Origin of the sequence: Beduini sp., from assembly GCF_047239305.1 — a bacterium.
Taxonomy (GTDB): Bacteria; Bacillota_I; Bacilli_A; order Erysipelotrichales; family Coprobacillaceae; genus Beduini.
The window spans coordinates 1-45,735 of record NZ_JBKTEM010000015.1 but is presented as its reverse complement, the minus strand read 5'-3'; the positions used below and the strand labels follow the sequence as shown (position 1 = coordinate 45,735).

34 protein-coding genes and 1 pseudogene are annotated in these 45,735 nt (G+C 36.0%); 28 read left to right on the top strand and 7 right to left on the bottom strand.

What is annotated here, in order from left to right:
• Positions 1-375: 375 nt before the first annotated feature.
• The 4 genes from ACLRVU_RS13960 to ACLRVU_RS13945 form a co-directional block, all read right to left on the bottom strand.
• Positions 376-4,611, bottom strand: coding sequence for a SpaA isopeptide-forming pilin-related protein (locus tag ACLRVU_RS13960; protein WP_161129042.1), 4,236 nt, complete (start codon positions 4,609-4,611; stop codon positions 376-378).
• Between the two features lie 367 nt (positions 4,612-4,978).
• The gene (locus tag ACLRVU_RS13955) at positions 4,979-5,812 is read right to left on the bottom strand and encodes a class C sortase (RefSeq protein ID WP_009269687.1); all 834 of its coding nucleotides are present in this window, start codon (positions 5,810-5,812) and stop codon (positions 4,979-4,981) included.
• Positions 5,809-6,633, bottom strand: a complete 825-nt coding sequence (locus tag ACLRVU_RS13950) for a class C sortase (RefSeq protein WP_009269686.1) — start codon at positions 6,631-6,633, stop codon at positions 5,809-5,811. Before ACLRVU_RS13950 ends, ACLRVU_RS13955 begins: the two co-directional genes overlap by 4 nt.
• A 7-nt stretch (positions 6,634-6,640) precedes the next feature.
• Complete coding sequence (locus tag ACLRVU_RS13945) at positions 6,641-8,269, bottom strand: isopeptide-forming domain-containing fimbrial protein (protein ID WP_161129043.1); 1,629 nt, start codon at positions 8,267-8,269, stop codon at positions 6,641-6,643.
• A 2,519-nt stretch (positions 8,270-10,788) separates the two neighbouring features.
• On the opposite strand from ACLRVU_RS13945, the gene ACLRVU_RS13940 reads away from it, so the two are divergent.
• The 10 genes and pseudogenes from ACLRVU_RS13940 (at position 10,789) to ACLRVU_RS13895 (ending at position 26,435) form a co-directional block, all read left to right on the top strand.
• The gene (locus ACLRVU_RS13940; protein ID WP_216881443.1) at positions 10,789-11,610 is read left to right on the top strand and encodes a ParA family protein; all 822 of its coding nucleotides are present in this window, start codon (positions 10,789-10,791) and stop codon (positions 11,608-11,610) included.
• On the top strand, positions 11,567-12,517 hold the full coding sequence (locus tag ACLRVU_RS13935) for a ParB/RepB/Spo0J family partition protein (protein ID WP_216881446.1): 951 nt from the start codon (positions 11,567-11,569) through the stop codon (positions 12,515-12,517). Before ACLRVU_RS13940 ends, ACLRVU_RS13935 begins: the two co-directional genes overlap by 44 nt.
• A 9-nt stretch (positions 12,518-12,526) precedes the next feature.
• Complete coding sequence (locus ACLRVU_RS13930; protein WP_008816972.1) at positions 12,527-13,306, top strand: hypothetical protein; 780 nt, start codon at positions 12,527-12,529, stop codon at positions 13,304-13,306.
• Positions 13,293-13,904: a hypothetical protein gene (locus ACLRVU_RS13925; protein WP_008816971.1), complete on the top strand. Its 612-nt coding sequence runs from the start codon at positions 13,293-13,295 to the stop codon at positions 13,902-13,904. Before ACLRVU_RS13930 ends, ACLRVU_RS13925 begins: the two co-directional genes overlap by 14 nt.
• Complete coding sequence (locus ACLRVU_RS13920; protein ID WP_008816970.1) at positions 13,904-14,617, top strand: LPD28 domain-containing protein; 714 nt, start codon at positions 13,904-13,906, stop codon at positions 14,615-14,617. Before ACLRVU_RS13925 ends, ACLRVU_RS13920 begins: the two co-directional genes overlap by 1 nt.
• An 810-nt stretch (positions 14,618-15,427) precedes the next feature.
• Positions 15,428-15,769 carry a TnpV protein gene (locus ACLRVU_RS13915; RefSeq protein WP_084801257.1) on the top strand — a complete coding sequence of 114 codons (342 nt, stop codon included), beginning with the start codon at positions 15,428-15,430 and terminating at the stop codon, positions 15,767-15,769.
• Positions 15,697-21,165, top strand: a complete 5,469-nt coding sequence (locus ACLRVU_RS13910; RefSeq protein WP_217781039.1) for a DEAD/DEAH box helicase family protein — start codon at positions 15,697-15,699, stop codon at positions 21,163-21,165. Before ACLRVU_RS13915 ends, ACLRVU_RS13910 begins: the two co-directional genes overlap by 73 nt.
• Before the next feature lie 577 nt (positions 21,166-21,742).
• Complete coding sequence (locus ACLRVU_RS13905; protein ID WP_008817044.1) at positions 21,743-23,557, top strand: reverse transcriptase domain-containing protein; 1,815 nt, start codon at positions 21,743-21,745, stop codon at positions 23,555-23,557.
• 104 nt (positions 23,558-23,661) lie between these two features.
• A pseudogene (locus ACLRVU_RS13900) lies at positions 23,662-25,416 on the top strand (helicase-related protein); the annotation flags it as partial.
• A gap of 65 nt (positions 25,417-25,481) precedes the next feature.
• On the top strand, positions 25,482-26,435 hold the full coding sequence (locus tag ACLRVU_RS13895; protein ID WP_008816968.1) for a DUF3991 domain-containing protein: 954 nt from the start codon (positions 25,482-25,484) through the stop codon (positions 26,433-26,435).
• A gap of 86 nt (positions 26,436-26,521) precedes the next feature.
• Here the strand turns inward: ACLRVU_RS13895 and ACLRVU_RS13890 are convergent, their stop codons facing one another.
• On the bottom strand, positions 26,522-26,734 hold the full coding sequence (locus ACLRVU_RS13890; protein ID WP_008816967.1) for a helix-turn-helix domain-containing protein: 213 nt from the start codon (positions 26,732-26,734) through the stop codon (positions 26,522-26,524).
• Between the two features lie 600 nt (positions 26,735-27,334).
• Between ACLRVU_RS13890 and ACLRVU_RS13885 the strand changes: the two genes are divergently transcribed.
• The 16 genes from ACLRVU_RS13885 to ACLRVU_RS13810 all read left to right on the top strand — a co-directional run bounded on the left by ACLRVU_RS13885 (position 27,335) and on the right by ACLRVU_RS13810 (position 41,950).
• On the top strand, positions 27,335-27,535 hold the full coding sequence (locus ACLRVU_RS13885) for a hypothetical protein (RefSeq protein ID WP_008816963.1): 201 nt from the start codon (positions 27,335-27,337) through the stop codon (positions 27,533-27,535).
• Complete coding sequence (locus ACLRVU_RS13880; RefSeq protein WP_008816962.1) at positions 27,532-28,173, top strand: hypothetical protein; 642 nt, start codon at positions 27,532-27,534, stop codon at positions 28,171-28,173. Before ACLRVU_RS13885 ends, ACLRVU_RS13880 begins: the two co-directional genes overlap by 4 nt.
• 227 nt (positions 28,174-28,400) lie before the next feature.
• Positions 28,401-29,168 carry a DUF6602 domain-containing protein gene (locus ACLRVU_RS13875; RefSeq protein ID WP_008816961.1) on the top strand — a complete coding sequence of 256 codons (768 nt, stop codon included), beginning with the start codon at positions 28,401-28,403 and terminating at the stop codon, positions 29,166-29,168.
• Positions 29,169-29,351: 183 nt separating this feature from the next.
• Positions 29,352-29,813 carry an IS200/IS605 family transposase gene (gene tnpA / locus ACLRVU_RS13870; RefSeq protein WP_008816099.1) on the top strand — a complete coding sequence of 154 codons (462 nt, stop codon included), beginning with the start codon at positions 29,352-29,354 and terminating at the stop codon, positions 29,811-29,813.
• Positions 29,814-29,961: 148 nt separating this feature from the next.
• Positions 29,962-30,303, top strand: coding sequence for a plasmid mobilization protein (locus ACLRVU_RS13865; RefSeq protein WP_008816960.1), 342 nt, complete (start codon positions 29,962-29,964; stop codon positions 30,301-30,303).
• Complete coding sequence (locus ACLRVU_RS13860) at positions 30,290-31,678, top strand: relaxase/mobilization nuclease domain-containing protein (protein WP_008816959.1); 1,389 nt, start codon at positions 30,290-30,292, stop codon at positions 31,676-31,678. The genes ACLRVU_RS13865 and ACLRVU_RS13860 overlap by 14 nt, the downstream gene beginning before the upstream one ends.
• The gene (locus tag ACLRVU_RS13855; RefSeq protein ID WP_008816958.1) at positions 31,620-32,402 is read left to right on the top strand and encodes a PcfB family protein; all 783 of its coding nucleotides are present in this window, start codon (positions 31,620-31,622) and stop codon (positions 32,400-32,402) included. The genes ACLRVU_RS13860 and ACLRVU_RS13855 overlap by 59 nt, the downstream gene beginning before the upstream one ends.
• Positions 32,399-33,322: a hypothetical protein gene (locus ACLRVU_RS13850; protein ID WP_008816957.1), complete on the top strand. Its 924-nt coding sequence runs from the start codon at positions 32,399-32,401 to the stop codon at positions 33,320-33,322. Before ACLRVU_RS13855 ends, ACLRVU_RS13850 begins: the two co-directional genes overlap by 4 nt.
• A 184-nt stretch (positions 33,323-33,506) precedes the next feature.
• On the top strand, positions 33,507-35,291 hold the full coding sequence (locus ACLRVU_RS13845; RefSeq protein WP_008816956.1) for a VirD4-like conjugal transfer protein, CD1115 family: 1,785 nt from the start codon (positions 33,507-33,509) through the stop codon (positions 35,289-35,291).
• A 90-nt stretch (positions 35,292-35,381) separates the two neighbouring features.
• Entirely contained in the window at positions 35,382-35,696 is a 315-nt protein-coding gene (locus ACLRVU_RS13840) for a TrbC/VirB2 family protein (RefSeq protein WP_008816955.1), read from the top strand.
• Between the two features lie 38 nt (positions 35,697-35,734).
• Entirely contained in the window at positions 35,735-36,565 is an 831-nt protein-coding gene (locus tag ACLRVU_RS13835) for a hypothetical protein (protein WP_257321173.1), read from the top strand.
• Between the two features lie 14 nt (positions 36,566-36,579).
• Positions 36,580-37,530, top strand: coding sequence for a hypothetical protein (locus ACLRVU_RS13830; RefSeq protein ID WP_008816953.1), 951 nt, complete (start codon positions 36,580-36,582; stop codon positions 37,528-37,530).
• Between the two features lie 18 nt (positions 37,531-37,548).
• Positions 37,549-38,487 carry a hypothetical protein gene (locus tag ACLRVU_RS13825; RefSeq protein WP_008816952.1) on the top strand — a complete coding sequence of 313 codons (939 nt, stop codon included), beginning with the start codon at positions 37,549-37,551 and terminating at the stop codon, positions 38,485-38,487.
• A gap of 6 nt (positions 38,488-38,493) precedes the next feature.
• Complete coding sequence (locus ACLRVU_RS13820) at positions 38,494-38,889, top strand: PrgI family protein (protein ID WP_008816951.1); 396 nt, start codon at positions 38,494-38,496, stop codon at positions 38,887-38,889.
• Complete coding sequence (locus tag ACLRVU_RS13815; protein ID WP_008816950.1) at positions 38,852-41,182, top strand: VirB4-like conjugal transfer ATPase, CD1110 family; 2,331 nt, start codon at positions 38,852-38,854, stop codon at positions 41,180-41,182. The genes ACLRVU_RS13820 and ACLRVU_RS13815 overlap by 38 nt, the downstream gene beginning before the upstream one ends.
• Positions 41,183-41,188: 6 nt before the next feature.
• A complete protein-coding gene (locus ACLRVU_RS13810; RefSeq protein WP_008816949.1) occupies positions 41,189-41,950 on the top strand; it encodes a DUF6674 family protein in 762 nt (253 codons plus the stop codon).
• Positions 41,951-41,974: 24 nt separating this feature from the next.
• Here ACLRVU_RS13810 and ACLRVU_RS13805 read toward each other — a convergent pair whose 3' ends face one another.
• Positions 41,975-42,328: a hypothetical protein gene (locus tag ACLRVU_RS13805; RefSeq protein WP_008816948.1), complete on the bottom strand. Its 354-nt coding sequence runs from the start codon at positions 42,326-42,328 to the stop codon at positions 41,975-41,977.
• A 105-nt stretch (positions 42,329-42,433) separates the two neighbouring features.
• Here ACLRVU_RS13805 and ACLRVU_RS13800 point away from each other — a divergent pair, with 105 nt between their 5' ends.
• Entirely contained in the window at positions 42,434-42,826 is a 393-nt protein-coding gene (locus ACLRVU_RS13800) for a DUF6075 family protein (protein ID WP_008816947.1), read from the top strand.
• A gap of 3 nt (positions 42,827-42,829) precedes the next feature.
• On the top strand, positions 42,830-44,512 hold the full coding sequence (locus tag ACLRVU_RS13795) for a lysozyme family protein (RefSeq protein WP_008816946.1): 1,683 nt from the start codon (positions 42,830-42,832) through the stop codon (positions 44,510-44,512).
• 15 nt (positions 44,513-44,527) lie between these two features.
• On the opposite strand, the gene ACLRVU_RS13790 is transcribed toward ACLRVU_RS13795, so the two are convergent.
• Complete coding sequence (locus tag ACLRVU_RS13790; protein WP_008816945.1) at positions 44,528-44,842, bottom strand: hypothetical protein; 315 nt, start codon at positions 44,840-44,842, stop codon at positions 44,528-44,530.
• Positions 44,843-45,735 lie beyond the last annotated feature (893 nt).

Below are 45,735 nucleotides of genomic sequence, written 5' to 3'. Positions count from 1 at the left end.
TCCAAAAAAAATACAAAAAACACTATTCCAAAGATAAAAACGTATACATTGCTTTTTAATCAGCAGCATATACGTTTTTTTATTCTGCTCCCTTATGAAAGTGCTTTTTTCTAAATGGCAGAACGCTTTTCTAACACCCAATAACGATAATGAGGACTTCCGCAATAAGGACATTTTAAAAGGAAAAAAGCAGAACGATATAGGTATCACGTTTTCTATCTGTTTCCAAGTGTGTATTATTTTTCATGCCGCAGAATCATAATCAATAAATTACCTCATCCAGAGCAAAGAGAATAGGATGGTGATGTATACTTATCCTGTGCTTTTGCACTTCGTCGGCGATTGCTGTTTACTAATATATATCTTTGACGTATTTTATATTTTTTCCTTCCTTGTTTTCTTTTTATATATTATCCAGATTCCGGCGATCAACATGAAAGCCGCACCAGTAAACAGCATACTCTGTGTACCTGAATTTCCGGTAATCGGTATTTCACCAAGTCTGTAATTAACCAAAATCAATACACCGTTATGAATTTCAAAAGCTGGTGGTCTATGTATACTGTTTATTTCAAATGCATCTTTTACATAATCAAAATGTAAAATCCACTGTCCGTTCGGTAAAACATAGTCCTCAGGAGCACGATATTCAATCAAACGATATTCCAAACTCTTTTTTAAGTTTTGAAAACTCACATTTCCATGCTCATCCGAGACTTGTTTCTCAACTTGTTTCCAGCAATTCGTTTGTATCTGCCCGCTTAGTTCTCCATCATCGTTTACCTTTAATAATTCATCTGCATGATTGTGAGTTGCATCACTACACGTTAACTGATAGAGAACAAAACCGGCATTTGCTAATACAGTTTTGTCTTTATCCGTTTTCATAAAGGCAAAATCCACCAATTCTGATTTCTTTTCGTGATACGTAATCTCACTTTCTTTTTCATATGCAGCGCCGTTTATATTCGTTATTTTCGCTTGATTTATGAAAACCACTGCATCCTCTGACTCATCAACAGTCGTTGGGATTACAAAATGGACAACATCACCGGCTAATAACGCAAGAATTTTAAATCTTAATGTTTGCTTATCTCTTGTAACACTTACTTCATCTGATTCAGATACCAGCTTCATTTGTGATACGTCATTTCCTGGATACCATTTTATATTTTCAAAATCAATCGTTAAACCTTGTGGTATGGGATCTTCTATACAAACATCCTTCAAAGGTATAGCATTTTCCTTATTTTCGACGCTTACATCATACGTCAATATATCATTATTTTTCACTTGTGTTGGAGCATCAAGCGTTCCTGTTTCTGGATCGCTTTTTTTATGAATTTCTATATCCGGATTCCGTAAGGATACTACAGTTTCTAATGTTTGCAGGGTTTCGCTTTTCTCTACTCCACCGCTGGCTAACAACGTTTGATTACGAACCCATGCAGTATTATAGGCCTTCGCATCTTTCTCTATGTATTCCTTTACATGTTGTGTTGGTGCTTTCATCAATATTTTTATCAATACAGTTTGCTCGCTGTCTAAAATATATTCGTTTCCGCTAGTATCTTTACTCAAATCAACAGCAATTGCCGTTACATCCGCCATATCATTTGGCGGTGTTGTGCTCCAAATGGTGGGATCGTTAATATTGGCGTCATCGATCATCTCGCCATTCATGCTTGACGACAATTTCATGTTATCTTTTGTTGAATAATATACAACAGGTGAAATTCCCTTTAGCTGCGCTTGACTGGTATCCACTCCTACCAGCGTTCCTTGCCAATATTCACGATCTTTAAAATCTGACTCCAAGATATCATAGAATATAAGACCCTTCGTTTTGATATTTTTTTCATTACCTATTCTCAGCTGATAAGAATAGGCTCCTCCACCTATTGTTGAACTGGTTTTTGAATAAGCGATATCCCCATCGGACTTTACTCGTTTACTGAAAGAAAGCTCTGAATTTACAACGCCGCTTATTTGTACCCGCGCTTCTGCATATAATGTATCCTTAACGAGATCACCGCCAAATTTTCCATCCTCATCAACATCTTTAAGTATATCTTTGTCAGTTATTTTGTCACCGCCATCATCTGCAAAACCTTTAAATATTTCTCCCGCACCTGATTTATATGCTACGCTATTCAATGGTATATTCCCAAAGTCAAGAAGGGATTCCCAAGGATAATATGCGTCATAAGTTATATAAAATCCTGTGCCAAACTTGCCATAAGTTGCCTCGTAGAATAGGTTTTCTATAGTTTCAGGCACTGTGATATGAAGAATCAGCATGGTTCTCCCTGTGCCCTTATAATTATCAATAGTTTCTACTGTATGCTCAAATTGTTCTCCTTTCAGAGTACGACCATAGCTTCCTAATTCTAATGCATAGCTTTTTATACTAGAATAATCAGCATACATACCTAGTGGCAACAAATCATAAAATATCGCACTTCTTTGCTCCTTTACCATATTTGTATTTTTCAGTTCCTCTTTTGTAGCATAAAAAGGATCATCACCAAATTCACGGTCTAAGTACTCGCCGCCGGTTATTGTGTAGTTTATTTTGAATCGAGAATTGGACGGTTCATTAATTACCTTAGAAGCTTCTTTAGTTATATTGTTTTTCAAGATGGGATTTTTTAATGTAACAGCGGCTCTATCATGTTGTCCGTATTGATCGTTATTACCAAAAACTAATTTATCACGCTTCATTACTTCATCTTTTAATGTCCCTCCTATAGACATCTCTGCATAAGGATTTACCCAACTCTGATTGCTGTCTTTAACAACATATGTGCTGATATTCGTTAACGTTAAAGATGTTTTATTTAGTGCAGTTTGTTTGATTTTATCTGTAGCATATAAGCCGATTGTTACATTGAGATCAAGATCACTTTTATGATATTTTGTTTCTCTTTTAGCTCGCACTCCTGTCGTACCTTCTGGTAATTCTTTTACAGATATAGCTCCGTAATCTTTTGTTGTTCCATCCGGGAAACTAAGGTGATATGATTTTCTGCTAATTCGATCAGTAAACGGCTTTCCCGTTACTAATTCCTTCCATTCACCATGAATTCCTTGCTGATATTCTATGGTAATCGGTGTCCATTCATCATAGTTCTTATCTTCCTCTACACCACCACTTCCGTCTTCTTCGTTCATCTTGTAATTATATTGCTCATCAGTTACCTTAATCGATGAAATATAATATTCTCCATCAGTTAATCGCTCATTTTCTAATGCTACAAAATCATCAGTCACCTCTACAGAATATGATTTTTTACCATAATTCTCGATATTATTTCCATCTCCGTCTAATGTTAAAATACCGCCTGTAGCAGTAGAAGTATTTCTAAAATCATTAGTAGCAGGTAATTTTGCATTAACAGCAGCTTGTTCTATGGCGTATAAGTATCCAAGCAATTGACTGCTTGTACCGCCTGAATACCTCTTTTCCAAACCATAGTTGCCTGGGGGATAGCGAAAGTTTATATCCACATAGGTATACATTGCATCATCTTTTACTTCCTTGGAATAGCTGCCATCTTCTGGATACAAATTCTCTAACCGTACCGTGATTTCATTTTTGATTTCTTTCGTGTTTTCTAATTCTGATCTTGGATACTTTATAAGTACATAACCGATATGAAAATCATAGGAGTCAGAATTCTTAATTTTACTAGGTTTAGTTACATCAATTTGAAAGACCGGATGATCACTTTGGTAATATTTAGAATTCATTATCATATCCATTCCCCAACGATAATCTGTCCATCCTACTACCTCTCCTTGATTGCTTAAGGTATCTGTAAAAATCAATTTAAAAGGCATTGTAAATGATGTAGAACGTACGGTTGTGTCTATTTTCCATTCAACGAAAAAATAGTCCTTTGCATCATCGGGTTCTTCTCCCCATTTTTTATTCCATGTTTCATATTTTTTAGATTTAGTTAATTCAACACGATGAATATTTGACTCCGTTTGATATGTTAACGTTAATCGATTTGTTATTTGTTCATAATCAATAGAACTGTCATCATTGAAAATCTTTATATTTGCACTTAACTCTTTCTCATATCCTCTAACTATCTCACTTGGAAGTCCGCTTTTATATAAAATATCAAATTTTACAACCATTGCATCATTGATAACAGATGTATTATAAACGACAAGCTCGCCTGTTTCTTCATCAACACGATAAGCAAAACTTCCATCAGACGCCCCCGAACCAAAACCTATTTCATATTCGCCGCATGCTGCTTGGCTTCTGTTATAAAAAATAGTACTTGGCAATCGTATCTCTAATTGGTTTTCTGAAATATTTGCCGCTTCACTCAAGGACAAATGCACTTCTGCTTGTATTGAGGTTCCTGCAGCATCCCTATCATTAAACTCCGGTTTCAATGTGACAACCGTCCCGGTTTCATCGTAAATAATATTTTTACCATTAGCCTGTGTTTTCCATTCAATCGAAAAGTTTTCAATAGGAGAAGCATTATTGATGCTTGCAACAATTTGAAAAATTCCAAAACCTGTTGATGTAAAGAACATTGCACTTACAACAATACATACTAAAATTCTTTTCCAAAAATCCTTCATTCCTTTACCTCCTATCCTTTATTTATAGCGTCAAACAAACAGGATAAATTGTTCATTATTACTTTTCTATAAGCGAACCCTCTCTTTGATATAGCCTATTCAATGTATAATAAACAGGCAATATTGTAAATCATTATTGAATTATCTTACATCATCGGATGTTTTTGTTGATAATTTGATAATAGCAGCAACACTTAAGGCAAGGCAATATTTGAATCGTGTCTTTTTAAGTGTTTTATATTCAAGATATTTTCTAGGTTACTTACGATATTTCTATCTCTTGTGGACAAAACTATGCTAATAAAACATTGTTGTTTTCCTTGATTCTTTTCTCCCATACGCAATACTAAAATGAAGACAGTACGATTCACATTTTATTCATCCGAATGCTTTCGATTATCAGAATCACGGCAAGCAAGCCGGAAGCAAACAATAGACAATTGTTTAACGTTTTTTCTATCGCAATCTCTTTTCTAGACGATGTATACGTAACCCCTTTTGGTAATTCAATATCGTTGTAAATGCTTTTTCTGCTCGCATAAACAACATAGCGTTGTGTTTCCATCCCATATGGATGACAGGTAAATAAAGTGATCATATCCTGATTGGGTAATATTTTTACTGCTTCAATCTCATTTGGTTCTATTACGATTTTTTTTATTACAAAATATGTCAATGTTTCCCAAGGATTTGTTATCCTTATTTCATCACCAATAGCAAGATTCTCAATATTCTTAAACAATTGCTCGCCATGATAACCACCACGATGACCTGCAATGACGCAATTCGTATTCTCTCCACCAATAGGCATACTTGTTTGCGACATTATGGCTACACCTTTGTTCAAATTATTGTAGTTTGCTCCTATAAATAAGGGGATTTGCACATCCAGCTTTGGTATCTCTATATAACCGATGATATTCATATCCAGATTCAATATACCCAAATCAAATGTGTTTTGCGAATAACTCCATGCGTCTTTCAAATCTTTCTGGTGCTCTTTATATATTTTCTCATTATATTGCTTCATTTGTTGATACAATGCATCCTTATCTGATTGATTTGCAATCGTTTCTTTGAATGACTGTATCTTTTGTTTTTGCTCAATGGTTGTGAAAAAACTATGTATTTTTGGAAATGATAAAATACCTAAACCGAGCAAAAGCAGTAAAACTATGAAACGAAACTCCCACTTTTTCATAAATTCCTCCTCAAATGGGAACGAATGAAAATACTGATTCCTAGGAATATTATAGTTCCAAATAAGAAATATATTTTCATAGAGCTTTTTTTCTCTTGTACGATTTCCTTTCCTTCAGGTATATAATCGTATCTTTCACCGCGTACAAGTAAACGATGTGTATTTACTCCATAAGGAGTACATGTCATCAATGTTACCAAATCTTTATCCTTTTCTAACATCATATAGATGTTAATATGATCGGGAAGAACAGTTTCTACTTGGTCAATCTTATATGCCAGCGTTCGATCCAATACATGAATAAGAAACAGATCGTTTTTTTTCAGTTCATTTAATTTGGAAAATAATTCTGCGCTTGGTAATCCTCTGTGGGCACAAACGATAGAATGACGATTTTTTCCGCCAATCGGTAAAGATGTTCCTTCAATGTGACCTGCGCCTTTCGCTAAGACATCTTCACTCACTCCATGATAGATTGGTAAATTAACATGTATTTTAGGTATTTCTATATACGCCATTACACCATCTTCTAAAATATTTAATGTATGCAAATAATTTTCCGGCAACACATACCCACTATTTAAAACAAATGGATCATGTACAGGATCTCCGGCCAGATTGTCATTATATTCAACTGCTTGCTTCCATATTTGTTTGATTTCTTCCTTTGATTTCTCATTCATTGTTGCCGTGTATGTATGGATAACCTTTGACTGAACATGTAAAGCATATTTATTTGCAATCGATGGATATAGGAAGATGCTTGCACCTATTAAGAAAATCAAAATAGGTGCGTAAGATTTTATTTTTTGTATAAACATTCATGTATTACTTTGCGTTGCTTCTGCATTTCCTATTTCTTGCGTAGAGCAGAACTGCTCCCCCCATTACAACGATACCTCCAAGCGTAAACATCAAAGTTCCTGTCCCTCCGGTAACCGGAAGATTAAAATCCTCAGGTGTTCTGTTCTTAACTATAAATGAAAAATTTCCGGATCCTGTCGTAGCATTGTTGATTATTTCATATGTTCCATTATTGGTAATCTCTATTTTATCTAATTTACCATCAGGAACATTTTTAGAATTTTCATCAACTGTATCTTCCAATGTGATTTCTATATATCCTGTAGGCTTTACATATCCTTCCGGGGCTTTTGTTTCGATCAATCGATATGTACCTGTGTCTAACCCATCAATTTGAATCGAGCTTTCTTTACTGATTTCTATATCTGATACCGGTGTTACAGCAGTATCAAATGCATCTGCGCTCCCATAAAATATATAATGATGTAGATCATTTGTATCCTGTACGAATTGTAAAACATCTCCATCAGCATCTTGTAACTGGAATACGGCACCTGTTAAATACGTTGTTCCGTTTTCGTCTTTTTTATCAAAATTTATTTCATATGTGTATGTTTTCTTTTTTGACTCAATTTCATATGTATCATTTTTATATGGATTTGGGTTATATTTCAGTGAAGCGGTATTTTCAATTTCATCAAGTTCCAACGCCTCTTCAGTTATCCTTTCTTGATACAATACATAGACGACTTCTCCTTGGTGGTTTTCTAAAAAACTCTCTTTTACTACAATTTTAAATGCATTCTCTGTCTTCGTTAACGTATAATCCGTAATTTTACTCATAGAATCGCTGCCATCCGCATGTAAAGAAACTACAATGGAATCAGGAACTAATTTCAGTCCTTTTCCGCCTTGATCAGATATTTCAAATATTTTATAGATAGAGTCAGCTGGATATACAGGTATCTGGGCATTCAAACGATAATTGACAATCTTGCCGATACCGGTTGTTATCTCACTGATATCAGGAATTTCTTTTTCAAAACCAGGTTCTTTGTCTTGTTTCATAACGAGTGTAATGCTTTCCTTTGGATTTTCATAAGATCCGTCTTTCTGTTTGGCTGGCAACACGTTCACGGATGTTGCTTTATACATTATTCCAGTATTATTTGGGTTTTCAGCTAAAACTAAATATCCTCCCCATCCGTTACCATTGATTGTAACATTTTTATTTCCGTCTGCAGTTGCGTCTTTTTTGTCTGCAAAGTTGATCTTTCCTTGATAATATGCAGCTGTCATCTTTTGCCAGAATGTATTTGCCTCTGCACTATTACTTCCCAATTTTTGAAAGGTATCGGTAACTTCCTTTGTACTATTATCGATATATTGTGGGAATTTGTCTGAAACCCAATTCTTAACTGAATCATTCCATGTCAAAACCGGCATATTGAAATTGCCATCGGAATCCAAATTTAAATCTACTGTTTTCAACACTTCAACATGGGTTCCTTCCGTTAGATTCGTAACCGTAAAAGATTGTGAAAAGGAAGGATTTAAAGATCCTACAGCGATTGCTTCAATACCAGAGAAAATTAACATCGTAAGAATCATACAAAAAGATACTATAAAAGATAAAATTTTTTCTTTTTTCATTGTTCATACTCTCCTTTATGTGTACAATATCTGTACTTAATATTTTTTTTCAAAAATCAACACATCCATAATGCAATGGGAACGATATACTTCATGAAAGAAACCATAACATGAACCATAGCAGGAAAAATAAGTTAAGTTCTGTAGAGAAAGTTAGGTCATACACAAACGCAGTGACAGTGTCATGGTGAAGTTCTCTCATTCCGTTCATGGTCGAAAAACAAGAAAATAAGTATTCCTTCAATCAAATCATATAACCCTCCAATAGCAGAGGACTATAAAGGGGCGCTTAGGTGTATTTGATATTTCATGAAGTACTGAAAGAAAAAATACAATCAATGCCTTCTATATGCTTTTTTCTTTTGTTATCCTCTATTCGTATGAAAAGAGTCATCAAGTTACCTAATAATCGGATTTTAATAAATGTTTCATGATGAAAGAGGTAGTTTTCGTTTATTTATTATGATAATGTAGATTCCATAGAATGCTTGGATGGGGAATGGTTTCAAAATTTCTAACAGATTAAACCTATTTTCCATTGTAGAAGATAGCTACAATTCCTATTATCTGGTATTCTTTTGCGGAATCATTGTTAGCATATTACAGATCATAAACAAATACCTATGCATCACCTTTTCTTATCCCTCCTCTCATCCTAGCTTTTCAAGCTAGGATAACAATTAGTTATTCATAATGTTATACTTAATTAAACAGAGGTGAATAGCAGGTAAAATGTAAAAAAAACAGCGTAAAACACAAAAAAAAGAGACAATATAGCAAAAAAAATGCATGTCTCTAAATGTATAACATTATGAATGTCTTGTTAAAGATTAGTCTACAATCATTAACATATATATAATAGCATATAATAGGAAATTATGTATATTTTATAATAAAATTCTGCAATTCAGACAAAAGGTATAGCGACAAAGGAAAGTAAGGGCTACATTATGAGTCAAGGAATGGTGATACTCTATGTTAGCGAAAAAAGACAAAGATAAAGCAATAGAATTGTTGAAGCAGGGTATAATTACAAATCTTTTAAATTATGTTCAAAATGGGCTGGACGGATTTTCATGACAGCTGGTATTCGGCTTCTGTTGTTATCAACATGTTATATATGCAAATCGCAATGACAAAGAGTATTCCATTTTCCTAGAAAGTTCCAAATGGATTTCAAACACTTGATGAAATGAGTGAAGAATATGTTAATCTCATGATGCAAAAAGGATTAGCTGATGCAAAAGCAGGAAGATCTTGTCCCGTAAATAGTGTGTTCAACGATTTAAGACAGAAAATAAATGATAAATAGATACGTATTTAGTTAACGTTACGAAATCTGCTGAAAATCAATTAAGAGAAATCAGAACTATATTGTAAACGGATTACAAGCACCTGATAGCGTAAACCGCTTCCTTGATTATTTGGAATAAGAGTTTCATTCATTATCACAATTGCCACAGCATATCGTTTAGTTGATGAGGAATCTTGGCATTTTAAGGTATTCATAAAATGGTAGTAAAAATTTTCATTGCATACTTTTGGACTAATGAAGAAAACATGATTGTTCATATAACTGAAATAGTTTATAAAAAAAGGGATCAAATAAAACAGCTTCTAAAAATGAATATGGAATAAGGCAGACAGGCATATCTGTCTTTTTGATACGAGGGGGATAAATTATGGAAGTATTTAAGATTTTTATTATAATTCTGTTTTGTATTTTCATATGAATTTTCATTTGATTCAGAAAAACAACTATGGAAGGGCTTATTGATACTGATAAAAAAGTGTATTAAAATACGTTTAAGCGAAGAACTATTTCATCAACTGAATGAAATGATTTCTCGCACATCTTTATCAAGAGAAAAATATTTGCGATGTTAGATTTCTGGTACCGTGCCAAAAAGAAAGGCCTTAAGAAAATTCTCTCGAAATCATTAAACGAAATAATTTCAATCATTTAGTGATGATTGCTCATAAAACAGGCAGTATAGATATCGTTCGTTATAAGAGAGATTTTGCACTATACGTTACAGCCCTTTTCATGATAAACCTACTTATCCTGGTCTATCACTACAATCTCTGATTGTCTTATCTAGTCATGTTAGCAAAATACGATTTTTCTTAGCAATTCAACCGAAAAGCGTTTGACTCCATCCAGAAATATTTGTGAAATATCCACAAGAATAAATCTTCTTGAAAGTAAAAAAACACATCGACAGCTTGGTGTCAATGTGCTTAAAACCCTTTAAAATGGCGTCCCTGATTGGACTCGAACCAACTACGTTCCGCTTAGGAGTACAAAATCACAGCATTCTTATAGATTCATCAAAACTGATATAGTGTTAGTAAGTCCTTTAAATAAAGGGCTTTTTTGCATTCTATTTGATTTTTGGTACCATTCGATATCGTCTTGTTTCCATTTTCTGATTAGCAAGCGATTAGCAACCCTTCTTATTTTGAATCATATACATAGCCACGAATATGTGGCATGAAGAAAGGAGGTATCAAGGGTTATGAGTAGAATTATTACAATAGCTAATCAAAAAGGAGGTGTAGGAAAAACAGTAACAACTCTGTGCTTAGGAGTTGTGTTAGCAGAAAATGGAAAGAAAGTATTATTAGTAGATTTTGACCCACAAGGTGATTTAACTAAGGGACTAGGCTTTCGTGATGATGATTCATATATGTATTCATTGAAGGAAGCATTATTTAATGAGATACAAGAAGAAAACATAAGTCACGACGATTATGTTATTCATACTAAGGAAAATGTTGATCTAATCCCTGCGAATACGAGTCTATCAGGTGTTGACATACAATTAGCAAGTGTTATGAGCCGTGAAACAGTTTTTAAGCGTTTCATAAACAAATTCAGAAGTAAATATGACTATATCTTGATTGATAGCAACCCAGCTCTTAATCTATTTATGATTAATGCATTAACAGCTGCCGATAGTGTAATCATTCCAGTACAAGCGGAACCTTATGCAACAGATGGGTTGAATGATCTAGTTCGTACTATTTTGAATGCAAAAAAGCAGTTAAATCCAAAACTTAGTATAGATGGAATTTTGATAACGATGACAGATGCTAGAACTAATTTATCAAAACATATTTCAAGCGAAGTACGTTTGAATTTTGGTAACCATATCAAGGTATTTAAGGAAGAAATACCTAGGAGCGTTAAAACAGCAGAGGCTTCTCTATCAGGTCAAAGTCCAATACTATATTCACCAAATACTGACACAACACAAGCATATAGACAATTTGCTAAGGAGGTATTAAAAGGTCATGTCAAAACCACTACCAAAAATCAACACAAGTTCACTCGATGAGCTATTTTCGACGGAGGATGAACGTCAGGAAGAAAACAAGGAGCGTGTTGAGAGTATTCCCATTACAAAAATCAAAGACTTTAACAACCATCCTTATCATGTTAGAACTGATGAGGATATGATACATCTAGTGGAAAGTATAAAAGAAAACGGACAACTTGTTCCTGTTCTTGTGCGCCCAACCACTGATGGATTTGAAATGATATCAGGACATCGCAGAAAATACGCATTAGAACTTATTGGGCAAAATGAAGTACATGCGATTGTTCGTAATCTAACAGATGAACAGGCAACAATCCTCATGGTCGATAGCAACATTCAAAGAGAACATATACTGCCAAGTGAGCGAGGGTTTGCTTATAAAATGAAATTAGAGGCAATGAAACATCAAGGAAAAAGGACGGATTTAACTTGTGGACAACTTGGCCACAAGTTGAATGGTAAAAAATCCATCCAAATTCTTGCTGAAGATGTTGGAGATAGTTTCAAACAGATTCAACGCTATATTCGCCTAACCGAATTGATTGAACCATTGAGAGTTTTAGTGGATGGTTTAAGTGAAGATGGTAAAAAAATCGCACTTAATCCAGCTGTGGAACTCTCTTTTTTAAACAAAGAACAGCAGCAGGATGTTTATAAATTTATACAAGAATTAGATGCAACTCCCTCTTATGCTCAAACAATGAGAATGAAAGAACTTGCTAAAAGCAATCGACTTGACGAAAACGTAATCTATACCATCATGACAGAGGAAAAAGCAAATCAAAAAGATAAGTTATCTTTCAAAATGGATCAAGTAGATAAATATTTTCCGAAATCTTATACGCCACGGCAAAAACAAGAAACGATATTGCGTTTATTGGACCAATGGGCAAAGCATCGAAGTGAGCGGAAAGAATCGCGATAGGATGGCATGATGAACATGGTTAAATATGAAGTTATTTTGGACAGATTAGAAAAACTTACAAATGATATACGATTTAAGAATGGCAATCATCTCAGTGATATATATGAATGCTTGATGGCGAATGATGAAGAGCGTATGTATGTTGATTATATTCTTGATAAACAACAAGAAGATGGAACGATTCAAGTTAAGGCATTGGCACATAATGAGGTGGATTCATCTCATATCTGTGAGATACATTTAGATAATCAAGGTCATATTGAATACGGTATCGTACCAGATTGGGACTATAATGTGGATTCTTATTTGTTGGATGATTTGGAGAATGGTTTTGAAATCAAATATATGCCGTTAGAGGATCATGCAGTACATTGGTACTGCATAAATGATTTACGAGGAGAAATAGGTGCTGAAAAAGGTCTACAGCTATATCTTGCTTATTGTCAAGCACATGACATTACTCATGAATCACTTTTGACTGTCAGGAAAGATGCTCCGGATATTCATGACCTGTATCAAGAAGTCAATCAAAACTATAAAATCATTGCAGAGGAAAGCTGTGGACACAAAGCAGTAGTTCTGGCATATAACAAACGTGCTCCTCAGCGTTATGTCACATGGAATACGACACGTAATCGTGAACGAGGGTATGACCAAGGGCATTATTACAACGATTATGGCAGAGCATTTAAAGATTTCAAAATAAGAAGTCATGAAATGCTGGAGAAACATATCCATCTGCAGAAAGAACGAAGCAAGCCGAAGGAGAAACAACATGGAGAACGATAAAAAAATCATCAGCCTTGACGATACTGAATATGAGTTATTAAAAGAAGATATAGTTGGTGGAAATAATTTCTATATGGCAGCTATGGTAGGAGATAATAGACTTTCATATATAACTGGTACTATTGACAAAACGTTAGCTGCAGCAGGTAGAGAATATTATTCAATTGATGGTAAAAGTGATGATTATATGGAAGTTGCAGAGTATTATTATGGAACGTTAATGAGAGAATTACAGCAGGTACGAGAAAGTGAACCAAGGGATATACCTATTATGGTATTATCATCTTCAGACTGCAATTCGATTCACGATTATACAACACTTATTGGAAAATTAGTGGTATTGAATGCAGATGTCCTCTATCCTGAATTTCAAAATTCAACGCACCAGCTTTATTTTGCAAAGGGAGGTTTTGGCTGTAATCCGGAAGGTACTGGAAACGCAATCTTTGCAGAAAATCTTTATACGGGTGAGTCATGCCGTATTGAACGCTATGAAGTCATTGGTGTCATAAAACAGGATAAGCTCCCTCAGTGGGCGAAGGATAAACTGGAGGAAAAGGAATCTCAGAAAGAAAAACCGAAAGGAGAAGAACGATAATGTTAAAAGCAGATGTACATTATCAGGGTGAACATGTCCAGATAGATTTTCATGATTCATGGGAAGAAATCGGAAAGGCATGTATCAAACTGGTCGATGCCCCATTTGACAGATTGACAGCAAAGAATGTGGAATTTCTTGTTTCTTCTGGGAGACTCTATACAAAATTGCAGAAAGTTGTAAATGAAGAGGATACGCTTAGAGATATTTTCCTCGCTTATAAAAAATTGCAATATGGCAGCAAGGAATTTTCTCAACAATTCATAAGGAGTTATCATGAATATCATAGTGCTTATGAAATTGACGATGCATATACAAAATTTCGTCAAAATCAGATTCATGAAATGACACCAGATGAATATCAGGTGTATCGTTCTGATCCCAATAACAGCTATTATGAGTTAATGAAGATATATGATATTCCTGTCTTATTTACTCCATCAAGGATAAGCTTGAAGAATGTACCTAGAGGACTGCATCGTTACGAAATCAGGCATGATGATGAGTGCCAAGGAATTATGTGTCAACTTGCAAGAGGTATCTTGGTCAATCATTGGGGAACTATCTTATCAAATAGCCCAATAAAACTTGACGCGGATGGATATCGTGATATTGACGAAGAGAAAGACATCATATATATGGATGCTCCCGATATGACGATTAAAGAATATAAGATTGAATATAAGCCAAAGCACAAAGAAAAAGAACGTTAGGAGGGTAGTGAATGGCAAGAAATTATAAGGAAGTTCATGAAATCTGGAAAGAACAAGCACTTGAAATCAGTTCTTCTCCAGATCATTGGATTTCCTTTTTAAGTACCGCCTCATGGCATTATAAATATAGCTTTGAGGATCAGATACTGATTTATGCACAAAGACCAGATGCGACGGCTTGTGCTGGATATGAAGATTGGAATAACAAAATGAATCGCTATATCCGGCGTGGTTCTAAAGGGATAGCATTGCTGGGTGACAACGGGTATTCCCTGCGGTATGTTTTTGATATAGTGGACACAGGAAGCGTAATGCATCGTCCTTTAAAACTTTGGAGCATCCATGAGCAAGACCATGTAGAAGTCATTGAGATGCTGAATGATAAATTTGACACTGGCGAAAGCCATGATTTAGGGATTGTACTAAAAGCACTTGCTGAAATGATTGTTGAGGATAATTATCAGGATTATGTAGCGGTGTTGGTAAAATATCATAAAGGGAGTGGTCTGTCAGAATTAGATGGTATTGAAATCAATCATGAATTTAAAATATTGGTTGAATATTCTCTGGCATATATGCTAATGAACCGATGTGGTATTGATCCTATGAAATACCTTACCATTGATGACTTCTCATCTATCACCTTGTTTGATACATTGGATGTGATTGGACAGCTTGGCGTCACGAATTGTGATTTGAGTCGTGAAGCCTTTAAAGATATATCAAGCAAAGCACGTGAAATCATGATTCGTACACTTGAAGAAAACAAGAATATAAAGCAGAATATAGAAAAAGAAGGGAGCGATTTAAATGCAAGAAATCACGTACAGTCAGGTAGAAGATTATCAGATGCCAAATATCAAGGAGATGAAACCAGTGCTAAACAACCGATACGCAAGATTGAGGCTGGACTATCTGAAAGTGAGTCAGCCGGGACACCTGTTTGCATTGAGAGCGAACAACGAATTACACCAGCATTTGAAGGAGATATCAGATCAGGCATACCAGAGAATGGAAGTCTTGATGAGTCAGATGTTGGAGAAAACACCAGCTCCGGACAAAGAACAGGACATGATGGCATGGGTGGGCTTCATGAACAACCTGAAAGCGAGCGCCGAGGAAATCATATTACAGGAGATCGTTTACAGCTAGATTTGAATTTAGGCGATGTTGAAGTTAAAAAGGAGCCAGAAACACCGCCTTTTAATATGGATGATTTACCGCGATTATTGCGTGGCGCACATAAACTGAATCATTCTAAGGAAGATATTGTTGAATATTTTAATAGTCATACAGATGATGTTGACAGAGCGAATTATATAAGAGAGGCTTATGACGATACATTGATTATGATTTACCGTGATGAAGATCATTATGATTTATCATACCTTGGTTATAAGAAAATTGGAGATAAGTTGAACGTTTGGTCTGGGAATTGGCAAAAACCTATAACAGAATCCTCTTTATCATTCCATGAGGTTCAACAAGAAATCGCTCAATTGATAAAAGCAGAGGAATATCTTTTATCTCCTTGGGATAAAATGACATCTTTACAAAAAGCGTATGAACGAGGTCATATAAATTCTGATGTTAATCGACGCTTTTTTTCTTATCATGATTTTCTACTTGCCAGCGCTCCTGAGATTTTAGCTGAGTTTAAAAATCAGAAGGATTTAAAAGAATGTGGTGAATATTTAAAATCCATTTATCCTGATGGTGTATATGAATTTGAAGCTGATGAAATAATGCTAGGTTTTGAAAAACAGGATGACCAGTTACTTTACTATATGGGTTCTTATGATAACCAAGTAGATTCACATGAATACACGTGGGAATTGGTAGCGCAGAATGTTGATGGATTGATTTTATCAAGATATTATGCTCCTGATATACAAATTCCAACTGTTGAGGAACAGTTAAATGCCTTATATGAAAATGAGGAATCCTTTAAAAATGGTATCTTTTTTTCACAGGAAGAAATTGATCGTATCCTAACAAGAGGTAATAAATATCGCATATATCAACAGTTTTTGAAATATGAAAGTACAAAGGAAAATGTAGCATTTCTCAAAAATGAGTATGGAACTGGCGGCAGTAGCCCGGCTGTTGGATGGATTGACGTTTGGCATGATGGTAAGGGTATCAGATTAAAACGTGGAGATATTGGTAATGCAGATATTGATATCCTATTGAAATGGAATCAAGTTAGCAAACGAATCAGTGAATTGATAGCTGCTGGACGCTATCTCAGCCCTGCCGAAAAAGAACAGTACCCAAAATATCTTCAAGAGCAGATGGAGCGTCAATTGGAATATGAACGTAGGCAGAAAGAAAAGGAATTAGGTATTGAGAAGACTTATGATGCTGAAGAACCTAAGGACACTGTTATGGTTTATCAATGGCAGACTGGCGATATTGTTCATATTGGCGCAACCGATTATGAAATCATTGAGGATGGAGATCCTATCGTATTACAAGATAAGGAATTTCCTTTATTTATTGAGAATTTTTCTAAAGAACAACTACTGCAATTATTAAAGGAAAATCCACTAAATGATAGTCTACTTGTAGGCGTTCCTGTAAATGCTGAACAGGAAATAAAACAGCAAGCAGAAACGATTACAGATGAATATGCTACAGATCCAAAACGAAAATTATATGAGCAGTTTTCACTGTTTGCAGATTCCATACTGCAAGGTACGACTGTACTTCTGACAATGGAAACTGGAGGATCAGATCATCCATTGATGATATCCCATGTTGATAACAATGATATTATCACGATGTTTCACTGTTATGAAGTCAATGGGTTAGAAGTTAATGAACCTATGATGGAGTTTCAATTAAATGAAACGCATCGTCTGCTAAATCCTTTATCATATGAAAATCAGCTTCTTGGAGTATCGTTCAATGCAAAAGAGAATGAAAGTAACTTAAGCAATGATGATGTTGAGAAGGCACTTTTTAATTATGCAGAGAAGTGGTTTCATAATATCATAGATAAGAAATACTACATGAATTTTGAGCAGCTTTATGGGAATGCAGAAAAAACAGGTAGCATCTACAATTTGGATTATAACAAGGATAAGATGATAACCATAACGGACATGCCATATGCAATATTGGTTGATTACGCCAAAGAGCACGGTATGACGATTGCAGAAAATGTGCGTGATAAACGTGAAAAAAAGGTTATCACAAATGTGCTATATAAATTGAAAATCAATGATGTCCGATTGACATGGAAGAATCATTCCCTTGTTGCCAAAGATGATGAGAATGTCTGGTATGGAAAAGCATTCTATGATTTTATCCTAGATGAGGCTTTGGTCTATGATGAACAACAGCAACCTCAGCTTATACGCATGGAAGATTATGAGGAACTACTAAGTCTGAGGGAATCTTATGTTGTGAAGGATAACAAAAAAGTAGTTTCAACTGTAGAAGTATCCCAAGGAATCAGTGATGCTCCACTCATCAATTATCATATTATGACGGATGCTTTAGGTGTCGGTACACCCAAAGAACGATATCGAAATAACATAGCAGCCATTCGACTGCTTTTTTCTTTGGAGAAGGAAAACCGTAAAGCGACTACTGAAGAACAGGAAATTCTTGCTCAATACGTAGGATGGGGCGGTTTGTCAGAGGTCTTTGATGAAAGCAAAGGCAGCTGGGCCGATGAATATGTAGAACTGAAGGCATTATTAAATGAGGATGAATATCGCAGTGCCAGAGAATCTACCCTTTCAGCCTTTTATACTTCTCCTGTTGTAATCGAGAGTATCTATCAGGTGCTAGACAACTTAGGGTTTCGTAGAGGAAATATCTTAGAACCGTCCTGTGGTATTGGAAACTTCTTAGGGATGTTGCCAGAAAGTATGCAGGAATCGAAGCTATATGGTATTGAACTGGATGCTATCACTGGTAGAATTGCTAAGCAGCTCTATCAAAAAGAAAGTATTGCAGTAGAGGGTTATGAAGATACAAAACTCCCTGATTCTTTCTTTGATGTCGCAATAGGCAATATACCATTCGGACAATTCAAAGTATCGGATAAGCGTTATGATAAACTGAATTTTAATATACACGACTATTTTTTCGCCAAGACACTGGACAAAGTACGCCCAGGGGGAATTATTGCTTTTGTGACTTCCCGTTATACGATGGATAAGCAAAATGGCAAGGTTCGTGAATATATCAATGAACGTGCTGAATTATTAGGTGCAATCAGATTGCCAAATACTGCTTTTAAAGACAGTGCCAATACAAAGGCAGTCAGTGATATCCTGTTTTTACAAAAGCGGGATGCGCCTATCGTAAAACAGAGCGAGTGGACATATACCAGCAAAGATGAGCATGGATATGTCATGAATAATTATTTTATCGAACATCCGGAAATGGTCTTAGGTCATGTGGAAATGACAAAAGCTATGTACGGGCGTGAAGATTTGACAGTCGTTCCATTTGAGAACATACCGTTGCAAGAGTCATTACAGAAAGCAATCAGCCATATCTATGGATATATTGATGAAAGAACAATCGTACCTGATGATCTCGATCATGAGAATGAAGAAATCATAACGATACCCGCTGACCCAACGGTTCGCAACTTCAGCTATACTTTGGTAGAGGATGATGTTTATTATCGGGAAAACAGTATCATGACGAAAATGGAACTATCCAAAACAGCCATGAATCGTATCACTGGATTGATTGATATTAGAAACTGTGTACGACAGTTGATTGAATACGAAATGGAAGATTATCCTGATGAGCAGATCAATCAGCAGCAGGATGAACTGAATCGGCTGTATGATAATTTTACGAAGTCTTATGGTCTGATCAACAGTCGTGGCAACAGCATGGCTTTTCGTGATGATGATTCGTATTACCTTCTTTGTTCGTTGGAAAATTTAAATGAAGATGGAACCTTAAAAAGCAAGGCAGACATTTTTTATGAGCGTACGATTGGTAAAAAAGTGGTTATAGATAAAGCTGAAACGTCAAACGAAGCATTGCTGCTATCTTTATCGGAAAAAGCTAAGGTAGACCTAGATTATATGTCCTCGCTGACTGGTTTTGATAAAACAAAGATACTGAGTGATCTGCATGGTGTCATCTATAAGATTCCCAATGCAGCAGAACCTGATAATGACGATGTTTATGTTACTGCTGATGAATATTTAAGTGGAAACATTAGAAATAAACTACGTATTGCAGAATTATCAGCGAAACTTGATCCACAGTATGAGCAACATGTAGAGGCGTTAAAGCAGGCTATGCCGACAGAATTAAGTGCATCAGAGATTGATGTGCGCATTGGTGCTACATGGATTCCAAGTACTGATTATGAGGCATTCATGAATGAAATCTTGTCCATGTCATTTTTTGCTAAGGAGAACATTCATGTATCTTATAATAAGATTGACAGCTCTTGGAGTATCTCAAATAAAACAAGAGATAGAAACAATATCAAAGCTGAAAAGACTTATGGTACACATCGAGCGAATGCTTACCGGTTGATAGAGGATTGCTTAAACTTGAAAAGCACAAAAATTTTTGATTATGAATATGATGAAGAAGGAAGAAAAAAACAAGTCCTCAATAAAAAGGAAACAATGATTGCCCAGCAGAAACAGGACAGTATCAAAGAGGCTTTTTTGAATTGGGTCTGGAAAGACTTTGATAGACGGGAACGTTTGACGAAATTTTATAATGAAAAATTCAATTCTATTCGACCTAGAAATTATAATGGAGATCATTTAACCTTTCCGGGTATGAATACTGAAATCACACTGAGAAGCAATCAAAGTGATGCGGTAGCTCGTGGACTTTATGGTGGTAATTCTTTGCTTGCTCACGTTGTTGGTGCAGGGAAAACATATGAAATGATTGCTATCTGTATGGAGTTGAAACGTCTTGCCTTGGCACAGAAGTCGCTCTTTGTCGTACCCAATCATCTGGTTGAACAATGGGGTTCTGATTTTCTAAGACTCTATCCAGCAGCGAATGTTCTTGTTGCCAGAAAGCAGGACTTTGAAAAAAACAAGCGAAAGAAATTCTGTTCACGAATCGCAACTGGAGATTATGATGCCATTATTATGGGACACAGTACCTTTGGTAAAATCCCAATGTCTGCGCAGCGGCAAAAGAAAACACTGGAAAAGCAGTTGGACACAATCGTTGAAGGTATTCAACAATTGAAAGATGATGATGCCCCAAGATATACGGTAAAACAGTTAGAGAAGACAAAAAAGAATTTGAAGAAGCGCCTTGAGAAGTTAAATGATGATGCAAGAAAAGATGATGTCATCACATTTGAGGAACTTGGAATAGACCATCTGTTCGTCGATGAAAGTCATAACTTTAAAAATCTGTTTCTCTATACAAAGATGCGTAATGTTGCGGGATTATCACAGACTGATGCACAAAAGTCATCTGATTTATATATGAAATGTCAGTACCTGAATGAGATTACAGGCGGAAAAGGCATCACATTTGCGACAGGAACACCGATCAGCAATTCCATGACCGTGCGCCCGTAAGGGGCTGTAATAATCTTACCTTGAGCAAGTAATAGGGCAAGGTATTAAAGCGGAATAATCCGCACCCTATCGTCACCCGACTTATCCGAAAGGGGAAACCCGACGGGGAGTGTAGCATGTCGGAGGGCACGAAACACGGAAACTTCCAAAGTGTTTGCGTGGTAGTGACGAAAAGTTATGAATAAGGATGAAAGCTAAACTGCCTGAATGACAGTCGGAGATTGGGCAAAATGTTGCTCCATGCGTAAGGAAGTTATACTCGCATGTACTCTGGTGGATATGAGTCGGCCATGCGTACCCACAAGATACCCAGAGTAAATCAGCCATAGGATAATGGAAAACGGCGAACGTCACATCCGAAATCATAGCAGGCTTATGTTATTACAGTTCTAAACGGGGATTGCCTACGGTAAAACGCCGAAATATCGGCTATGAGTGCTATGAGAAAAAGCGACTCTGAATATTTACTATGGCAACAGAGTCTCCGTAGTAGTCCGAGGGCGGGAAAGCCGTCCACATGGCGAAGGGAGACAGTCTTTCTTCAATACAAATAACAAGGAAAGGTGCGTGAGGCATTATGAGAAGTCCCGAAAATGTATTGAAAAGTTTAAGTGAAAAAGCAAAAAACAAAGATTACAGGTACGAGAGATTATACCGTAACCTGTACAATCCAGAGTTCTATCTGCTCGCATACCAGAATATTGCGACCTCTCAGGGGAGCATGACGGCAGGGGCAGATGGACTCACTCTTGATGGTATGAGCATGGAGCGCATTGAAAAACTCATTGCGAAATTAAGAGACCATTCATACCAACCGAACCCAGCAAGGCGTGTCTATATTGCGAAGAAAAATAGCAATAAAAAGCGCCCATTGGGGATTCCGTCAACGGACGATAAACTGTTGCAGGAAGTCGTCCGTATGATATTAGAAGCAATTTATGAGCCGACATTCTCCGATAATTCACATGGTTTTAGACCGAAAAGAAGCTGCCATACAGCATTAAAAGAAATTGTAACGCTGTTTACTGGCGCAAAGTGGATAATCGAGGGAGATATTAAGGCTTGCTTTGACAGCTTCGACCACCATATCACAATACAGCTTCTGAGAAAACGCATAAAAGATGAAGCATTCATATCGCTGATGTGGAAATTTTTAAGGGCAGGATATATGGAACAGTGGACATACCATGAAACGTACTCCGGCAGTCCGCAGGGCTCCGGTGTCAGTCCGATACTTGCAAACATCTACCTAAATGAACTCGATGAGTTTATGGGGAAGATGAAAAAAAGTTTTGACAAAGGCGATACAAGAAACCGTAAAGTCCACAAAGACCATGATAAGGTACGCTGGGCTTATCGGAAAGCGCAGAAAAATCTGGAAACAGAGCGCACAGAAGCAAACCTGACCACATTTAAAGAAGCAAGAAAAGTGATGCTGTCCACGCCGCATTTAGATGAAATGGATAAGAGTTACAAAAGGCTTCAATACAACCGTTACGCTGATGACTTTCTGATTTCGATAACAGGCTCAAAGCAGGATGCCGAAAATATCAAGGAACAGGTGAGGATATTTCTGAAAGACAAGTTAAATCTTACGATGTCAGAGGAGAAAACTCACGTTACCCATTCCTCTGAAAAGGTGCGTTATCTTGGATACGACATAAGAATATCAAGAAGTCAGGATACGAAGCGGACGAAAAAAGGCTTACAACGGGTGTGGTATGGAAAAGTGCAGTTATATATGCCGAAAGAAAAATGGATTGCAAAACTGCATGAATACGGAGCATTTAAAATCAAAAAGGACGAGAACGGCAAAGAGAATTGGAAACCGCTCCACAGAGGGGCGCTTATGCCATTGGATGATGTGGCAATCATCAGCAAGTATAATTCAGAAATCAGAGGTTTGTACAACTATTACAGATTGGCAATCAATGTATGCAATCTGGGAAAATTCCATTCTATCATGCGTTGCAGTTGCCTAAAAACGCTGGCGGCAAAATATAATTCTTCTGTTATGAAGATGTATAAGAAGTACCGCAGTGAAAAGGGCGACCTCGGCGCAGATTATAAAACCAAGAGTGGAACAAAGCGATGTGAATTTTACAATGAGGGATTCAGGCGTAACAAGAATATCGCTCCCGAATTTGTAGACATTATGCCGAAGTATAGAGGTCGGATAAAACCGAACAGCCTTGCAGGACGCTTAAAAAGCGGAAAATGTGAAATGTGTGGGGCAAGCCCTGTAAAAGTGTATATGCACCATGTGCAACGCTTAAAAGATTTAAATGCTGATAATGAATTTGACGGACTGATGTTACAGAAAAGGCGGAAGTCACTGGCTCTCTGCCCGAAATGCTATGAAGAAGCAAAGCTAAAATCACTTAAACTATGAAAGATGGCGAGCCGTGTACATCGAGAGGTGTAAGCACGGTTCTGGAGGGGGTTACGCCAAGACCGCTGACGAAAGGAAGTATGGCGTGGCGTTTCCTACCTTATGAAATGTATACGATACAGCGCTATCTGCAATATGACCTACTGGAAGAACATGGACTTGAGAACTTTGATGCTTGGGCATCTACCTTTGGTGAAACAGTATCCGCAATCGAACTTGCACCAGAAGGAACCGGTTATCGCATGAAAACCAGATTCTCACGATTTTATAACTTGCCGGAACTTATTTCCATGTTTAAAGAGATCGCTGATATTAAAACTGCCGATATGTTGAATTTGCCTACGCCTACAGCACATTATGAAACAATAGCAGTAAAGCCTAGTGAGATGCAGAAAAGCATCGTAGAATCGCTTGCAAAGCGTGCAGAGAAAGTAAGAAACGGTGAGGACCCACGAATAGACAACATGCTTAAGATTACCAATGATGGAAGAAAACTAGCGTTAGACCAGCGATTGATTGATGATAGACTGGAGGACTTTAAAAATAGTAAGGTCAATATTTGTATTCAGAAGGTATTGTCTATTTACAAAGAAACAGAAGAGAAAAAATCCACGCAGTTAATATTTTGTGATATGTCCACTCCACATAGAAAGTCATCTTCTGTGAAAGAACAAATAGAAGCAGGAAACGAACTGTTATTTACAAATGTGTACGATGATATCGCTGAGAAACTAATAAGACGTGGTGTGCCGGCTGATGAAATTGCTTATATTCATGATGCCGAAACAGATGCTACCAAGAAGGAATTATTTGCAAAGGTACGCACTGGAAGTATCCGTATTTTGTTAGGTTCAACCCAAAAGATGGGAGCAGGAACGAATGTACAAGATCTGTTGATTGCATCACATGACCTTGATTGTCCTTGGCGTCCATCTGATTTGGAACAGCGTGGAGGTAGAATCGTTAGGCAAGGCAATACCAACAGTGATGTTTATATCTATCGTTATGTTACCGAACAGACGTTTGATGCTTATTTGTATCAGCTGGTCGAAGGAAAACAAAAGTTTATATCACAGATTATGACATCAAAAAGCCCTGTACGCTCGGCTGAAGATATTGATGATGCGACCCTTTCTTACGCTGAAATCAAAGCATTAGCCAGCGGCAATCCTAAAATTAAAGAGAAGATGGATCTTGATATACAGGTCAGTAAACTCAAGATGGCGAAAGCAAATTATCTTTCAGAACGATATGATTTAGAGGATAGAATCATAAAATATTATCCAAAGAAGATATCTTTACTGGAAGAAAATATACGTGGTCTAAAGAATGATATAGCCACACTCAAACCTGTGGAAGACTTTTCTGGAATGATGATTAACAATATTCGTTATGATGAGAAGGAACATGCTGGTAATAGCCTAATATTGATGTGTAAAAAAATGGAATCATCAGAGCAGAAAGCAATAGGTGAATATCGAGGATTCCAAATGCTTCTTTCTTATGATGTTTTCAATAAAGCTTTCGTGTTGACTTTGAAAAAGGAAACAGCTTATTCCGTTGAATTGGGTGATGACGTTTATGGAAATCTAAAACGTATTGATAATCTTTTGAACTCCTATCCTGACAAGTTAAAAAACGAAGAGGCACTATTTGAGGACGTGAAAAAACAGTTGGGAAATGCAAAGGAGGAAGTCAATCGACCTTTTGAAAAAGAAGAGGAGTTAAAGGAAAAGACTAAAAGGCTATCAGAATTAAATAAGGAATTGGATATCAGCAATAAGAATGATCCTAGCACAGTATTTGTGGATGATGAGCCGGATGAGAACGTGGAAAGTCGTAATGAAATGACACGATAGTAAAAATGAGAGATTGAGGACTTCATAGTTTTGGAGTCCTTTTTACTTTGAAATGAGGTGTTAATATGGGAAAGAAAATCCCCGAAAGTGATATGAAAAGAATTAGAGAGTTGGACTTACTGACTTACTTTAAAAATTATGAACCGCATGATCTTGTGAGAAATGGACATGTGGATTACACAACAAAATCTCATACATCACTGCATATGTCGCATGGATTATGGATGCACTGGTCATCAGGGATCGGTGGTAAAACAGCACTCGATTTCTTAATTAAAATTGAGAATATGAGTTTTCGGGATGCAGCAATGCATATTAAAAATCTGATAGACTTAAAGGAACCTGTGCAACACAATCAAAGAGAAAGACAGACAAAGAAACTGCGTCTGCCTTATCCTGCTGAAAATGATAATGATGCAATAGCTTATCTAATAAATAAGCGCTGCATTGATAAAAACATTGTGAACTACTGTCAAGAACAACGTTTATTTTATCAGGAATCTAAAGAGCATTGCATCGTCTTTGTAGGATACGATGAGAACCACTATCCTCGTTTTGCATGTAAAAGATCATTGGATAATGATATGAAAAAGGATGTCTGGGGCAGTGACAAAAGTTATGGATTTTCAATTACCAATGACAGTAATACTTCCCTGCACGTTTTTGAATCAGCGATTGATTTGCTGTCATATATGACGTTATCAAAGCAGAATCACAAGGATTACAAATTGGATAATTATCTTGCAATTTCTGGAGCCTCTACTTTGGTAAAGGATAGAAATCTTGAAGAATCTACAATTCCAATAGCATTAAAATCATTCTTAGAAAGGAATCTTCAAATCAAAGAATTACATCTGCATTTGGATAATGATAAAGCTGGTTACGATACAACGAGAAAAATTATTTTTCATCTACAAGATCAATATAACATTTTTGATGACAGTCCCAGACATGCAAAGGACATTAATTTGATATTACAGAATCAAGTTAAGAAAAGAAAATATAATTTAGAACGATAACAATAGTTCTAAGTCATTCATAGCTAATGTTTTTTATACAGTTTAAAGCGATTATTTATAGAAAAAAAGATAGCCTTAACTATCTTTCAAAAGGAATTATCATCTGGAAAATGTTCCATGATTTCTTCTATTTTGCAATTTAAGATATTGCATAATTTATCAATCGTGTTTACTTCAACATTATGATTTTTTCTTAATCTATTCAACTGAGAGCGATTTACATTATAATGTGTATAAAGATCATATTGAGATATACCCTTTGCTTTCATCGTTTGCCATAATCTATCATACTTTATCATTATTGTCACTCCAGTCTCCATCGTATAATTGCATTATAAATATTATTACGATAATATTGAATTACTGATAGTGTTCGCGTAAGAACACTATTTGATGCGAGGAGGTTTAATTATGGCTGAGAAAAATGTAGAATTTAAAGAATTAATTTACGATTTAATGAATGGTATGATGGAACTGAATGAGGCTCCAAGCGAATTGAGGTGCTATAGAAAATGAATTTGAAATTGGCAAAGTATGTGAAGAAGCGTATCAGAACATATATGATGCATATCATCATATATGTGAAAAATTTTGTATTAGTGAGGATAAAGATGTAGAAACCATCTTAACAAATTATTCGTTGATCACTAGATTTTTGAGTATGAAAATGTATGATTATGGATCACTATTTTTGCATGATGAAAATATCAAAGAAGTGATAAAGTTTTATAGAGAATTATCAGATGTAAAGAAGATAAGGTATATGGAGCTTATAGATATATTAAAAAAAGCTTTGAGTAATTTAGATTGATTATTGTATTATCTGAAGTAACAAATAAGTAATAAAGATGTGATTTAAAATAAACAGTTTCTTTTATATCTAAGGAGGATTATGTAGCATGTACAAGAAAATTGAAAAGGAAATACAGAAATTAGAACAACAAAAAACTTTGAAAATAGAGAAAAGAAATGAGTTAGACTGTGAAGTTAATCAGCTTAACTCTAAGCTGAAAGATTTAAATAATCTTAAAAATAAGTATCAGAAACTTGAGCAAAGTACAGATGATTTCTTTGAAAAACAGGAAGGAAAAAGTAAATGAAGCGTTATGATGTTGAGATTACTGAGATTCGGCAGGCTGTTATTCCTATTGAAGCTACATCAAAAAACTTTGCTGAACAGCAGGCAATGGAATTGGTAGATTCTGGAGAATTTCAATTTCAAAAGAGTGATTGGTATAAGATGGAATATCGTGCAACTGATAAAGGTCGTATACCTCAAAAGGAATTAGAATACTTCAGTGATGGTGTTTCGTTAAAGGAAATGGAAGATAGAATGATATATACAACTGATTATGAAAAAGGAAATCATGGTGGTTGTATCATGATTTTTAGCAAAGAAGGAAGTAAAATCTGGGCAGCCGAGGCACTGATGATTGAAAATGATATTGAAAATAAATTTGATTTTAAAAATTATTATGTCGTTGATTGTTGTTATCGAGTTATGGATTTTAAGTATGTAAATTATATGGATACACAACAGTATTCTCAATCATTAGAAAGACTGCAGGAGTTATATATTCATGAAGATATGCAAGGTATAAAAACAGGTTTTTACTCAGTGTCAGCGGATTTAAACTTCTATAAAATCAACATAGATCGCTTAGAAATCATGCACCAGCAGGAAATGAAGAACAAACAAAAAGGAAAGGAACAGCCTACGCAGGAATTGCCATTTTAGGATAGATGCGATTTGGATATAGGGCGAAACAATAAAATGTTTTGCTCTTTTTATATTATTTTAGAACTATTCAAATCTTTGAGTGTACCTTTATGTCTTGTACTGCAGCAAGCACTGAATTTGGCTACCCACAAATTCGCTTGTTAGGGTATACCCTAAGACCCATGCTTTAAAGTATGATCTATATTTGATATGATGTATTATATATCAAGAAAGGATGAGAGAATATGAATCAAGAAGAAAGTATAAGGTTACCTATACTTGTGCATAAAAGATGGTTTGAAAAAATTATAGCTGAATTAGATCTTATCACAAGCATACATCATAATGGAGAGAGAGGGAGAGAATGCGAAGAAGTTGTAAAGAATTTTCTAAAGGATTATATTCCTGATAAATTTACTATTGCATCTGGTTTTGTATACACAGAATCAAGTATAAGTAATCAATGTGATATTATGATATATGATTCATTTAATTATCCGGTATTGTTTTCCGGTTATGCAAATAAAATTATTTATCATGAAAGTCTAAAAGCAAATATTGAATGTTCTACTTTGTTGTCAAAAGATAAAATTAAGAATGATAACTTGAAGTTTACAAATCTCCAAAATGCTTTTAACAGAGATGAAAAATTAAAAAGTACCCTAAATTATAAAGCTCCTTTAAAAGTGATGTTCACATATAAATCAAATATATCTAGTAAAGAAAAAGTTCTGGAAATTCTAAATGATTTAGAAGAAAAAAATATAGACATGCTTTTTTGCGCACAATATGGTTTGTTTTTAAAATCGGAAAATAAGTATATTTCTTTTCTGAATGATGATAATTTTCATGGAGAAACGGAACATGATTTCAACCTATCTTTGGAAGAACAAGCATTTCAGATATTTTTAGCTCAACTCCTAGAACGGTTGGATTCAGAATATGAATACGAAAAATTGGGATTAACTATGAAATTTATGCGAGCTGCTAATCACGTTGATTATAAAGAATAGAATATTATATTTCAAAGACTTGTTTATTTTTATGAACAAGTTTTATTGTAACAAGAAAACCACCTGTTATACAGGTGGTTCTAAAAAGCTTAAGCTATAAGAAAAGTAACAAAAAAAAGAAAACCTCCGATATAATGTAAGTGGCTTGGCGGTCACAACAAAATAAAGGAGGTACCATAAAATATGGATACAGAAAGTTTAGCACACACAAAATGGAATTGCAATTATCACATCGTTTTCGCGCCTAAGTATAGAAGGCAAGTAATATATGGAAAATTGAAAAAAGATATAGGAAAAATACTAAGAGATTTATGCGCGCGAAAAGGTGTTGAGATAATTGAGGCGGAATTATGCAATGATCATGTGCACATGTTGGTAAAGATTCCACCCAAAATGAGTATCTCGTCATTTATGGGATATCTGAAGGGAAAGAGCACATTGATGATATTCGAGAGACATGCGAATTTGAAATATAAATACGGGCAACGTAAATTTTGGTGTCGGGGCTACTATGTCGATACAGTGGGAAAAAATAAAAAAGTAATAGAAGAATACATAAGGAATCAAATTTACGAGGACAAAATGTATGATCAAATGAGCATGAAGGAATTTGTAGACCCATTCACAGGTGAAAAAATAAAATAGAGGACCCCTTTAAGGGGTACAAGTAGCAGAGTGCAACCGTCAAGTCTTTCTCACCGTACCTTTAGGTGTAGCAGGGAAAGGAGCCTTATAGGCTCAGAGAAAACTACCAGTTATACTGGTAGTTTTATTTTGTATTGGAGAGTTATTTATGAGAAAAAGAAATATTAGATTGATGATTCGCTTAAATGAAAAAGAAAATATATTGCTGATTGATAAAGTAAGAAAATCTGGATTATCAAAAGAGGCATATATTAGATACTTAATAAGTGGTTATATCCCTATGGAAAAACCATCACAGGATTTCTTTGATATGATAGATCAATTAAGGCGAATTGGTAATAACATTAATCAATTAGTGATGATTGCTCATAAAACAGGTAGTATAGATATCGCTCGCTATAAAAGAGATATTGCCGAATTGAATAAGAATATTCTTGAGATTAGAGAAAAGGTTTTGCTGCCAGAGGAGAATAGTGATGGCAACAACTAGAATATGGGATGTCAAAGACAATTTGAAACGTGTGCTTGACTATATTTCCAATCCAGATAAAACAACTGTCAGTGAAAGTGATTATCATTATAATGGATTGAGTCAAGTCATCAATTATACCACTCAAGATCTTAAGACTGAAAAGCAATTATATGTCAGTGGTATCAACTGTACAATGGCAACTGCACTCAAGGATATGATGATTACAAAGAAAGCTTATCATAAAACAGAAGGTATCCTTGCCTATCATGCTTACCAGTCATTTGCCCCTGGAGAAGTTGATGCAGAAACAGCACACCAAATAGGTATTGAATTAGCACAGGCGATGTGGGGGAATCGCTTTGAGGTACTGGTATCAACACATCTTGATAAAAAACATTATCATAATCATTTCGTGATTAACTCTGTTTCATTTAAGGATGGACTGAAATACTATGATAATAAGGAAAATTATAAAAAGATTCGCAAGTTGTCAGATGATTTGTGTCGTAAGTATCAGTTGAGTGTCATTGAGAACCCAAAAAAGAAGTCTATGCATTATGCAGAATGGCAGGCTGAAAAGCAACAAAGACCAACTTGGAGAAGTGCTATAAGGGAAGATGTCAATTATGCTATCAATAGGTCAATGACGATGAAACAGTTCTTCCAATGCCTAGAAGCACAGGGATATGAAATTAAATATGGTAAGCATATTGCAGTAAGACCACCAACAAAGGAACGTTTTGTCAGGTTAAGGAGTTTAAGTAACGATGGTTACTTTACTGAGGAAAATATCAAGGAATTGATATTGGAAAATTCCACTATCAAGTGGGAATTAATTCAAAAGGATACTAAGACACCACATTATTATTATAAAGGGGATATAAAGAAGGCACGGAAACTCACAGGTTTTCGTGCTTTGTATTTTCACTACATGTATAAAATGGGGATACTCCCAAAAAATGCACCTAATAAAAAGAGGGTGCATTTTTTATTCAAGGAGGATTTACGTTATATGGATCGTATTACAGAAGAAACTACTCTACTCTGTAAAAAGAAAATCAATACGTTGGATGATCTTGATTGCCATGAGCATAGTGTCCAAGATCGTCTGGAAAGTCTGATTAAAGAAAGACGATGTGTTTATAACAAGATTCGGCGCTGTCGCAATCTGGACAGCAAAGATAAACTACAGCAGGATGTTGCAGTTCTATCAGCTGAGATCAAATTACTACGTAAGGAGGTGGTGCTCTATGAGAGTATCCGACATCGCTCGGTAGCGATGAAACAGAATTTACAGGTTGTAAAAGAACAAGAACGAAAGGAGCGTGAGGAAAATGAACGCAGGCGGAGAAACAGCCGATCAGGTCGTGAGAATGTCCCTTCAGGGGATTGAAGTTGCGGCAAATATTGCCCTCAAGATTGGAGGTGCAGCTACAAAGTCTTTAGCAGCTACACTGTATGCAATGCTAAATGATAAGAAGAAAGTAAAAGGAGCGGCACGATTAAATTCTATGCTGCAGTCTGGTAAAGAACTCAAAGTTTTTGCGATTCGTCATGAAGATCTAAAGACATTCTGTCAGGAGGCAAAGCGTTACGGTGTGCTGTATTCCGTACTGAAAGAAAAGAACAATACGGATGGAATCTGTGACATTATGGTACGAGCAGAAGATGCATCAAAAATCAGTCGTATCGTTGATAAATTTGAACTTGCTACGATTGATACCAAGGCGATGCGTGAATCTATTCTATCTGAAAGAGAAAATCAGCCATTGAAAGATGTTCCGGTTATGTCAGCAGAAGAACATGACGATTTGATTGATTCCCTTATGTCATCTACTAAGCAAGAAGAAAAGTCATTTGCTGAAAACCCCACAATCGCTCGGACACAGAAAACGAGCGACGTTCCGTCCGAGCATATCTCAAAGAGAGCAAACGTCGCAGAGGATACTTCTGAACGACCATCTGTCAGACAGGAATTGAAACAAATTAAAAGTGAACGTGAATTGCGTATTGAGAAAAACAAACAGCGCAGTAAGGCACGAGGTCAGTCATTCAGTAAAAATCCAAACAGTAATCACAAGAAAAGAAAATCTAAGAAAAAGGAGAAGTCATTATGAGTGAATTATACGATGTATTTAACGAAGGCAAGGCAGAAAGTACAAAAAAGGAATGGACTCCAAAGCTTCCTAAAGAGGAATATGCAAAAAGGATGCAGGAATGGAGAACCGCCCTCTTCTCAATGGCAAATGAGCAGACTTTAAAAGCGATAGAATCTCCGGAAAATTATAAGTGCTATTTTGATCTGATGGTACGACTTGATTATCAGGTAACCAACACGCTGCTTGTTATGGCGCAATACCCTGATGCACAGCTGTTGAAAGAAGGTATCAAGTGGAGAGAAAACAATAAGTTTATTCGCAATGATGAAAAAGATAAAGGGATTCAGATTCTCGAACCCGGCTCTGAGTATATGCGACGTGATGGTACGGTAGGTGTAAACTACAATCCGAAGTACGTTTATGATATATCACAACTGAACGGTAAAGCAATCACAATTCCTGCTCCTAACTACAGCAATAAGGAAATCATTAGTGCCCTGATGCATGGAACAACAATCAAACCTGAAATAGTTACTGCTGAATCAGACTTGCCTAGTCCTGTTTATTATGCAGATGATGCAAAGAAGATTTATGTAAAAGCAGGTCTTGAACCGCAAGAGATGATGACGGGTCTAGTCAAAGAATACTGTACAGTGGAATGTCTGAAATCTGGTATCAGCAGAGAGGATAGTCAATTCATGGTTGCTAGTGCCTCTTATATCATTTGCCAGAAGTATGGTATCAAAGGATGTGATGAATCCTTTATCCAGCATGCTGGTGAGTATTTTGAAGGCTTGGATCAGCGTGAGGTCAAGGGTGAACTGGAAGATATCAAAGGGCTGTATAAAAGTGTATCAGATCGTATGGAACATGGTATCTATGCAAAGCAGCAGGAGCATATGGATAAGCAGAATGAACATTCTGATGTGTCCAGATAACAGCATATGAAAGAACAGTTTTATGATATCACAGTTACTGATACAGAAAGACGGATCATATTAAATGCCCTCAATCATTTAAGGTCACGACAGATTGAGGAAAAGAAAAGCTATGACTTCATAGACGATTTGATTCTAAGGGCTTGTGATGCTCCTGTCTCAAAAGGAAAGGTAAAGCGTGCATATGAAGAGAGATAGAAAAGAAGATTATATCTTTCTTGGATTCCTTGTGATACCGGTAATATGGGGAGCATTGCTATTTGCTCCCTACATGAAAAAAGGATTGTTCTTTGCATTATCAAACTTGAATGATGCAATCAACGATCCTTTTCATATTGTCTGGGTTTCTGATACACCCAGAACGATTCTGATTTTTGTACTTGCCTATTTGATAGGCATCGGTATTTATATCAGCAGTATAAAAAACTATCGAAGAAAAGAAGAGTATGGATCAGCAAAATGGGGAGATAATTCCAAAATCAATAAAAAATATACGTCCACAAAGTTATTAGAAAACAAGCTGCTTACGCAGAGTGTACGTATTGGATTGGATGGTAAAAAGCATCGAAGAAATCTCAATACGATTGTCCTTGGTGGAAGTGGTGCCGGTAAGACAAGATTTTACGTAAAGCCTAATATCCTGCAATGCAATACCTCATTTGTAATCTTAGATCCAAAGGGGGAAATCTTGCGTGATACGGGTTATCTTTTAGAAAAAGAAGGTTATGTCATCAAGGTCATAGATCTTATTAACATGTCAAAATCTCATTGCTATAATCCATTTGCTTATATCAAGGATGATAAAGATGTCTTAAAGTTGATTACGAATTTAATTCGTAATACAACGCCTAAAGGGTCGCAAACGAACGATCCTTTCTGGGAGAAATCAGAAACTGCATTGCTAGAGGCGTTGTGTCTTTATCTGATACATGAAGCACCAGAGGAAGAACAAAACTTCACAATGGTCATGGAAATGATTGCATCCGCTGATGTAAAAGAAGATGATGAGGAATACCAAAGTCCATTGGATGAATTGTTTGATAGGCTGGAAATGCGAAAACCTGACAGTTTAGCACTCAAGCAGTATAAGATTTATAAACAGGCAGCTGGAAAGACTGCAAAATCTATTCTTATTTCTGTTGGTGTACGACTTGCTGCTTTCAACTTAGACAGTATTGCCGGTATTACATCCTGTGACGAATTAGAACTGGATCAGGTTGGAGAACGTAAAACAGCTATTTACTGTGTGATTCCTGATAATGACAGTACCTTTAATTTCCTAATTGGTATGCTATACACCCAGTTATTTCAGATGCTGTACTTTCAGGCAGATATCGTTCATGGCGGAGAACTTCCTATTCCAGTACATTTCCTAATGGATGAATTTGCGAACGTCGCATTGCCGGATGACTTTGACAAGTTATTATCTACGATGCGATCACGATTGATTTTTGTATCTATCATCATTCAAAATCTAGCGCAGATCAAAGCATTGTATAAAGATGCTTGGGAAAGTATTGTCGGGAATTGTGATACTCTCCTCTACTTAGGAGGAAATGAACAGAGCACCCACAAATTTATGTCAGAGTATCTTGGAAAGGAAACACTAGATACGAATACTTTTGGTAAAAGCAGTGGACATAACGGCAACTACTCTACCAATTATCAACAAGCTGGTCGAGAACTGCTTACACCGGATGAAGTGCGGCTTTTGGATAATGACTATTGTTTATTATTCCTGCGTGGAGAACGACCGATTTTTGATAAAAAATACGATTTGTTGAAACATCCTAATATCAAAGCAACTAGGGATGGTGGAACAAAATGTTATCCTCACGGTGTTATACATCACGCCATAGAAGATTGGCAAAACATCCCACTGAGCAATAGTGAATACGAATTGCTTAGTGAAGAAGATTTAGAAGAGTATTTCAGTACTTTTGAAATGGAACAGAAAGAATCTTTATAGACTGTCCTCTGTTCTACGTTTGACAGGAGTGTAGCGAGATTTTTTTATTTCGCAGCACTCCTGATTTCATATGAAGGAGATAATGAAAAAATGAAACTTTTAAAATTGAATAAGAAAACGAGATTTCTGTTTGTCGCATATTGCGTCATGGTTGTATGTTTCTGTTTTGCTACACCGGTTCACGCAGATGGTGACCCGATTCAGGTCGTAAATAACCTGTCTGATTTCATTTTTGGATTGATCCGTGCCATTGGTATGATCTTGCTGGGCTTTGGTGTTGTGCAAGTCGGTTTATCCCTAAAGAGTCATGATCCATCGCAAAGAGCAAATGGCTTTTTGACAGTTGCGGGAGGTATCGTCATAACGTTTGCTAAGGAAATTCTCAACATCATTGTAGGAGGATAATTCTATGGATGGGAAAACAAAACAAGGAGGTGTAGGATTTGGATGGAATCATTGACAATTTACGGAACGCCATTGAAACGTGGAATGAAAAACTGGCAGAGATATGGCTGTTATTAACACAATCTCCAGAAGATTTTAAGGGCGGTGGTATATGGAAGATTATTGAGAAGATTCATGGAGCTTTGCTTGCTATTGGTATTGCACTACTGGTTCTATTCTTTGTTGTGGCAGTTGTAAAGACCTGTACTTCTTATCAGGATATCAAGCGACCAGAACATGCCCTTAAACTGTTTATCCGATTTGCGATTGCTAGAGGTCTTGTCGTATATGGCATGGAGCTAATGAAAGCCATTTTTACCATCGTACAAGGTATCACATCGACGATCATGACAACAGTCGGTGTAGGAACAGCAACCAATACGACGATACCCAAAGAAATCATAGACGCAGTTGACGATTGTGGCTTTTTGGAAAGTATCCCATTATGGGCAGTAACCCTGCTCGGGGGGATATTTATTACGGTATTGTCGTTTGTGATGATTTTAACAGTTTATGGGCGCTTTTTTAAGATTTATATGTATACGGCGATTGCTCCAATTCCACTATCAACATCTGCCGGAGAATCTACGCAGCATATAGCTGTCACATTCACGAAATCCTATGCAGGAGTATGTCTTGAGGGTTCTATCATTGTGCTGGCATGTATCATCTTTTCAGCTTTTGCCGCCTCTCCGCCTGTGGTTGATCCAAGTGCTAGTGCAGTGAGTATGGTTTGGAGTTATGTTGGTGAATTGATCTTTAATATGCTTATTTTGGTTGGTACGGTCAAAATATCGGATCGTATTGTTAAGGAAATGATGGGACTATAAGGAGGTGGAGACAAATGGAAGAAAGACTAATCAATAAAAGAATCAAAGAGGTAATGGATGAATATCCATTTAAAAAGCCTCCTTTGATTGGTGTCTATGGTGTTGATAATGAAAATATCAAAGTTGCCTATCTATATGAAAAGGACAAGGAAAAACTGGGGACGAATATGAATGACATGACGTATCATGGCTTTAAACCCGTTGATCATGTGTATAATATCTTGGCAAAAGGTTATAAGCCATTTTATATCTCAGACTATGTACATGTAGAATGCTGGAAAGAAACAGAGAGAGCCTTTGAAAATTTAGACGATATGTATCTTGAACAATATCATCATGGCAGACGTATTTATTTTGAATATTGTAAAGAGCATGGTATAGATGCTCCATATATTCAAAAGTTGACAGGTGATAAAGAATTCTGTTCTGCAGAACGCTGTTTAAAAAACTTTGAAAAGCAATTATCAAAACAAGTCGATGAAAAAATGAAGAAGTGTGGGCATATCGAAGCTGTAACACTTAAGAATTATGAATATCTTCTAAATGAGCCTTTTTACAATGATCTTGCATTAGGTTATACACTAGAGGATGAGAGTGGAACGATTTCCTTTTTCCCATACGATTCATCATCTATGGTCTTGATACGAGACGAAAAGTATCCCTTTATCAGAGATTTACAAGATTGGGGATTTGATTTTGAAACAGATTTATTCAATGTACTGCAGTCAGGTGCAACTATTCGATTTATGTCACTGGAGACGCACGAGAATATCATAGCTGAACTGGAAATAGTATCAAAAGCAGAATATGATTCGAAAACACAGGAAGGAATCAAGAAATATTTAAAATACTGTAAGAAAAGCCATATTCATGTCTATCTACCAGAGGAGTCAAAAGTCAAATTAAAAAATCTTTTTCAAACTTATGAAATATCAAAATCAGGTCGTGCGGAGCATGAACGTTAGAAAAGGAGATAATAGAGAATGAAAATAGATTTGTTGAAAGAAGCAGAAACGATTTTGCGAGAAGGAGAAGATACCAGGGACTACAAAGTCCTTTTCATTTTAGAACCTACCTTGGTTTTGAATGATAATTATTATGAACGAGTAATGATGGAGGAATACATGAATCACGAGCCGGTATGTTTTGCGGCAAAATCCAGCGATGAAATTACAAGTATTGCTATTACAGATCGAAGGACTGATTATGTTGCTCCTTGGGCGTTTAATTTAGGTAATGAATTTATGAATCTTATACAAATGCAGTATGAGATAAAAGCAATGACACCAGAAGGACATTACAGTATGTGGCGTTACATTGCAGGTAAGAATGATATTCATGCGGTTATGGGAGTAAAAGTATATATGGATTATTGCCAAGAACATGGTGTTACGAGAAATTGGCTGCAAAGGCAGATGCCATATATTGAAATTCCAGACATTTTTGATGTTAAGTCATGGAAACCTTATGTTAAAAATTCACGTTATTATTTGGATCACTCTTGCCTTGAACATGGAGAAAATTATGTACCTATCTGTATTTTAGATAAGTTTTACCCAGAGAATACAGATGTCTTTACAGTAGCAACCAATGGCAAGGAACTTGTGACCTTTCATCCCAAAGATTTTTCTATCAGTCGTGAATACGCAATACAACTTGCAGATGGTGAATTTCATGAGATGTTCATAGATAAGCTGAAAGATAATTTTCATATCGATCATTTGGAAATGCCGGCACATGTCATGCTTTGGAATATCCTTCCCAAGTATTATCCAAAGCCAACGAATGAAATCAGGATCTATCTCAGTCATTGTAAAGTCGAGGGTATAACAGCAGATAAGCTACATGAAGAGAGTCGTATGCACGTACCGGATATCATGAAGTTTTACAGCAAACCAAGATATAAAACACAGGAAAGGTAAGATAAAATGGAAGTAAAAATCAATAAGGAAATCAGAGAATACACTGAGAGTATTTTCTTTGGATTATCTGTTCGGCAATGCTTTTTTTCAGTCATAGCTTGTGTTGTTGCAGTTATTCTGTACTTTGTTTTTATTGACAAGTTAGGGATAGAGTTGACCAGTTGGCTGTGTATGCTGGGCGCTGCACCGTTCGCGATGTTAGGATTTGTGAAATATCAGGGTATGAATGCAGAGCAGGTTGTCATTACCGCAATCCGCTCTTTTTTGTTAAAACAGCGTCAGCTCATATTCCAGCCTGTCAATATATATTACGAGTGTTTGAAAGATAACATTGAACGTCATTTGAAGGAGGACTTAAAGAAAAATGATAAAGGGTTACGAACGATTAAGAAAGCAAAATAAAAATAAGCTGAGGATTCCTAAAAAGGCTCAGGATATTGTTGAAGCGGATACCGTCTACAAGGATGGTATTTTTAAATTAGGCAATCGTTACAGTATGACATATCGGTTTAAGGATGTGAATTATTCCATTGCCTCAAAAGATGAAAAAATCAATATCTTTCTAGATTATTCAGAATTGCTGAACTCGTTGGACAGCTCAACAATGTCCAAAATCACAATCAATAATCGAAAGATCAACATCAAAGATTTCAAAAGTGAGATACTGATACCATATCAGAATGATGGATTGAATAAATATCGTGAAGAATACAATCAGATGTTGCTAGACAAGGTATCCGGATCAGAAGATATTCTGCAAGAGAAGTACCTTACTGTCACAATTTTCAAAAACAATTATGAAGAAGCAAAGAATTTCTTTAACCGAACCACAGTAGAATTATCTTCCCATTTCGCTAAATTAGGTTCATCGTGTGAGAGCATGGATGCAATAGAACGTTTAAAGGTTCTTCATGATTTTTTCCGGAGCGGTGAGGAAGAATTTATCAACTTTGATCTGAATAATTCCATGAAAAAAGGACACAGTTTCAAGGATGCTATCTGTCCAAAGGCACCAATATTTGAGCATAAGTATTTCAAGATTGGTGATAAATTTGGACGTGTCTTATATCTGAGTGATTACGCACGCTATATCAAGGACAGTTTTGTATCTGAGGTATGTTCGCTCAATAAAAATTTGATGTTTTCTATTGATATCGTAACAGTGCAGACAGATGAAGCGGTTAAGGAAGTAGAAAATCGCTTGTTGGGGGTAGAAACAAATATCACCAATTGGCAGAGAAAGCAAAACAACAACAACAACTTCAGTGCGGTCATTCCTTACGATATGGAGCAGCAGAGGCATGAGGCAAAAGAATTCTTAGATGACCTGACAGTACGTGACCAGAGAATGATGTTTGGTACGATTACATTGGTGCATTTAGCAGATAGCTTGGAAGAACTTGATACAGATACAGAAACATTGATGGCAGTCGCAAGAAAGTATATGTGCGAGCTTACGACATTGGCTTTTGCGAGCCGGCAGCTGGATGGTTTAAATACAGCACTGCCCTTAGGCATCAATAAGTTGAATATCGTCAGAACACTGCTTACAGAGAGCGCTGCAGTGTTCATACCTTTCCGAGCGCAGGATATCATGGATAAAAAAGGCATCTGGTTTGGTCAACATGCCATTACTAACAATTTGATTCTTTGTAATAAGGAAAACCTTTTAAATCCAAATGCTTTTCAGTTGGGCGTACCTGGTTCCGGAAAGTCTTTTCTAACCAAGGAACAGATTGTATTCATTGCACTCTCAACCAATGACGATATTCTAATATGTGATCCGGAATCGGAATATACTGCCCTCATTGAAGAACTGAATGGAGAAGTCATTCATATTTCTGCGGGCAGTAAAGATCATATCAATGCAATGGACATGGTTGAAGGATACGGAGATACTGGTAATCCGGTTGGCGATAAATCTCAATTTGTGATGTCTTTATTTGAGCAGTTGGATCGAGATGGTATCAAGCCAGTGGATAGAAGCATCATCGACCGTTGCGTTGCCTTGGTATATTCAGACTATAAACGACGTGGTCCGGTTCCTACACTAAATGTGTTGAGAAAGAAACTGTTGGAACAGCCAGAACTGGAGGCACGCAGTCTTGCCCTGAAACTCGAATTGTTTACAGATGGAAGTCTTGACGCATTCGCACATGAAACGAATGTGGATGTAGAAAACCGCATTATTTCCTATGATATTTTTAATTTAGGAAAACAACTGAAAACGATGGGGCTATTGGTCATTACAGATGCAATGATCAATCGGGTCAATGATAACTGGCGTAAGGGCAAACGAACGCATATTTTTCTGGATGAATTCCATGTCGTCTTTGAGAATGAAGAGAGTGCATCATTCTTTAACTCGGCTTGGCGACAATTCCGTAAACGTGATGCCTTTCCAACAGGCATCACGCAAAATGTGGAGTATCTATTAGACAGTACGCAAGCCAGTACAATGATCAGCAACTCCGAATTTGTCGTTATGCTGAATCAGTCCTATCAGGATCGAGAGAAGCTGGCAAAGCTACTGAATATTTCCGAAGAACAACTTTCTTATATTACGAATGCTCAATCTGGATGTGGACTTATCAAATATGGTGGTTCCCTTGTCCCGTTCGTAAATAAGTTTCCAAAAGATACAAAACTATATCAGCTTATGACAACAAAACCAAAAGATAGAGAGGATGTGTAATCGCACATGGAAAAACAATTACCCGCAATTTCAATGCAAAATGAGCCCATCGTTCAGGAGTATTTAAAAGCACTTATGCAGGGTGGCAAAAACAAAGAAGTAAAAGAAACCAAAGAACTTTTAGAATATTTAGATACCATGGATCAAAAATTCACAGAACTGATTCAGGAAGTCACAAGTTTAAAGGAAACGATCCAGACTTTACAGAATCCGGAAACAAGATCTCGCCTCACTGTAATTACAGATAAACTGGAACTTGCGGTCAATCATACAAGAGAATTATTTGAGAAAACAAAGAACTCATTTAGAACTGCCGTCAAGCAGTCTGTAGATGAATTCAAAAGCAAAGGAAAACATGCTGTAATCAAGACGGTAGATACACTGCACTTTAAACAGGCATTACAGCATATTGGACATTCCCTCGCAGTTGCAAATGGAGTTGTAGGAGCATTCAATAGCAAAGTAACAGAAATTACTGCACAATCAAGAAATATCAAGCATAACTTTAAAAATATCGGTCGTATCATGATGGGCAAGGATGCTGTTCCCTTTCAAAGTGATACGCAAAAGCTGAACGTGTTACAACATGCCGGAATAGGCTTATACAAAAAAATTGAGGCATTATATCAGAAAACACAATCAGCTTATAAGAAACTGGATGGATTGGATAAGAGTTCTGTTAAAAAAGATTTGAAGCAGATTGGAGAAAGTAAAACGAATGATGCAGCGTTCCTTGAAAAGGCGCTGCCCAAAGATAAAGATAGATAATAAAATAACTCCTGATGTGATGATTCAGCAGGAGTTATCTTCTTTTATTTGATGTAGCAGCTGCATGATTTGTTCAACCGTTAAATCGGGATGTTTTGTTCGTGTTATCTCTATGCCAAGTTGAATACCAGTAAGGAAATAGTATTTGAAATCTTCATACTGATACAATGCCAAAAGATGAAACATCGCATCATTGAAATCGTTGAGCAATCCAATAGCTTCTTTGGCCGGAAGAACTTTAATCAAAGAACTATGGATTTGCAATAAAAGCTGTTCATGATGATCAGAGCGTTTTTTATATTCAGCAGTATCTTCGATTTTATTGTTTTCCCTATTCACAAAATGTTCATCATAAAATGATTTTAAAAATTTATCCATGTAAATTCCACCTTCTTTCGCACTCATTATAGGAGCCTTAGAACCTATAAACAAATGTGCGATTTTTTTAATTGCAAAATTGACATATGAAAGGAAGTGTTCTATATGCAATTACGATTTAAAGATTCTCAACACGAAAAGTTTTTCCTAGACTGTATGGCACATTCGAAAAGGGATGATAGTTATCACAGAGCGATATTCTATACATTAGGAATCAATCCTGATACAAGAGCAAATATTCAAACGATATTTGATTTTAAAAATGACCGAATCAAACCAAAAGGATTAGAAGGTAGCTGGCAGACAAGCGGTTCCATTAAGGCAACACTTTTTGCTTTTAACATGTGGAATGGATATACTGATGAAAAGCTCCCATCCACTCCTTATGATCTGTTCTGTTGTGAATCAGCTCCCTACTTTTTTGAGGCGATAAAATTAAAATATCCTGAATATTGTCCTCCTGAACATAGAAAAACTGTGAAGCATGATGCTAGATAATTTATGAAAGATATCAAAGTAAAAGAAACCAAGCAGGATATCAATTCTCTTGATAAAAATAAAACTCTGCAACACTTTACCAAAGAGAAGAATGTAAAAGAAAAATCAAATCAATCACAACAAGATTCAGCTAATATTTCAGACCCTAGCAAAAAGGCAACGAATACAGTTGTAGGTAGAGAAAAGAAAACCGCTGCTGAAAGCGTATATATGGCCAAGCAGTATGCAAAGAAGATAAAAAGGAAACAAGCGGATATCAAGAATAAGAGGTTGATTGATGAGTCCTTTAAATCTGGTGCTGATATTAAAGAAAAACAAGCTGATATAAAAAATGGAAAAAGCAATGATTCTCATTTGATCAAGACAAAAGAAAAAGATGCTGCTGCGAATAGAACCACATCTAGGCTTAAATCTGATGCAAAGAAAACATCTTCAATTCGATCGGATAAGCAGCCGGATCGTAAAATAAAAATAAAGTCAGCAAAAGGGTCATCAAAACAAGTGAAATTCAGACCTGTAAACAAGAATGACTATCAATCGAAGATGCACTTTTTTCATATCCACAAGCATAAGCAGAAAGTGAAAAAAGCGCAGCAAAACAGCAGTAGAATAAAAAAAGGAATTGGTCATCTAGGCAACGGAATCAAGAACACCTTTAAGGTAGTCAAGGTTGCAGTAACTAGCGTGCAGAATATTCTGAGTATCGGTGGTACATTTATCTTGCTGGTTGTCTTGGCACTGTTTTTTGGTGTGTTCTCTGCTCTAGCTGATGACAGCAGTGTCAATAGTGCATTGCTGTCTGTCAGCCCAGAGGTTCTTGCATATTCCGATACTGTATCAAAATATGCAAAGAAATACGACATCGAGGATTATGTAGGAGTAATCAATGCTGTCATGATGCAGGAAAGTGGTGGTCAAGGTAGTGATCCTATGCAGTCAAGCGAATGTGAGTATAATACGAAGTATCCGAATGAACCAAATGGTATTACTGATTCAGAATATTCTATAGAAGTAGGTATTCATTATTTATCAGATACGATAAGACTTGCAAAAGTAAAAAATCCATCAGATATCAATCATCTTTCTCTTGCACTGCAGGCATATAATTTTGGCAAAGGCTACATTGATTGGGTGAATGTGAATTTTGGTAGTTATACACGAGCCAATGCCAAGGTGTATAGTGACCAGAAAAAAGCAGAACTCAAGACAGATGTTTATGGTGACCCACAATATGTGCCGCATGTTATGCAGTATTACCATATTGGTAATCATGATGTTGTACAGATTGCACAATCGCAGATTGGCAATATTGGCGGGCGTCCGTATTGGAGCTGGTATGGTTTCAACAGTCGTGTGGAATGGTGCGCCTGTTTTGTAAGTTGGGTTATGAATGAAGCAGGCTTAATCGAGGATGGTACTGTTCCTAAATTTGCCTACTGCCCAACAGGGATTCAATGGTTCAAGCAACATGATCAATGGCAAGGCAGACAATATACACCAGCATCGGGAGATGTCATCTTTTTTGACTGGCAAAATGATGGAATCAGTGACCATGTAGGCATCGTTGAAAAAGTAGAAAATGGCACTGTTTATACGATTGAAGGCAATAGTACAAATGATGAATGTAGGCAAAATAGTTATCGGGTTGGTAGTATTTATATTGCAGGTTATGGTATTACAAAATAAGGAATAGAGCGAGCTCTACTCCTTATTTTTTTTTGATTCATCCATTTCATTGAGACTATGTAATTCTCTAAGTATTTCGTTGCTCAAACTGTTGCTAAAATAATTAAGTTTCTGATAATCATCTTTCATAAAAATTATTGAAGCTGCCTCAACAAAGTGATTATAACATTCCGTTAAATCTTTAGATAAATTTTGTAACAAAGGTGCAACCTCAGTTAAAGCTACATTGTCATCAGTACCAGCCGCAAAACTTACAAACATCAAACACTTTACTAATTCTGAAAATTCATCAAGCATTTTTCCATACAAATATTCATAATCATTTTTCATATCATATCCTCCCGACTTAAAAATATCATTTTATTGCTATTTAGTCATTTGTGCAAATTATAGATTCACAGATTTGACATTTTAGAATAAGTGCTTTTTTCCTTTAAATTTATCTGATACGTTGACTAAAGTATAAACAAAGGTCAGCAAACGTACCGGCCTTTGTTTTTTTCTATTTCTTCTCTTTCTATATCCAATAAAGCTTTATCATTAAGGTCGTTTAATTAGAATGATACTGAAAAAGCTATAAATATAGACAACCATCTCCTCTGTTCACATTACAGTGCAAAAAATTGCACGATAGCTTTATGAATATAGACCATGATACTCTTATTTATTACGAATTTTCTATTAATAGTGGAGCATCCATTCTTTTGCATAACACCATTTTAATTAAATTCAGCTTTTCGTTAAATAATCTAATTATGCTTTGAAATTCACTTTATCGCTAATACTTAGACTCTTCTTGCGGGTTGGATGAAATTAAAAATACATTCTTCAGAGCAAGGATTTGATTGCTTTTGCTGAAACATAAAAAAAGCATTATGGTATCTTAAAAAGAATATTTAAATTGTGTGTGGGTGAAACAAGGCATGGAAAAATGTTGGGGACAGCTAAATCATTCAACGCTCATATATTTAAACTGAATTGGGGAATCCTACGACTGCTCACGATTAGCAGTCTTTTTTCATTTGTATTATAATAATCATAACGGAGTCAGAGAAAATAAAAAGAAGAGACGACCTTTGCACAGTCACCAATCTCTTCCTACTCTCTTGAGTAATTTTATGATACTATATTTCTCACAGAAATTCAAACATATTTCTCATCTTTCTGAATCTGCTGAAGTGAAAAGTTAAATTCCACTTTCAAAGTAGCTAAGTAGAAAAGAC

Coding starts and splice junctions, on each gene's coding strand:
- ACLRVU_RS13815 (WP_008816950.1), top strand. CDS start 38,852: ATGATAAAGGGTTACGAACGATTAAGAAAGCAAAATAAAAATAAGCTG.
- ACLRVU_RS13855 (WP_008816958.1), top strand. CDS start 31,620: ATGAACGCAGGCGGAGAAACAGCCGATCAGGTCGTGAGAATGTCCCTT.
- ACLRVU_RS13910 (WP_217781039.1), top strand. CDS start 15,697: ATGGGTGGGCTTCATGAACAACCTGAAAGCGAGCGCCGAGGAAATCAT.
- ACLRVU_RS13935 (WP_216881446.1), top strand. CDS start 11,567: ATGTCAAAACCACTACCAAAAATCAACACAAGTTCACTCGATGAGCTA.
- ACLRVU_RS13810 (WP_008816949.1), top strand. CDS start 41,189: ATGGAAAAACAATTACCCGCAATTTCAATGCAAAATGAGCCCATCGTT.
- ACLRVU_RS13895 (WP_008816968.1), top strand. CDS start 25,482: ATGGGAAAGAAAATCCCCGAAAGTGATATGAAAAGAATTAGAGAGTTG.
- ACLRVU_RS13960 (WP_161129042.1), bottom strand. CDS start 4,611: ATGAAGGATTTTTGGAAAAGAATTTTAGTATGTATTGTTGTAAGTGCA.
- ACLRVU_RS13930 (WP_008816972.1), top strand. CDS start 12,527: ATGAACATGGTTAAATATGAAGTTATTTTGGACAGATTAGAAAAACTT.
- ACLRVU_RS13940 (WP_216881443.1), top strand. CDS start 10,789: ATGAGTAGAATTATTACAATAGCTAATCAAAAAGGAGGTGTAGGAAAA.
- ACLRVU_RS13825 (WP_008816952.1), top strand. CDS start 37,549: ATGAAAATAGATTTGTTGAAAGAAGCAGAAACGATTTTGCGAGAAGGA.
- ACLRVU_RS13800 (WP_008816947.1), top strand. CDS start 42,434: ATGCAATTACGATTTAAAGATTCTCAACACGAAAAGTTTTTCCTAGAC.
- ACLRVU_RS13890 (WP_008816967.1), bottom strand. CDS start 26,734: ATGATAAAGTATGATAGATTATGGCAAACGATGAAAGCAAAGGGTATA.
- ACLRVU_RS13885 (WP_008816963.1), top strand. CDS start 27,335: ATGTACAAGAAAATTGAAAAGGAAATACAGAAATTAGAACAACAAAAA.
- ACLRVU_RS13915 (WP_084801257.1), top strand. CDS start 15,428: ATGCAAGAAATCACGTACAGTCAGGTAGAAGATTATCAGATGCCAAAT.
- ACLRVU_RS13845 (WP_008816956.1), top strand. CDS start 33,507: ATGAAGAGAGATAGAAAAGAAGATTATATCTTTCTTGGATTCCTTGTG.
- ACLRVU_RS13790 (WP_008816945.1), bottom strand. CDS start 44,842: ATGAAAAATGATTATGAATATTTGTATGGAAAAATGCTTGATGAATTT.
- ACLRVU_RS13875 (WP_008816961.1), top strand. CDS start 28,401: ATGAATCAAGAAGAAAGTATAAGGTTACCTATACTTGTGCATAAAAGA.
- tnpA (WP_008816099.1), top strand. CDS start 29,352: ATGGATACAGAAAGTTTAGCACACACAAAATGGAATTGCAATTATCAC.
- ACLRVU_RS13795 (WP_008816946.1), top strand. CDS start 42,830: ATGAAAGATATCAAAGTAAAAGAAACCAAGCAGGATATCAATTCTCTT.
- ACLRVU_RS13945 (WP_161129043.1), bottom strand. CDS start 8,269: ATGAAAAAAGAAAAAATTTTATCTTTTATAGTATCTTTTTGTATGATT.
- ACLRVU_RS13820 (WP_008816951.1), top strand. CDS start 38,494: ATGGAAGTAAAAATCAATAAGGAAATCAGAGAATACACTGAGAGTATT.
- ACLRVU_RS13955 (WP_009269687.1), bottom strand. CDS start 5,812: ATGAAAAAGTGGGAGTTTCGTTTCATAGTTTTACTGCTTTTGCTCGGT.
- ACLRVU_RS13920 (WP_008816970.1), top strand. CDS start 13,904: ATGTTAAAAGCAGATGTACATTATCAGGGTGAACATGTCCAGATAGAT.
- ACLRVU_RS13850 (WP_008816957.1), top strand. CDS start 32,399: ATGAGTGAATTATACGATGTATTTAACGAAGGCAAGGCAGAAAGTACA.
- ACLRVU_RS13950 (WP_009269686.1), bottom strand. CDS start 6,633: ATGTTTATACAAAAAATAAAATCTTACGCACCTATTTTGATTTTCTTA.
- ACLRVU_RS13880 (WP_008816962.1), top strand. CDS start 27,532: ATGAAGCGTTATGATGTTGAGATTACTGAGATTCGGCAGGCTGTTATT.
- ACLRVU_RS13860 (WP_008816959.1), top strand. CDS start 30,290: ATGGCAACAACTAGAATATGGGATGTCAAAGACAATTTGAAACGTGTG.
- ACLRVU_RS13865 (WP_008816960.1), top strand. CDS start 29,962: ATGAGAAAAAGAAATATTAGATTGATGATTCGCTTAAATGAAAAAGAA.
- ACLRVU_RS13805 (WP_008816948.1), bottom strand. CDS start 42,328: ATGGATAAATTTTTAAAATCATTTTATGATGAACATTTTGTGAATAGG.
- ACLRVU_RS13840 (WP_008816955.1), top strand. CDS start 35,382: ATGAAACTTTTAAAATTGAATAAGAAAACGAGATTTCTGTTTGTCGCA.
- ACLRVU_RS13830 (WP_008816953.1), top strand. CDS start 36,580: ATGGAAGAAAGACTAATCAATAAAAGAATCAAAGAGGTAATGGATGAA.
- ACLRVU_RS13905 (WP_008817044.1), top strand. CDS start 21,743: ATGAGAAGTCCCGAAAATGTATTGAAAAGTTTAAGTGAAAAAGCAAAA.
- ACLRVU_RS13925 (WP_008816971.1), top strand. CDS start 13,293: ATGGAGAACGATAAAAAAATCATCAGCCTTGACGATACTGAATATGAG.